At 68.4% G+C, this 45934-nt stretch carries 41 protein-coding genes and 1 pseudogene (1 of these 42 only partly in view); 24 read left to right on the forward strand and 18 right to left on the reverse strand.

Annotation, left to right across the window (positions count from 1 at the left end; translation table 11 throughout):
• Window positions 1–186: the 3' portion of a hypothetical protein gene (locus LFM09_RS40445; protein ID WP_414101935.1), read on the forward strand. 894 nt of this gene lie to the left of the window's left edge; only the last 186 of its 1080 coding nucleotides appear in the window; its start codon lies off the left edge, out of view; the stop codon is at window positions 184–186.
• On the opposite strand, the gene LFM09_RS40450 is transcribed toward LFM09_RS40445, so the two are convergent.
• Window positions 181–1029: a hypothetical protein gene (locus LFM09_RS40450; protein ID WP_414101936.1), complete on the reverse strand. Its 849-nt coding sequence runs from the start codon at window positions 1027–1029 to the stop codon at window positions 181–183. The two genes, LFM09_RS40445 and LFM09_RS40450, sit on opposite strands and share 6 nt — an antisense overlap.
• A 67-nt stretch (window positions 1030–1096) precedes the next feature.
• Between LFM09_RS40450 and LFM09_RS40455 the strand changes: the two genes are divergently transcribed.
• Window positions 1097–2695, forward strand: a complete 1599-nt coding sequence (locus LFM09_RS40455) for a serine/threonine-protein kinase (RefSeq protein WP_414101937.1) — start codon at window positions 1097–1099, stop codon at window positions 2693–2695.
• Window positions 2696–2708: 13 nt separating this feature from the next.
• On the opposite strand, the gene LFM09_RS40460 is transcribed toward LFM09_RS40455, so the two are convergent.
• From LFM09_RS40460 to LFM09_RS40475, 4 genes are all read right to left on the reverse strand, one after another.
• The gene (locus LFM09_RS40460) at window positions 2709–4712 is read right to left on the reverse strand and encodes a transglutaminase domain-containing protein (RefSeq protein WP_414101938.1); all 2004 of its coding nucleotides are present in this window, start codon (window positions 4710–4712) and stop codon (window positions 2709–2711) included.
• Window positions 4713–4890: 178 nt separating this feature from the next.
• Window positions 4891–5997, reverse strand: a complete 1107-nt coding sequence (locus LFM09_RS40465) for a DUF58 domain-containing protein (RefSeq protein ID WP_414101939.1) — start codon at window positions 5995–5997, stop codon at window positions 4891–4893.
• Window positions 5994–6959 carry an AAA family ATPase gene (locus LFM09_RS40470; protein ID WP_414101940.1) on the reverse strand — a complete coding sequence of 322 codons (966 nt, stop codon included), beginning with the start codon at window positions 6957–6959 and terminating at the stop codon, window positions 5994–5996. Before LFM09_RS40470 ends, LFM09_RS40465 begins: the two co-directional genes overlap by 4 nt.
• Window positions 6956–9094: a hypothetical protein gene (locus tag LFM09_RS40475; protein WP_414101941.1), complete on the reverse strand. Its 2139-nt coding sequence runs from the start codon at window positions 9092–9094 to the stop codon at window positions 6956–6958. The genes LFM09_RS40470 and LFM09_RS40475 overlap by 4 nt, the downstream gene beginning before the upstream one ends.
• Window positions 9095–9279: 185 nt before the next feature.
• Between LFM09_RS40475 and LFM09_RS40480 the strand changes: the two genes are divergently transcribed.
• A complete protein-coding gene (locus tag LFM09_RS40480; protein WP_414101942.1) occupies window positions 9280–9936 on the forward strand; it encodes a hypothetical protein in 657 nt (218 codons plus the stop codon).
• Between the two features lie 178 nt (window positions 9937–10114).
• On the opposite strand, the gene LFM09_RS40485 is transcribed toward LFM09_RS40480, so the two are convergent.
• Together LFM09_RS40485 and LFM09_RS40490 are read right to left on the reverse strand one after the other, a co-directional pair.
• Window positions 10115–10789: a fibronectin type III domain-containing protein gene (locus LFM09_RS40485; protein WP_414101943.1), complete on the reverse strand. Its 675-nt coding sequence runs from the start codon at window positions 10787–10789 to the stop codon at window positions 10115–10117.
• A complete protein-coding gene (locus LFM09_RS40490) occupies window positions 10786–11388 on the reverse strand; it encodes a hypothetical protein (RefSeq protein WP_414101944.1) in 603 nt (200 codons plus the stop codon). The genes LFM09_RS40485 and LFM09_RS40490 overlap by 4 nt, the downstream gene beginning before the upstream one ends.
• A gap of 80 nt (window positions 11389–11468) precedes the next feature.
• Between LFM09_RS40490 and LFM09_RS40495 the strand changes: the two genes are divergently transcribed.
• Window positions 11469–12356, forward strand: coding sequence for a LysR family transcriptional regulator (locus LFM09_RS40495; protein ID WP_414101945.1), 888 nt, complete (start codon window positions 11469–11471; stop codon window positions 12354–12356).
• On the opposite strand, the gene LFM09_RS40500 is transcribed toward LFM09_RS40495, so the two are convergent.
• Window positions 12259–13122, reverse strand: a complete 864-nt coding sequence (locus tag LFM09_RS40500; protein WP_414101946.1) for an EamA family transporter — start codon at window positions 13120–13122, stop codon at window positions 12259–12261. The genes LFM09_RS40495 and LFM09_RS40500 overlap by 98 nt on opposite strands.
• 93 nt (window positions 13123–13215) lie before the next feature.
• Between LFM09_RS40500 and LFM09_RS40505 the strand changes: the two genes are divergently transcribed.
• Window positions 13216–14130 (forward strand): RluA family pseudouridine synthase, encoded by a 915-nt coding sequence (locus tag LFM09_RS40505; RefSeq protein ID WP_414101947.1) that lies wholly within the window; start codon window positions 13216–13218, stop codon window positions 14128–14130.
• Window positions 14131–14296: 166 nt separating this feature from the next.
• On the opposite strand, the gene LFM09_RS40510 is transcribed toward LFM09_RS40505, so the two are convergent.
• Together LFM09_RS40510 and LFM09_RS40515 are read right to left on the reverse strand one after the other, a co-directional pair.
• The gene (locus LFM09_RS40510) at window positions 14297–15190 is read right to left on the reverse strand and encodes a phosphotransferase family protein (RefSeq protein WP_414101948.1); all 894 of its coding nucleotides are present in this window, start codon (window positions 15188–15190) and stop codon (window positions 14297–14299) included.
• A 10-nt stretch (window positions 15191–15200) separates the two neighbouring features.
• Window positions 15201–18392: a GH92 family glycosyl hydrolase gene (locus LFM09_RS40515; RefSeq protein ID WP_414101949.1), complete on the reverse strand. Its 3192-nt coding sequence runs from the start codon at window positions 18390–18392 to the stop codon at window positions 15201–15203.
• Window positions 18393–18444: 52 nt separating this feature from the next.
• Between LFM09_RS40515 and LFM09_RS40520 the strand changes: the two genes are divergently transcribed.
• Complete coding sequence (locus LFM09_RS40520) at window positions 18445–19704, forward strand: BNR-4 repeat-containing protein (protein WP_414101950.1); 1260 nt, start codon at window positions 18445–18447, stop codon at window positions 19702–19704.
• Here LFM09_RS40520 and LFM09_RS40525 read toward each other — a convergent pair.
• Entirely contained in the window at window positions 19701–20135 is a 435-nt protein-coding gene (locus LFM09_RS40525) for a hypothetical protein (protein WP_414101951.1), read from the reverse strand. The two genes, LFM09_RS40520 and LFM09_RS40525, sit on opposite strands and share 4 nt — an antisense overlap.
• Before the next feature lie 57 nt (window positions 20136–20192).
• On the opposite strand from LFM09_RS40525, the gene LFM09_RS40530 reads away from it, so the two are divergent.
• From LFM09_RS40530 to LFM09_RS40550, 5 genes are all read left to right on the forward strand, one after another.
• Window positions 20193–20576, forward strand: a complete 384-nt coding sequence (locus LFM09_RS40530; protein ID WP_414101952.1) for a VOC family protein — start codon at window positions 20193–20195, stop codon at window positions 20574–20576.
• A gap of 96 nt (window positions 20577–20672) precedes the next feature.
• Window positions 20673–21368: a chitinase gene (locus LFM09_RS40535; protein ID WP_414101953.1), complete on the forward strand. Its 696-nt coding sequence runs from the start codon at window positions 20673–20675 to the stop codon at window positions 21366–21368.
• A 115-nt stretch (window positions 21369–21483) separates the two neighbouring features.
• Window positions 21484–22170: a chitinase gene (locus LFM09_RS40540; RefSeq protein ID WP_414101954.1), complete on the forward strand. Its 687-nt coding sequence runs from the start codon at window positions 21484–21486 to the stop codon at window positions 22168–22170.
• A gap of 155 nt (window positions 22171–22325) precedes the next feature.
• A complete protein-coding gene (locus LFM09_RS40545) occupies window positions 22326–23351 on the forward strand; it encodes a chitinase (RefSeq protein ID WP_414101955.1) in 1026 nt (341 codons plus the stop codon).
• Window positions 23352–23388: 37 nt separating this feature from the next.
• Window positions 23389–23880, forward strand: coding sequence for a DinB family protein (locus tag LFM09_RS40550; RefSeq protein WP_414101956.1), 492 nt, complete (start codon window positions 23389–23391; stop codon window positions 23878–23880).
• 10 nt (window positions 23881–23890) lie between these two features.
• Here LFM09_RS40550 and LFM09_RS40555 read toward each other — a convergent pair whose 3' ends face one another.
• Together LFM09_RS40555 and LFM09_RS40560 are read right to left on the reverse strand one after the other, a co-directional pair.
• Entirely contained in the window at window positions 23891–24175 is a 285-nt protein-coding gene (locus LFM09_RS40555; protein ID WP_414101957.1) for a mycoredoxin, read from the reverse strand.
• A gap of 64 nt (window positions 24176–24239) precedes the next feature.
• Window positions 24240–25358, reverse strand: coding sequence for a DUF2341 domain-containing protein (locus LFM09_RS40560; RefSeq protein ID WP_414101958.1), 1119 nt, complete (start codon window positions 25356–25358; stop codon window positions 24240–24242).
• Window positions 25359–25665: 307 nt separating this feature from the next.
• Here LFM09_RS40560 and LFM09_RS40565 point away from each other — a divergent pair, with 307 nt between their 5' ends.
• The 3 genes from LFM09_RS40565 (at window position 25666) to LFM09_RS40575 (ending at window position 28010) form a co-directional block, all read left to right on the forward strand.
• A complete protein-coding gene (locus LFM09_RS40565) occupies window positions 25666–26289 on the forward strand; it encodes a DUF4360 domain-containing protein (protein ID WP_414101975.1) in 624 nt (207 codons plus the stop codon).
• A 58-nt stretch (window positions 26290–26347) separates the two neighbouring features.
• Window positions 26348–26992 (forward strand): DUF4360 domain-containing protein, encoded by a 645-nt coding sequence (locus LFM09_RS40570; protein ID WP_414101959.1) that lies wholly within the window; start codon window positions 26348–26350, stop codon window positions 26990–26992.
• 91 nt (window positions 26993–27083) lie between these two features.
• The gene (locus tag LFM09_RS40575) at window positions 27084–28010 is read left to right on the forward strand and encodes a hypothetical protein (protein ID WP_414101960.1); all 927 of its coding nucleotides are present in this window, start codon (window positions 27084–27086) and stop codon (window positions 28008–28010) included.
• Here the strand turns inward: LFM09_RS40575 and ilvA are convergent, their stop codons facing one another.
• A complete protein-coding gene (gene ilvA, locus LFM09_RS40580) occupies window positions 28011–29246 on the reverse strand; it encodes a threonine ammonia-lyase IlvA (RefSeq protein WP_414101961.1) in 1236 nt (411 codons plus the stop codon).
• A gap of 68 nt (window positions 29247–29314) precedes the next feature.
• Between ilvA and LFM09_RS40585 the strand changes: the two genes are divergently transcribed.
• Both LFM09_RS40585 and LFM09_RS40590 read left to right on the forward strand, forming a co-directional pair.
• Entirely contained in the window at window positions 29315–30148 is an 834-nt protein-coding gene (locus LFM09_RS40585; RefSeq protein WP_414101962.1) for a lytic polysaccharide monooxygenase, read from the forward strand.
• A gap of 81 nt (window positions 30149–30229) precedes the next feature.
• Window positions 30230–31450 (forward strand): ThuA domain-containing protein, encoded by a 1221-nt coding sequence (locus tag LFM09_RS40590; RefSeq protein WP_414101963.1) that lies wholly within the window; start codon window positions 30230–30232, stop codon window positions 31448–31450.
• Here the strand turns inward: LFM09_RS40590 and LFM09_RS40595 are convergent.
• Window positions 31447–31851, reverse strand: coding sequence for a hypothetical protein (locus LFM09_RS40595; protein WP_414101964.1), 405 nt, complete (start codon window positions 31849–31851; stop codon window positions 31447–31449). The genes LFM09_RS40590 and LFM09_RS40595 overlap by 4 nt on opposite strands.
• Before the next feature lie 149 nt (window positions 31852–32000).
• Here LFM09_RS40595 and LFM09_RS40600 point away from each other — a divergent pair, with 149 nt between their 5' ends.
• The 5 genes from LFM09_RS40600 to LFM09_RS40620 are packed head-to-tail and all read left to right on the forward strand — an operon-like array spanning window position 32001 to window position 35740.
• Complete coding sequence (locus LFM09_RS40600; protein WP_414101965.1) at window positions 32001–32438, forward strand: helix-turn-helix domain-containing protein; 438 nt, start codon at window positions 32001–32003, stop codon at window positions 32436–32438.
• 3 nt (window positions 32439–32441) lie between these two features.
• Entirely contained in the window at window positions 32442–32954 is a 513-nt protein-coding gene (locus LFM09_RS40605) for a hypothetical protein (RefSeq protein ID WP_414101966.1), read from the forward strand.
• Window positions 32955–34064 carry an MAB_1171c family putative transporter gene (locus tag LFM09_RS40610; protein ID WP_414101967.1) on the forward strand — a complete coding sequence of 370 codons (1110 nt, stop codon included), beginning with the start codon at window positions 32955–32957 and terminating at the stop codon, window positions 34062–34064.
• Between the two features lie 15 nt (window positions 34065–34079).
• Complete coding sequence (locus tag LFM09_RS40615; protein ID WP_414101968.1) at window positions 34080–35144, forward strand: ATP-dependent DNA ligase; 1065 nt, start codon at window positions 34080–34082, stop codon at window positions 35142–35144.
• The gene (locus tag LFM09_RS40620) at window positions 35141–35740 is read left to right on the forward strand and encodes a YigZ family protein (protein ID WP_414101969.1); all 600 of its coding nucleotides are present in this window, start codon (window positions 35141–35143) and stop codon (window positions 35738–35740) included. Before LFM09_RS40615 ends, LFM09_RS40620 begins: the two co-directional genes overlap by 4 nt.
• Here the strand turns inward: LFM09_RS40620 and LFM09_RS40625 are convergent.
• On the reverse strand, window positions 35737–36516 hold the full coding sequence (locus tag LFM09_RS40625; RefSeq protein WP_414101970.1) for an alpha/beta hydrolase: 780 nt from the start codon (window positions 36514–36516) through the stop codon (window positions 35737–35739). The genes LFM09_RS40620 and LFM09_RS40625 overlap by 4 nt on opposite strands.
• A 93-nt stretch (window positions 36517–36609) precedes the next feature.
• On the opposite strand from LFM09_RS40625, the gene LFM09_RS40630 reads away from it, so the two are divergent.
• The 3 genes from LFM09_RS40630 (at window position 36610) to LFM09_RS40640 (ending at window position 42465) form a co-directional block, all read left to right on the forward strand.
• Window positions 36610–37188, forward strand: a complete 579-nt coding sequence (locus tag LFM09_RS40630; RefSeq protein ID WP_414101971.1) for a TetR/AcrR family transcriptional regulator — start codon at window positions 36610–36612, stop codon at window positions 37186–37188.
• Between the two features lie 47 nt (window positions 37189–37235).
• Window positions 37236–38672 (forward strand): alpha/beta hydrolase, encoded by a 1437-nt coding sequence (locus LFM09_RS40635; protein ID WP_414101972.1) that lies wholly within the window; start codon window positions 37236–37238, stop codon window positions 38670–38672.
• 163 nt (window positions 38673–38835) lie between these two features.
• The gene (locus tag LFM09_RS40640; protein WP_414101973.1) at window positions 38836–42465 is read left to right on the forward strand and encodes a hypothetical protein; all 3630 of its coding nucleotides are present in this window, start codon (window positions 38836–38838) and stop codon (window positions 42463–42465) included.
• A 21-nt stretch (window positions 42466–42486) separates the two neighbouring features.
• Here LFM09_RS40640 and LFM09_RS40645 read toward each other — a convergent pair whose 3' ends face one another.
• The gene (locus LFM09_RS40645) at window positions 42487–42612 is read right to left on the reverse strand and encodes a putative glycoside hydrolase (protein WP_414101976.1); all 126 of its coding nucleotides are present in this window, start codon (window positions 42610–42612) and stop codon (window positions 42487–42489) included.
• A gap of 20 nt (window positions 42613–42632) precedes the next feature.
• A pseudogene (locus tag LFM09_RS40650) lies at window positions 42633–45215 on the reverse strand (glycoside hydrolase family 3 N-terminal domain-containing protein); the annotation flags it as partial.
• Window positions 45216–45934 lie beyond the last annotated feature (719 nt).

Below are 45934 nucleotides of genomic sequence, written 5' to 3' on the forward strand. Positions count from 1 at the left end.
GCGGAATACCTGGAACCGGAGTACCTGCCCGGCAACCGGAAGCGCGCGATCACCGACGCCGACTTCCGTGCCGCGCTGAAGGCGGGCACGGAAGCCGACGGCGTGCTGGTGTACTCGTGGCGCGACCTGCTGGCCGATCCCACCCGAGTCACCGCGTTGCTCGACTACAAGAACGGCTCGCTATAGGTCTTTGAAAGAGAAGTCGACCCAGACCACACCCCAGGTCTGCTGCCTGGTGACGGGCCGCATCGCGTCGCCGATGGTCTTGGCGGGCGGCTTGGGCAGCTTGCCCCACCACTTCTTGTCGGCCTGGTAGCCGTACTGGTAGATCACCGGGTTGGGGAAGAACCTGTCCGCCCACACCTGGAACTCCGCGACCCAGCCCTCCAGCGACTCGAAGTACTGGCTGTCGTTGGTGAACACGATGTCGCCGCGGTAGGTCGGCGGCATCCACGCCGGGTCGTAGTGCTTGAGCGCCAACGTGAACCGCGAGTTGTGCGCCTTGACCTTCTGCTCCCAGCGCTGCGCCACGTCGTCGGGCACCTTCTGGCCGCAGTCCTCGCACGTGCCGTTGTACCACTCGACGTCGACCTGGATGCCCATGACGCTGCGGTGGTGCTTGTAGCGGTTCAGCGAGAGGTCGATGAGCTGGTCGACGCTCGCGTAGCCGGGCTCCAGGCTCAGCCACACCTTGATGTTGTTGTCGTCGAAGTACTTCAGGTACTTCTCGTGCTTGTCGCTGCTCTGGAACGTGATGTTGGGGTAGCTGCCGCTGCTCGGCTTGGGGAACTCGACCTTCATGCCGCGCCCGCTCAGCCCGCCGACGTTCCACAGCCCGATGCCCGTCGTGCCGGGGAAGTAGCCTGTCATCTTGGTGATGTGGCCACCCCAGGTCTGCTGGTTCGGGAACCCGCCACTGGGCCCGTAGGGTGACGATCGAACCCCCGCCCAGGTCGGCGCCGAAGGTTCAGCATGAGCCGGTGTTGTTGCGGTGCCGAGCAGGAGCAGCACCGCGAGAAGAACGCGCATCCGAACTCCTTGGTAAAGAGTCTTTACCAACGGCGGTGACCCGACTGTACCGGGATAGGATTCGTTGGTGGAAGACGATCTGATGGCCTGGGCGCCCGCGGCCGGTGCCGCGCCGGCGCCGGAGATCGCGTTACCCGGCTACAGCGCTTTCCGCGTGATCGCGCAGGGTGGCGAGGGCACGATCTACCGGGCCCGCCAGGACGGCCTCGGTCGCGACGTCGCGGTGAAGGTCCTGCAGGTGACGGACCCCGCGACGCTGACCCGCTTCCGCCGCGAGCTGGCGATCACCGTCGAGCTCGGCCGCCAGCACCCGCACATCGTCACGGTGCTGGACACCGGCACTCTGCCGGACGGCCGCCCGTGCATCGTCATGGAGTACTACGAACGGGGCTCGCTGCACGACCGTTTGCGCGCCATGGGCCCGTTGCCCGTGCCGGACGTCGTGGCCGCGGGCATCGCGGTGGCGGACGCGCTGGCGTTCGCGCACGGCCAGAGCATCCTGCACCGCGACGTGAAGCCGCAGAACGTCCTGGTGCTCCCCACCTCGTACGTCCTGGCCGACTTCGGCATCGCCCGCGGCGCCGACGCGGGCCATTCGGCGTCGTTGCAGATGGTCAGCTACCGGCACGCCGCCCCGCAGATGCTGGAGGGCGGGGTGCCGTCGTTCGCCGACGACATCTGGTCGCTCGGCTCGACCCTCTTCACGCTGCTGGAGGGCAAACCCCCGTTCGCCTCGGACAACCCGGACGAGGACACGCTGCTGTCCTACGTCGGCCGCGTCAGCCGCGCCGAACCCCGTTCGCTGACCCGGTTCGACGTGCCGGCGTCGCTGGTCGCCGTGATCTCTCGCTGCCTGCGCAAGGACCGCGTGGAACGCTTCGCCTCCGCGCTGGAGTTGCGCGACGCCCTGATGGCCGTCAGCGCCGGGGTCTCCACGGCACCTTCGGTGTCCATTGTGGACCCCGACTCGACGATGATGCTGGGCGAGCGCACGACGATCTTCCCGGACGGTCCGACGGAAGCACCCGGTTTCGGTCCGCGGCCCAAGGTCGAGGAGGAGAAGCCGGCCGAGGAACCACTGGAGGAGCCGGACAACTCGTGGCAGGGCCAGCTCGCCGACCTGACCTACCGCCAGCAGGACATCGTTGTGCCGCCGCCTCTTCCGCAGCCGGTGGCCGTGCTGCCGACCGTCGACCTGCCGCCCGCCGAGCCGATGACCGCACCGGTGCGCAGGAAGAAGCGCGGCGGCGTGCTCGCCCTGCTGGCCGTCGCGGCGGTGACCGGCGGCATCGTCGCAGGCATGCTGATCAACCGCCCCGCGGAACCGCGGACGCAGCCGACCACGACGTTGCCGGTGCCGACCACGGAGTCCACCGACGCGGGCCCGCCCCCGAACGCCGACCCGCGGTTCATGCCGGTGCTCAAGCGCGCCGAGTACAAGGGCAAGGCCATCGAGCTGGAGTGGAGCGACCCGAGCGACGGCCAGGCCGAGTTCGTGGTGATCGACGTGACCGGTGCTCCGCAGGCCGTGACCAGGGTGACCGGCGGCGCCACCAAGTACGTGATCGAGGACGGCGGCGGCGAGCGTCGTTGCTTCCAGATCGCGGCGTTCGGCTACCAGGGCGAACGCGGCAGCTCGGCGAAGGTCTGCACGACCAAGAACTGAGCCCCGGCCGTGACTAGCGGCGGAACAGCGGCCGCGGGTCGACCGCCCACACCACCTTGCGCCACCAGGAAGCCTTGCGCCGCACCGCCTTCTTGACCTGACGGGCCAGCCGCCAGCTGTTCTCGGGCGGTCCTGGGTGCGGTGCCGGGGCGAACGCGGCCTGATCAACCACGGCCGCCAGCCGCTGCCCTGCCTCGCCCCACTCGCGCCCGATGTCCGGCACCGTGCGGCTCGGCCGGGGCCGCAACCCGGCCAGCTGCAACGAGTCCAGCACCTCGTGCCACGCGCCTACCGGCCCCGCTCCCCGCAACCGCACGCGGCGCGCGGTTCGGGCCGCGTACAGCGCGACCAGGAGCAACAACGGTGTCAGCACCCAGAACGGAAAGCCCTGGGGTGTCGGAGGAGCCGCGACAGCGTCCGGTGCGACGGCCGTCGGTTGCACCAGAGGTGGCACGGACGCCAGGGAGGTGGGCGTTGGCTTGGCGGTGGTGGAGGCGAGGCGGTTCAGCACCTCGCGCTTCGACGCGGCGGACGGGCCGCTGCCGTTGCCCGACACCGGGTCGAACGCCACCCAGCCCCAGCCGGTGAAGTACACCTCCGGCCAGGCGGTGGCGTCGGCGGCGCGCACGATTCGTTCGCCGTTCTCCTCGGGCACCGGCTGGAAGCCGACCACGACGCGCGTCGGCAGGCCGACCGCACGCGCCAGCACCGCGTAGGCCGAGGCGAACTGCTCTGCCGTGCCGGCACCGGCGCCGGATTCGCCCGCGTCGCCGAACAAGAACGTCTCCAGCCGCGCGTACGACGATCCGACCGGGGCCTCCGCGTCCGGCCTGCGGTTGAGGCGCACGACCTGTTCCAGTGCAACGGCCTTCTCATAGGGCGTGCGGGCGTTCTGCGTGGCCTGGCGGGCGTACTCGGCCAACGTGAAGGGCAACCGCGGCAGCGCGGTGTACCTGGTCGCGTCGGCGGGCACCGAAGCCGAAGCCAGATCGGCGTCCGCCGGCGTCTCCACCACACCGCGCACGGTGTAGCTCAGGCCCGCGCGCACGCCCTCGGCCACCACCAGCGAACCCGTGTCCGGGTCGACCATCGCGTCGCTCAGCGACACCGCCTGCGGCTTGCCCACGCCGGGCAGCCACTCGCCCTCCAGCCCGGTGATGCGCAGGTCGGCGCTCGCGTCCTGGAACTTGCCGCCGGTGGGCAGGTCCGGTGGGTCCACGACGCCGAGCGGCCCGTACGTGCTGGCCGCCTCCCACGACGCCCCCGAGTAACGGCTCAGCGTCACCAGGCGCACCGGCACCTCGGGCCCGCGCATCCGGAACAGCTCCGTCTCCCCCTGCGCCGCCCACGCGGCCAGCTGAGGCAACGGATTGGCGATCGCCACGTCGGTGACCGGCGGCGTGACCAGCTTGCGGGGTTCAAAACCGTTGGTGGGCAACACGATCGTCAGCAACGTCAACGCGGCCAGCGCGGTCGCCAGCACAGCGGGCGGCACGACGGGGCCGCGGCGGTCGATGATCAGCCAGCCCAGCGCCAGCAACACGACCAGCAACAGCGCGACCAAGCCGTAGCGGTCGGCCCGCCCGGTGGTGAGCAGCGCCGCCGACACGTACAGAACCGCGGCACCCAAAGCAGGAACGAACAGAGCCGTGCCGCGCTTGGTCACCGACAGCACCGTCACCGTCGAGACGCCGATGATCAGCAGCAGACCCGGCACGAGCAGCTCGGGCGTGGCAGGCGCGGGGCGGGCGGCGGTGAGCAGGCGGGGAACGGTGTCGAGCAGCACCCACGTCGGGTCACGGTCCGGCGAGGCGCCACGAGCCGCGAAGAACCCGCCCGCCATCGCGAGCACCATCACGGCGAGACCCGCGAGGCCGGCCGGCACGAGACGCTTCAGCAGCAGGGCGAGGAATCCGGCGAAGGCCGCCAGTCCGAAGTAGACGATGGCACCGTCCCACGCCTGGGATAGCTGAAGAGAGCCGACGAGGAGAACCGCGGCAACCCATGCGAACTTCATCGCGACACCACCACAGCACCACAACCGACAACCGCCCGCGCAGCCACCCGCGCCGACCTCACCGCGCCATCACCAGCCGCGCCCGCGACACCACCAGCCGACCCCGCGAACCTCACCATGCCACTATCGGCAACCCGCGCGACGCTCACCACGCCACCACTGGCAACCCGCGCGCACTTCATCGCGACACCACCGCGTTCCACGCGTCGACCAGGTCCTCCGCCCGAGCGCCGCTGATCACCAGCACCGACCCGAGCGCACTCGCCGGACGCTTCTCGTCCACGACCAGCACGGTGCCGAAAGCAGCCCGCCCGGCCTCCAGCACCAGGGCGGGCACGGTCGCGCCGCTGACCACGGCCACCACGTCGAGGTCGCGCACCGGCACGGTCGGGCGGCCGTCGACGTCCTGCAGCTCCAGGTCGGCCAGCGCGGACAGGATCGGCGCCGAGTCCTGGTTCTCCTCCAGATCGGTGCCGCCGGAAGAGGTCAGCAGCCGCACCGGATGGCCCTGCTCCAGAGCCGAGGTGATCAACGAGGCGGCGACCTCGACCGCTTCCTCGAAGCGTTGCTCTTCGGCGTAAGAACCGCGGCTGTCGTCCAGCAGCACGGCCAGGTGCGGTCGAGCGGGGTCGGCGTCCTCGCGGATCATCAACGTGCCGGTGCGCGCGGACGTCGCCCAGTGCAGGCGCCGCAGGTCGTCGCCCGGCACGTACTCGCGCAGCCCCACCAGGTCCGTGCCGCCGCGTTCGACGCGTTCGTCGGCGCCGACCTGGCCTCGACGGGCGCCGGAAGGCAGGCCGCGGACGGGCAGCACGCGCGGCACCACCCGCACCTGGACCACCTCGCCCAGCACGGTCCTGGCCTGCGCGAGACCGGCCAAACCCTTGCGGCGCAACGTCAGCGGGCCGACGTCGAACACGCCGCGCCGCGACGTCGGGATCGCGTACTCCACGGCCTCCACAGAACCCGGGCGAAGAAGCGGCACGTCCACCGGCGAAGGTGCGCCGGCCACCATGTCCACCGCGTCCAGCGCCACCGGCCAGCGTCCGGTGGCCGACAGCTCCAACCGGCCACTGCAGCGCGCCAGGCGAGGCACGGTGCGCGGCCGCACGGTCCGCGACACCGTCAGCGGTGAGGCGACCAGCACGGACACGATCGACGCGACGACCAGGGCGACCAGAGCCAGGCCGAACGCCGCCATGCCCGCGTAGCGCCACCACAGACCGACGCCGAGCATCAGCAGGCCCAGCACCGCGGTTCCGGTGCCGCGCAGGGTGAGTCTCATTGCGCGGCGGGCTTGGGGACCGGCACCCGCGAGAGCACGTCGGCCAGCACCTCGGACGCCGTCACGCCGGCCAGCACGCTCTCCCGCGTCAGCACCAGGCGGTGGGCCAGCACCGGGTCCGCGATGTCCTGGACGTCCTGCGGCACCACGAAATGCCGCCCCTTCGACGCCGCGTACACCTGCGCGCACCGGACCAGGGTCCGCAGACCACGCGTCGAGGTGCCCAGCCGCAGCCGTTCGTCGGTCCGGGTGCCCGCGCCCAGACCGGAGACGTACTCCAGGATCGGGTCCGCCACGTGCAACAACGAAAGCCGCTGACTGAAAGCGCTTACCTCGCGCGGTGACGTCACGGTCCGCACGTCGGCGATCCGGCCGGCGCCACTGCCCGGACGCAGCACGTCCAGCTCGTCGGACAACGACGGATACCCGATCGAGGTCCGCAGCATGAACCGGTCGAGCTGCGCCTCGGGCAACCGGTACGTGCCGTCGAGGTCGATCGGGTTCTGCGTCGCCACCACGAGGAACGGGTCCGGCACCGCGTGCCCGACGCCGTCGATCGTGACGGTCCGCTCCTCCATGACCTCCAGCAGCGCCGACTGGGTCTTGGCCGCCGCCCGGTTGATCTCGTCCGCCAGCACGATGTTCGCGAACACCGGACCCGGCCGGAACCGGATCTGCCCCGTCTGCGGGTCGTAGACCGACGTGCCGGTGACGTCCGACGGCAGCAGGTCAGGCGTGAACTGCACGCGCCGCGACAAGCCACCCAAAGCACCGGCCACGGCACGGGCCAGCGTCGTCTTTCCCGTGCCCGGCACGTCTTCCAGCAGCACGTGGCCGCCGGCGAACATCGCCACCAGCACCAGGTCGACGACGTCGCGCTTGCCGCGCACGGCGCTCTCGACCGCGTCACCGAGCCTGGTGTGCAGGTCGCGGAACGCCGAAACCTCACCGGTGTCGATCACTTGTCCTCTTCTCTCCGTACACCGATGCGCAGCAGGAACGCGCTCACCAGCAGACCAAGACCGCCCGCACCCATCGGTGCCGTCTCCACCCCGGCGGGCGCCATGCGCGGCACGCACGTCGGCTTGCCCGCGCACTCGTCGAGGATGTAGATCGCGTTCTTCACCGCCGAGTCGACCTGACCGCCGCCGTTCGCCGCGTAGGCGCGCACGACGATCGCGTTGCTGCCCTCCTCCAGGTCGATCGACGCCGTGGTGGCGTTGCACGGGATGCCCACCTGGTAGCCCTGCGTCCTGTTCACGACCTCGCAGCGCCCGTTGTGGTTCGCCCAGTCCGCCGGCGGCGCCATGTTCACCCGGCGCGTCGGCACACTCCGCCCACCTGTGAGCGACGTGATCACCACGGCACCCGCACTCGGTAACGACGGCGGTGGCGGAGGTGGCGGCGGAGTAGTCGTCGTCGTCACCGGTGGCGGAGGCGGCGGCGGAGGCGGCGTGGTCGTCGTGGTGGTCGGCGGTGGCGGAGGCGGCGGGTTGTTCGGCGGCGTCACCGTGAACGACGCCATCCCCGCGGCACCGGCGGCAGCAGCCGTCGAAGCGCGCACGGTCACGTCCAGCCTGCCGTTGGTGCAGAACGTGGAACCCGTGCAGGGCAACGACAAGTCAGCCGAGGTACCGGTCACCTGGGTCGACACCGAACCGCCCGAGAACGAGCCGGAGCCCGCCACGGTGTAGCCCACGACCGGGTCGACCGACGTGACCGCGTTCCACGACACCGTCACGACCAGCGCGGAAGCGTTGCGGGACTTCTCCCGCACCGTCACGCCGGCCGGCGCTGCAGGCCCGCCCGAAGACGACGGTGGCGGCTGCGCGGAAGACGACGAGGACGGCGGAGCGGGAGGATCGTCGCTCGGACCGTTGCCGGGGTTGCGCGGCGGCTTCACCGGCTCGTTCGGGTTCGGCGGCGGGGGCGGCGGCACCGACGGCGGCGGCGAGCGGTCCGGGTCCTTCACCGGCAGCTCGGGGCTGCGGATCGTCAACGACCGCGTGTCGCCGTCGGAGTCGACCAGCACCCCCGTCGAGGAGCCCGGCACGTTCACGAACAACCGGCCGTCGTCGAACACCAGCTCGGGGTCCGCCCCGCCGGACGTCCGCACGTCGTCGCCACCGCGGTTACCCGACCGGTCGAGGATGATGACCTTGCCGGATCCCTTGCAGGGCACGTAGACCTTGTCGCGGAACACCGCGGGACGACCCGGCTTCGGGCAGCCCATCGCACCGACGTCGACGCGTAAGACCTGCCCGTCGACGACCAGCACGACCACCGACGAGTCCGACACGGACGCCGGCACCAGATCCGCCGGCGACGTCAGAGCGGCGACCACCTCGGCGTCGGTGCGCTCGGTCGACCTCGACACGTCCTCACCAGTGCCGTCGCGAACCACGACACCGCCGTCGAGACCGATCAGCGTCACGCCCTGGTCGTGCGGCACCAGCACGGTTCGCGGCCCGGCACCGGAGATCTGCCGGTTCGAACGCTCGTCGAACCGCTCCTCGTCCTCGGACCAGTCCAGCGACCGCAACGTGCCGCCGTGGTCGACCACCCACAGCACGCCGCGCTCGTCCACGACCGCGTCGGCGAGCGGCTGCCCGGCCTCCCACGGCTGCCCGACATCGGCCAGCGTCAAGGGATCCGCGGTGTGCACCTTGCCCGAGGCGCGGTCGACGACGAACACCATCCCGTTCGCCACCAGCACCTTGCTCGACGCACCCGGCGGCGCCTGCCGGCGACCGGAGGCGAGCAGGGTCGCGAGGTCGATGACAGTGATCTCGCCGGTGCGCCGGTTGAGGATGATCAGGCGACCGTCCTCCTGGGCGATCTCCAGCTGCGAGTCCGGCCCGCTGACTTGCAGGCGCGTCTGCGGTTTGCCCGACACCGGGTTCACCTGCACGACTTCACCGCGCTGGTCGTCGCCCAACCAGGTGAGCCCGTCCGACACCGCCACGGAGGTGCGCGAGATGCCCTGCCCCAGCGCGGCGCCCGCGAGCACCAGCACGCCGAGCAGTGCCGCGACGAAACTCGCCGACTCCCGCCCTCCACCGGAAACAATGCGTCTGATCCGGTGCCACCAAACCATGTGCGCCTCCCTCGCCCGCCGGGGATGCTAACCCCCGACTCTGACAACTTCGGACGGCGCACAGTTCCCGGATCGCCGCCTCAACCGATCGGCAGACATCAGGAACACTGATGACGGGGTCTGACACTTTCGGATCCTGAATGACGCTCCCCCAAACCGATCAACACATAGGGCAGAGTGGACGCATGGAGATCCCCGGCATGGGACTGGCGAAGCAGGCGCTGGGCACCGCGATCAACACCGCGATCGACACCACGACGGCCGTGGCAGCGGTCCCCGGCCGCGTGCTCGGCCTGATCGGTGAGGTCGAGCAGCTGGTCCGCAAGGTCAACGGCACGGTCGACGAGATCAACGCGATCATCACGAAGGCCGATGTGCTCGTCGAACGCACCGGCCACGTCGTCGCGGACGCGGAGAAGGCCGTCGACGAGGTCCGCGCGATCACCGCGAGCGCCGGCGACGTCGCCGAGCGGGCGGCCCAGGTCGTGGCGACCGCCGGCCACACCGCGCACACGGCGAACGAGCTGATCGGGCTGTACGAGCCGATCGCCAAGCAGGCGCAGCCGCTGGCGAAGCGGTTCGTGGAGGAGCTCTCCCCGCACGAGATCGAGGCCGCGATCAAGCTGGTCGACGAGCTGCCGGTGCTGACCGAGCACCTGACGAACGACATCCTGCCGATCCTGTCGACGCTCGACCGGGTGGGCCCGGAGGTCCACCAGCTGCTCGAAGTCACCAGCGACATGCGCCAGGCCATCCTCGGCATCCCCGGCTTCGGTTTCATGCGCCGCCGCGGCGAGAAAAAAGAAGAGGAAGAAGGTGTGAGGCCGGTCGAAAACGGGTAGCCCACCCGCATGACCGCCGACGCACGCGAAGATCAACTGACCTGGTGGCTGCTCAGCAGCGTTTTCGGACTCCTGTGCTTGATCAACATCGGACTCGCCCTCACCGAGAGAACCACGTGGCCCTACGTGCTCGCGGCGTTACTCCTCGCCGCGAGCACGTGGAGCGCCAGACACGCCCTCAGGCCTTCCCCGTCTTCTGCTGGGTCAGGTTCGACGGCGCTCCGAACCGGAACGGCCGCACCCGATAGGTCGCGGTTTTCTCGTCTGGGAGTGTGATCACCCCGTACGAGGTCGTGTCCGGGTCGAGCTGCACGGCGACCCGGAAGTCCGCCGCGCCGGCCGGCCTGACCTCGATCAGGTACCCGTCCTCGCCGGAGGCCTGGTCCTCCCACGTGAACAGGATCCCGTTGGCGTGCTTCACCTCCGCCTTCAGGTTCTTCGGCGCGGCCTCGGCCGAGGACACGGGGTGCGTGCCCCCGCCGTCCTTGCGCGCGGCCGTCCAGTCCGGCCCCTCGATCTCCGGCACCTCGTCACCCGGCGGCAACGCGATGTCCACAGTGGCCGAAGCGGGCCCGCTGAACGGCCGGACCCGGTAGTAGAACTCGGTTTCCGGGATCAGGTCCGGGTGTTCGAAGGAGTTCTTCGACGGTGGCGCGAACTCCAGCACCACGTAGTCGCCGTCGGCCGCGTTCGCGTACTCGACGACCTGTCCAGCCGTTCCCGCCTCGGGACGCCAGTGCAGCGTCACGTCGGTCGGCGAGGTCAGCTCGGACGTCAGCACGGGGTCCTGCTGTTCCTGGCCGCAGGCAGCCAGGAACAGCAGGAACACCAGACTGGTGGTGCGTGCGATCACTTGCGCCAGAACCGGATGTTGCTCCACACGACCGTCGCCGGGCCCTGACCGCTGGCGGTCCGGTACGCGCCGAACTTGTCGTAGAAGCTGCTGCCCGAGCTCGCGTAGGTGTGCTTGCGCGAGCCGTTGATGTACGTGCGGTGCTCGTTGCCCACGTTGTGCACGGTGTTCACGCGCACGGTCGTGCCCACGGTCGCCCCGGTGGCGATGGTCGCGCCACCGTGCACGGCGTACAGCCGGCCGCCGCGTTCGACGGCCATCATCCAGAACGGTCCCGCGTTCGAGCCGTCCCGGAACGTCTGCTTGAGACTGATGCGGGTGCCGCCGAGACTCGTGATCCGGAAGCTCCCCTCGAACTGACGCGTGCCGCCGGTGTAAGTGGCGTACCGGCGTTCTGCACGCTGGTCACCGCTCGCGGTGGAGCAGGAGAGCCGGAACTCGAGGCCGCTGACCGTGCCGCAGCCGCGTTGCTGAACGCTGAACGACGGCGACTCACTGGTCCACGGCCCGGTTTCCACCTGCGCCTGGGCGGGAGAGCCCGCCACGAGCAGTGCGGCTGCCGCTGCGATCCCCGCGACGGTGCGGAGTCGTTTGGACATACCGATACCTCCTCAAGACGTGCTGAAGACAGCACGTTTTCTCAGGGGGCGGTATCGGGAGCGTATCGGATAATGATCTGATGTTCGACCTCCACCGTCTGCGATTGTTGCGCGAACTTTCCCAAAGGGGCACGCTCGCGGCCGTCGCGCAGGCGCTGAACTACAGCCCGTCGTCGGTGTCGCAGCAGTTGTCGCTGCTGGAGACCGAGGTCGGTGTGCCGCTGCTGGAGCCGGTCGGAAGACGGGTGAAGCTCACCCCGCAGGCCGAGATCCTGGTGCGCCACACCGAAGAGGTGCTGACGCGGCTGGAACAGGCCGAGTCGGAGGTCGCCGCGTCGCTGCACGAGATCACCGGGACGCTGAGGGTCGCGACGTTCCAGACCGCGGCGCTGGCGTTGATCCCGGCGACGTTGGCACGCATGAGAGATGAGCATCCGTCACTTCGGATCGAGTTCCAGGTCCTCGATCCGGCGGAGGCGCTCTCGGGCCTGAACGCCCGCGACTTCGACCTCGTGTTCCTGGAGGAGTGGCCGGACCAGCCGGAGCCCCGGTTCCCCGGCCTGGAGTACCGGGAGCTGTGCCGGGACCCGATCAGGCTGGCCGTCCCACGTGGACTGCCGATCGCCGAGGCCGCGGCGTTCCCGTGGATCATGGAGACCGTCGGCATGCCGCAGCGGACCTTCAACACGAACTGGTGCCGCCATCAGGGTTTCGAGCCGGACGTGCGGTTCGCCTCGATCGACGTCCTGGTGAAGCTGCGGTTCGTGGAACGGGGACTCGCGGTCGCGCTCCTGCCCGACCTGGTCTGGTACGACCGCGAGATCACCGTCGATCTGCACGAGCTCCCCGTTCCCCAGTCCCGCTTGTTGTTCACTGCGGCACGGGCAGGACGAGGTCAGCATCCCGCTGTGCGGGCGTTTCGCGAGGCGCTGGCGCTTTCCGTAGCGCCGCTCCAACTCCCGCGATGATCACCAACGCGATGGCGCACAACGAGATCACGCTCAGGTGCTGTCCCAGCAGCAACGCTCCCGCGAGCGCGGCCGCCGCGGGTTCGAGCGCGAGCACCACGCCGAACGTGCTGGCCTGCAACGTCTTGAGCGCCCTGATCTCCAGGGTGTACGGGATCGCGGACGCCAGCAACGCCACCAACGTGCCCAGCAGCAGGATCTTGGGCTCGAACAACGTCGTGCCTGCCGTCGAGAGCCCGTACGGCAACGTGAGCGCCGCCGCGATCAGGCTTGCGCCCGCAAGGCCGCCGGTCCCGAGCCCCGCCGTCGCGAGCTTGCGCCCGGCCAGCACGTAACACGCCCAGAACACCGCCGCGAGCAGCGCGAGCACGACACCGATCATGTCCAGGCTGGCCCCGGTGTACTCGCGCACGCCCAGCACGACCACGCCGGCCAGCGCCAGCCCGACCCACACGAAGTCCCTGGCCCGCCTGCTCAGGATCGCCGCGAGCCCGAGCGGCCCGAGGAACTCGATCGTCACCGCGACACCGAGCGGAATCCGGTCGAGTGCCAGGTAGAACGTGCCGTTCATGCCGGCCATCGTCATACCGAGCACGAGCGTCTCCTGGCGGAACTTCGGCCGCACCACGACGGCCAGCATCAACGCCGCGATGCCGAGCCGCAGCGCCGTCGCACCGGGCGCCCCGATCTGCCCGAAGAGCTGACTCGCGAACGCCGCGCCGAACTGCAGTGAGATGACCGAACCGAGGACCAGGAAGACCGCCATGCACTACAGCGTTGTTGACCAGGTCCCATCGGTACAGCGAATGTTTATGAGCGATATCGTTCGGTTTTACCGAACGTTTAGACTGGTCGTGCGATGAGACGCAAACCTTCCTCCCCTCTCCCCCAGCGCAACGGCCTGGACGCGGCCCGGTTGAGGCTGCCCGCCGAGGGCCCGTGGCTGTCCCTGCGCGACCACCTGGTCGAACGCCTGCCGCGGGTGGACCCGGCGCGGATCGAGGAGATGCTGCGCGACGAACGGATCTGGGACGTCTCCGGGCCGCTGGGCATCGACACGCCGTTCACGCCCGACACCTACATCTGGTTCCACCGCGACCTGCCCGTCGAGGTTCCGGTGCCGTTCGAGGTGGGCGTCGTGTACCAGGACGACGACATCGTGGTCGCCGACAAGCCGCACTTCCTCGCCACGATCCCGCGCGGTCAGCACATCATGCAGACCGCCCTGGTGAAGCTGCGCGACTCGCTCGGCCTGCCCGACCTCTCCCCCGCGCACCGCCTGGACCGGGTCACGGCCGGGCTGGTGTTGTTCGTGGTGCGGCGCGAGGTGCGCGGCAAGTACCAGACGATGTTCCGCGATCGGTTGGTGCAGAAGGAATACGAGGCGATCGCACCGTACTCGCCCTCGTTGGAGCTGCCCCGTGTGGTGCGCTCGCGGATCATCAAGGAACGCGGCATCATCACCGCGTTCGAGGAGGACGGCACCCCGAACGCCGAGACGCACGTGTCCCTTGTGGAGCATCGGAACGGCCTGGGGCGGTACAGGTTGAGCCCGCTGACCGGCCGCACCCACCAGCTGCGTCTGCACATGTCCGGGCTCGGGGTGCCGATCGTCAACGACGACTTCTACCCGGTGCTGAAGGAGCGTCCGCTCGACGACTTCTCCTCACCCCTGCAGCTGCTGGCCCGCACGCTGTCCTTTGTGGACCCGCTGTCGGGCGAGGAACGCTCCTTCACGTCAAGACTGAAACTCTCCGCCTGGGGCGAAGGCTGAGCCGAGCCGCAAAGGCCCAATGTCCGCATGGGTCGAGGTAATGGTGACGCGCCCTGCCAACGCAACCACGCAGGCAAGGCGACCGCCCGCACGCCAGGCGACCCCTCCGCTGGAACCGGCGGCCAGCCCACGCAAGCCGGCCCGCGCCAGCCGACCCCGCGCCTGGTCATGAGACGTGCGTGCGCCGGCTCTCGATCGGCTGCGGTTCCCAGATCCGGTTCATCCGCTCGAGCAACCGCCGGGCGAGCGCGCTCATCGCCGGATGGGTCTCGGTGAACCCCGCCACCACCCGCGCCCGGAACATCAACCGGCCGCGTGCGGTCGTGCTGTACCAGAACCAGTCCTCGTCGACGACCCTGGCGAGGTGGTCGGTGCCGTCCCGTTCGGCCCGCTGCACCAGCGCATCACCCTGCACCAGCCACCTCACGCAGGCGTCCTCCAGCGGCTCGGCCCGGCCGCGTTCGGAGAAGTAGGCCTGCTCGGCGGCCTCCCGCAGCTCTTTCGGTGTCTCGGACACAGTCGCGCAGGTCGGGAAACCCATCCGCAGGTACACCAGCTCGGTCAGCCCGTCGCCGAGCATCGCACCTTCGAGGTCGACGAACCGGGCCCCGCGTTCGGTGTACATGTCGTTGCCCGGACACGGGTCGCCGTGCAGGAGGTCGAACCTGCCGGTGTCGGTGAACGCCAGCTCGGTCTCCGCGTCCCCGATCTCCACCTCCAGCGCGCGCGCGAACCGCAGGAACGGCTCCGGATCAGGAACCTCCTGGCGCGGCAGGACTCCGGCGTGCTCGGGACCCGTGGCCTGGTGCAGCCGGGCGAGTCCGCGGGCGTAGTCGACCACCCAGTCCTCGTCGAACGGGTGGGACGGCAGCCGCTCCATCACGACCGTCCGGGTGTCCGGGTCGACGTCGAGGACCCGCGGCACCATGCCGGTGTGCTCGGCCAGCCGCAGCGCGGTGATCTCGCGGGTGAAGGCGGCCGCATCGCCGATGACCTGCTTGACGATGCGGTCGCCGTCCGCCCACACGTTGGACCGCTGACTGCTTTCGAGGAGTTCCACGCCTCCAGTATCAGGCCAGGGTCAGTGCGTACAGCTCCACTCGCGGATCATCGGGCAGCGTCACCGAACGGACCGTCTTCGCAGGATCCAGCCGCAAAGACTGCCCGAACAACCGGACCGGCGGTCCGTCGATCCCCTGCCCCGCCTTGATCCGGTGCGGCATCTCCAGCACGGCCGGGCCGCCACCGGCCCAGTCCGGCACCGACGCGGTCACCTCGGCCGAACTCCCGTCGGTGTACCAAACGGTGAACGCGGCGGACACCGGCCCGTTGTGCGAGGCACCCACGACGTGCAGCCACGAGAACTGCCCGCCGGGCAACAACAATCCCTGGCCCCGAGCCTCGACGAAGTTCGGCGCCACACCGGTCGGATCCGGCGCCTGGTAGGTGATCCCGCCCCACGTCACGGGCCCGGCAGGAGGCAGCAGCGCCGCGTCGTAGCTCCAGCCGCCACCGTCGAAGTTGCCGGAAGCAGGCTCCGCGACCGACGCCGTGCCGTCGTGGTTCCGTTCTGGCGCAACGTCCACCGAACACGACGCGAACGCGCACACCGCGGCCGGCTTGACCTCGACCACGGCCTTCAAGGTCACATCACCGACGGCGACACCGACTTCGTAGGACCCGACCGCCACTCCGGCCGGCACCGACACCGTCAACGGCACGGTCTTCTGCGTCGGCAGATGCCGCGACACGATCACGAACGGCGCAGCACCGCTCACCTTCCACCCGTCAGGCGCCGACACGACGGGCCGGACGGACATCCCGGAAGGCGACTGCGCGAGAACGTCGAGCTGCAACGTCAGCGACTGCGCGGAATCCGACGTGGGCATGACGATCTCGGAGTTCCGCAGAGAAGCCGACAGCTCACGCCGCGAGTCCAGGTTGCCGTCGTTCAGCGATGGCGGCTCGTCCGAACGCCCGGTACCCCACGACGAGGGCTGCGAAGACACCTCGTACGCCAGCTTCCCGCCGCGTTGCAACGAAGACCAGTCGAGCCAGGTCTTCCGCACATCACGCCCGTTCAACGAAGCCGACCTGACATACCGAACCGAGTCGGAAACCCCAGGCGCGGCAACGGTCAGAACCCCGCCCTGCGACCCGTGCTGTCCGATTCGGACGGTCGCGGACGGGAACTGCGGCGACGACAGGGCGAGGAAACCGGACCCGTTGAAGGTCGGGTACAGGCCCAGCGAGGAGAAGACGTACCAGGCCGACATCGTGCCCAGGTCGTCGTTGCCGGTCATGCCGTCCGGACCCGTCGTGAACAACGTCATCGCCGCCCGCACGACCGTCGCGGTCTTCGACGGCGTGCCCGTCCACAGGTACATGTACGGCGCCAGCAGGTCCGGCTCGTTGTTCGGGTTGTAGGTGGGTTTGCCGTAGTAGTCGTACGGTTCGGTGATCCAGTCACGCCGCGCGGTACCCGCAGGATCCACCAAGAGCTTCTCGTAGGCGAAGAAGGCGTCGAGCCGCTTCTCCGTCGCACGGCGCCCGCCCATCAGCGACACCAGGCCGGCTGGGTCCTGCGGCACCAGCCACTGGTACTGGTAGGCGCCGCCCTCGTGGAACTGGTGCGACGCGTCCACCGGGTTGTACGGCGTCAGCCACGTACCCGCGACGGTCCGCGGCCGGAAGTGCCCGGTCGAGGAGTCCCAGAGATTGCGGTACCACTGGCCACGGTCAGCGAACAGCCGCGCGTCGGACCGATGGCCGAGACGACGAGCCATCAACGCCAGCGACGCATCGGCGGCCGCGTACTCCAGCGTGGCCGAGGCCGGGTGCACGCAGTCGTTGTCGCCGCCCTTGTGCGCGCAGTCCGTACCGAGTTTCAGGCCGGACGGGATGTACCCGCGATCCGCGTAATAGGTGACCCCGGAACGCCCGTTGTACGGAGAATCCGCTGGAGGCAAGGACAAAGCGTTCTTGCGCAGCAGTTGATAGGTCTCCTCCTCGAAACCGCGCAGCAACCCCTTGTCCCACGCTTCGACGAGGAACGGCGTCACCGGGTCACCGGTCATGATGTTGGTCTCGGAGGAGGCCAACGCCCAGCGCGGCAACCATCCTCCGTCACGTCCACTGGCCACAACGGACAGTGCGACGTCACGGGCCACGCGTGGTTCCAGGATCTGCAGCAACTGGTTCTGTGGTCTGTAGGTGTCCCACAACGAGAAGTTCTGGTACGGCGTGTAGCCCGAGGCGACCCGCACCTGACCGTCGAAGCCCATGTACCTGCCGTCGACGTCACCGGCGAGGTTCGGGTGCAGCACCGAGTGGTACAGCGCGGTGTAGAACGCGACCTGCCGGTCCCGCGCCCCGCCGGAGATCCGCACCGCGTCCAGCTGCTTGCGCCAGGTCTCCTTGGCAGCAGCCGTGACAGCGTCGAAGTCGTGGGAAGGAGCCTCCGCCGCGAGGTTCTTCCGCGCACCCTCGACCCCGGTGTACGACAGGCCGATCTTCAGCACCACGTCCCGGTCCGCCGACGCGTCGAACGTGACCCACGCGCCGTTCCCACCGGTGCCGGCGGCATCGCGGGAGCCCGGCGTGGGAACGTTTCCACGCCAGGAGCCGAACGCCGCGAAGGGCCGGTCGAACGAGGCCGTGAAGTAGACGGTGTGCTCGTCCTTGCCCGCGCAGAACCGGCCGTTGCGCACCCGGCCCTCGATGGTCCGGTCGCCGACGACGTGGATCTCGGAGTCGAGCACGGTCTGGTTCGAGCGCCCGGTGTTGAACAGGACGTTGGCCGCGCCGGAAGCGGGGAACGTGTAGCGCTGCCACCCGGTCCGCTGCGTGGCGGTGACCTCGGCGTTCACGCCGTACCGCGACAGCCCGACCCGGTAGTACCCGGGCTGCGCCGCCTCGTCCGAATGGCTGAAGGCCGACTTGTAGCCGTTGATGTCAACGTTGTCGACGGGCCCGACCGTCGGCATCACCGGCAGCTCGCCCATCACCCCGCAGCCCACTCCGGAGAGGTGAGTCTGCGAGAAGCCGTAGATGGACGTGGCCTTGTAGTCGTAGCCGCCCTGACCTCCCGTATCAGGGCTGACCTGCACCATTCCGAACGGCACCGAGGCGCCGGGGAAGGTGTTGCCGAAGTTCTGGGTACCGACGAAGGGATTCACGAGCGACGACGGGTCTGCGTCTGTTTGTGCCTGTGCAGGGACTGCTAGACCCAGTAACAGCCCGGCTACAACCAGTGTCCGCATGGAGGCAGTATTGTCTGATCGTCGCCGCCCCGACACCCATCGGAGGTCGGCGATGCGCGCATTAGCGGTAGCGTTGCTGCTTCTCGTCGCATTCACTCAACCGGCACACGCCGCCACCCTTGACACCGTCACCACGACGAGCGTCTACGGCTGCCTGCGCACCAACGGGGCGGGCGTGTACGACGCGACGGTCAACAAGACGTTCGTGACGTACTCGGGCACCAGGCACGACATCTACGTCAAGGCGTTCGACCACGCGGCGAACACGTGGTCCGCGGCGGTCAAGGTCGCCACGCTGAACCTGACGCACGACAACGCCTACCACGACTACCCGGTGCTGACGCAGCTCGGCGACGGCAGGCTCGCGATCTTCCGCGCCACGCACACGAGCTCGATGCAGTTCTACACCGCGCCCACACCGCGTTCGATCACCGGCACGTGGACCGCGCGCACGATCTCCAACGACAAGAACACCTACCCCGAGCCGGTCGTCACCGGCAACACGATCCACCTGTTCTACAGCCACAACACGGACCTGTCGCACCCGTACCGCACGTACAAGATGATCAAGTCGACGGACAACGGCAGGACGTGGTCGGCGCCGCGCATGATCATCGACTCGGGCCGCACGGCAGACAGGTACGCCGAGGTGTACGCGTTCGGCGTGACGCAGCGCAGCGGCCGCATCTACCTGACCTGGTCGATGCACGGCGGCCCCAAGGGCCACAACGGCGGCGGCAAGAACATCTACGTCGCCTACTTCGACACGGCGTCCGGCACGCTGTCGACGGTCGGCGGCGCCACGCTCGGCAACACCGTCGACTCGGCGGACCTCGACAAGACCCGCGTCGTGACGACGAACCCGCTGGACCTGCCCGCGGACAAGGCACTGCCGGAGGAGAACCCGGTCACCGTGCCGCTGAACGACGGCTCGCTCGTGCTCGGCTACGGCGTCCACACCAGGACCAGCGCCAAGATCGTGCTCGCTCGCTTCGCCGGTGGGACTTGGACTTCCACGACCGTCGACACCTCGACGTCGCTGTTCAAGGACCTCGTCGCGAACGGCAGCAGCGTCGACTTCTCCTACGCCAGCGCGGACAAGAAGCGACTGCTGGTGAAGTCGTGGACGCCCGGCGGCGCGGTCACCTCCAAGCACGACCTGGCGGTGCCGTACTCGGCCGGCTCCGACACGACGTTCTACGCGAACTTCGTGGAGAACCGGCCGAGCGACCTGGTCGCGAACACGATCGACTACGAGACCCGCAAGACCAACCACACGGGCAAGTGGCCGGTGTTCTCACTGCGGGTTTAGCAGCGAACGTTGGTGTAAGCCGTGAAGTTGTCGTCCTGCTGGACGCTGACCATGCCGTAGGCAGCGGTGCACTGGGTGGTGGTGGCGGTCCGCTTGCTCCACAGCTCGACGGGAGCGAACTGGTCGCTGTTGCCACCCTTGTGGTCGTTCGGCGTCTTGTCGGTCGAGCTGCTGTAGATGCCGACCGCGGTCTGCGTGCCCCAGTAGCGTCCGGTGGCCCGGAAGCTCTCCCACACGTAGACGTAGGCCCAGTTGTACCCGCAGCCGGCGTACTGCTTCACCGACGCGATCCTGTCGCCGCGCCACTTGATGTACGCGGTCGACCCGATCTGCCCGGCGCTGGCGCAACCGGGCGCGGTCTCGGCGTTGGCGACACCCGGAGAAACGAAACCGAGCAGCACGAACGCGACGGCGATGATCCCTCTCTTCATGGAGCGATCGTCGCCGTTCGCGCTGACAACTCCCTGACACACGGGTATGCAGGTCTTATGCCCGTACAGCTCAACCACACCATCGTCCACACCACCGACCAGGAGCGCTCGGCGCGCTTCCTCACCGAGCTCCTCGACCTGCCCGAGCCGGTCCGCTTCGGACCGTTCCTCGTCGTCGAGGTCGCCAACGGCGTCTCGCTCGACTACATCACCAGCCAGGACCCGATCGCCGAGCAGCACTACGCGTTCCTGGTGAGCGAGGAGGAGTTCGACCAGATCTTCGGCCGCATCCAGGAACGCGGACTGGACTACTGGGCCGACCCGTTCCACTCGAAGCCCGGCGAGATCAACCACAACGACGGCGGGCGCGGCGTCTACTGGGACGACCCGGACGGCCACAACCTGGAGATCATCACGCGACCGTACGGCTCGGGCGCTTAATGGTATAGACCACAGGTTCCTCGCCGGACCCTCCAAGTGCTTTGGTGCCCTATGTAACGCAACGCGGGCGCGCCGAAGCTCTGAGGAGTGGTCGTCATGTCGAGAAACCGTTTCGTGGCACTGGTCGTCGCCCTGCTGGGCGTGCTCACGTTCGCCCAGCCGGCGGCGGCCGCGCAGTACGTGCTCACCCAGGCGCAGTTCAACCAGATGTTCCCGTCGCGCAACAGCTTCTACACCTACAGCGGCCTGACCTCCGCGATGAGCTCGTTCGGCTCGTTCGCCAACCAGGGCAGCGAAACGGTGAAAAGGCAGGAGCTCGCGGCGTTCCTCGCGAACGTCCACCACGAGACCGGCGGCCTGGTGCACATCGTCGAGCAGAACACGGCGAACTACCCGCACTACTGCGACTGGAGCCAGTCGTACGGGTGTCCCGCCGGGCAGTCCGCCTACTACGGCCGCGGTCCGATCCAGCTGTCGTGGAACTTCAACTACAAGGCCGCGGGCGACTACATCGGCCAGAACCTGCTGGGCAGCCCGAACCTCGTCGCCACCAACGCGACCATCTCCTGGAAGACCGCGCTCTGGTACTGGAACACCCAGAACGGGCCGGGCACCATGACCGCCCACAACGCCATGGTGAACCAGCGCGGGTTCGGCGAGACGATCCGCAGCATCAACGGCGCCATCGAGTGCAACGGCGGCGCGCCCGCCGCGGTGGCGAACCGGGTCGCCAAGTACCAGCAGTTCGCCGGCGTCTTCGGCGTCTCCCCGGGAGGCAACCTGTCCTGCTGATCGGTTCACATGCACAAAAGGTATAGACCACCTCTTGTGCTCGGAGTGTCAGGCCTGCCACCGTGAGAGCGGTAACACACAGTGGGCGCGCTGATGCTCTGAGGAGTTGGTCCCCATGTTCGGAACACGCGCCGCCGCCCTGATCGTCGCGCTGATCGGTGTTTTCACACTCGTTCAGCCGGCGACGGCGGCGCCGTTCATCGTCACTGAAGCGCAGTTCAACCGCATGTTCCCCAACCGCAACGCCTTCTACACCTACAGCGGCCTGAAGTCCGCGATGAACTCGTTCCAGTTCGCGAACCAAGGCAGTGACACGGTGAAGAAGCAGGAGTTCGCGGCCGCGATGGCGAACTTCTCCCACGAGACCGGCGGTCTCGTGTACATCAAGGAGATCAACCAGAGCGGCGACTACTGCGACGAGAGCAAGCCGTACGGCTGCCCCGCCGGGACGAGGCAGTACTACGGCCGCGGCCCGATCCAGCTGTCGTGGAACTTCAACTACAAGGCCGCGGGCGACTACATCGGCCAGAACCTGCTGGGCAACCCGAACCTGGTGTCCTCCAACGCGACCATCGCGTGGCGGACCGCCCTCTGGTACTGGATGACCCAGAACGGCCCCGGCACCATGACCGCGCACAACGCCATGCTGAACTCGCGCGGCTTCGGCCACACCATCTGGGCCATCAACGGATCGCTGGAGTGCAACGGCCGCAACCCCGGCCAGGTCGAGAGCCGCGTGTCGAAGTACCGGCAGTTCACCTCGATCATCGGCGTGACGCCGGGCGGCAACCTCTACTGCTGACCGGTTGAGAAGAACAGGTCTAGACCCTTGACTGGTCTGGACCACTGGTGCCAATCTCAGCGTTGTTCACATCCTTGATTCCTCGGGCGCGCAGACTCCAGGAGTGGGTGACCTTGCTGAGAAAACGCATCATGGCTTCCCTTGCGGCAGGCGTGATGGCAGCCGTGTTAGCCGTCATCACGCCGACCGCCGCCTCGCAGGCAGAGGTGTCGGCGCAGGCGTGCACGTACACCGACTGGGTACAGGGTCAGTGGTACACGACCGGCTCGATCGTGAGATTCGAAGGCGCGTACTACATCGCCGAGCACGACAATCCTGGTTACAGCCCAACGGTTTCCACCTGGTACTGGGAGCCGACGAACTGTGACGGCGGTGGAGGTGGCGGCGGCGGCACCTGCACGTTCACGGACTGGGTGCAGGGCAAGTGGTACGTCACCGGCAACATCGTCCGGTTCGAAGGCAACTACTACATCGCCGAGCACGACAATCCCGGTTACAGCCCAACGGTTTCCACCTGGTACTGGGAGCCGTACAACTGCAACGGCGGCGGCGGGGGCGGTGGTGGCGGCGGCAGCTTCGTCGTCAGCGAAGCCCAGTTCAACCAGATGTTCCCGTCCCGCAACAGCTTCTACACCTACAGCGGGCTCGTCGAGGCGATGAGCGCGTACCCCGGCTTCGCGAAGACGGGCAGCGACACGGTGAAGAAGCAGGAAGCGGCGGCGTTCCTCGCGAACGTCCACCACGAGACCGGCGGCCTGGTCCACATCAAGGAGATCTCGCCGGGCACGTACTGCGACTGGAGCAAGCCGTACGGCTGCCCCGCCGGCGCGGGCAACTACTACGGCCGCGGTCCGATCCAGCTGTCGTGGAACTTCAACTACTACACGGCGGGCCAGGCGCTCGGCATCGACCTGCTGAACCAGCCGTGGCTGGTGGAGCAGCAGGCGCCCATCGCGTGGAAGACGGGCCTCTGGTACTGGAACACGCAGACCGGCCCCGGCACCATGACCGGGCACAACGCGATGGTCAACGGAGCGGGCTTCGGCCAGACGATCCGCAGCATCAACGGGTCGCTGGAGTGCGACGGCCGCAACCCGGCACAGGTGCAGAGCCGCGTCACCAAGTACCAGCAGTTCGTCGGGATCCTCGGTGTGGCCGCCGGAGCAAACCTGTACTGCTAGGACTTGAGCTGTCCTAGTTCGGTCTTAGCTTCAATGCATGACCATGGAGCTCAACGACCTGCTGCACGAGCTGAACGACCAGCGCAGGACGTTCCGCATCACGATGCGAAACCTGACTGAGGCGGACGCGAAGAAGCGCACGACGGCCAGCGAGCTCACGCTGGGTGGGTTGCTCAAGCACCTCACCTGGTGTGAGCGCGGCTGGACGCACATCCTGACCGAGCAGCCGCTCCCCCCGCCCGGCATGTTGGACGGCACCCAGTACACCTGGACGGGTTCCGACTTCGACGCGCTCCTCGCCGAGTACGACGAAGCGGTGCGCGCGACCGATGAGGCCCTGCGCACCGCTTCGTTGGACAAACTCGTACCGCTGCCGGAAGCGCCGTGGGATCCGGACCCGCAACCGATGTCGATCCGGCGGATCGTGCTCCACATCATGCGCGAGACCGCCCAGCACGCCGGTCACGCGGACATCATGCGGGAGACGCTCGACGGACAGTCGACCACGGCCTCGCTCTACGAGTTCTGAGCAGCGATCTCTAAGCTGCGAGCTGTTCCTTGACCTGGCTCAGCGACGGGTTCGTGAGCGCCTGGCCGTTCGGGAAGTGGACGGTCGGCACCGTGCGGTTGCCGCCGTTCACGCTCATCACGAAGTCGGCCGCGCCGGGCGTCTCCTCGATGTTGATCTCGGTGTACTCGATGCCCTCGCGGTCGAGCGAGCTCTTCAGGATCCGGCAGTAGCCGCACCACGAGGTCGAGTAGACGGTGAGCTGGTCGGGAGCCATCAGGGCGCACTCCTCATCGAGGTCGAAAAAGTCGGTCATGAGTATCAACGCTCGATGAGGAGTGCTTCATCCCACGGTGCAGCCCAGATCACTCAGACACAGCTCACTTCTTGTGCTTGAGCAGCTTCGAGCCCGGCTTCTGCGACTCGAAGTCGAGCTTCGCCCAGTTCTTGTCCTTCGGCACGGACAGGATGCGGGCCTCGTCCAGCAGGCCGTCGAACGAGCGCTTGCGGCTGTTGCTGCCGGGCGTCTTCTCGTTGTTGCCGATGGTCACCGGCTCGGTGCCGGTGGTCTTCCAGGCGTTGGTGTCGGTCTTGCCGACCTCCAGCTTGCCGTTGATGTAGTAGTAGGCGTTCGGCTTGTCGATGACGAAGACGAAGTGGTACCAGGTGTTGTTCTTGACCTTGGTGTAGGCGCCGGACGGCAGCGGGCACCAGTCGTAGTTCGCGACGTCGATGCACGGCTCGGTCTGGTCGCCCGAGCCGAAGTAGTGGATGCGGAAGCCCGTCTCGCCCTTGGAGAACATCGCGATGTACGCGGCCGGGTGCGTCTTCGCGTTGGACCAGACGGAGAACGTGCCCTTCGAGGGCAGCGGGTTGAACAGACTGCTGGACTCGCTGCCCGGCAGCAGCACGTACTCGCTCTTCGCGCGATTCAGGTTCAACGCGTTGCCGACCACGCCGGGGCCGGTCGCGTCACCGGTGATGTTGACGCCCTTGCCGTTGAGGTTGCCCGCCGAGTCGCGGTAGCCGGCCGCCGCGCCCTTCTCCGCGAGGTGGTGGGCGGTGAGCCAGCCGTCGGCCTTCGGGAAGACCTTGGTGCCGTCGCTCTCCGACGACGCCTCGGGGTTGCCCCACTTCAGCGTCACGGCCTGGGTCGCGTTGTTGCCCTTGACGTCGGTGCGCACCCAGATCGCCGCCTGCTTGGCGGTCGCGTCCCACTTCTCGATCTCGTACGGCAGCGGTTTGCCCGCCGCGTCGTCGAACCTGACGTCGGCACCGCCGGGCTTGGCCTGGCTGAAGTCGAAGTTGGTCGCGTCGAGCCTGACCGGTACCGGGAAGCCCTTCACGTCACCGGCAACGTTTGCACCGGAGGCCGTCGTGTCGATGGTGATCTTTCGTTGATGTGCCCAGCCCGCCTGGGCCTCTGACGCCAGTGTCGGCACGAGGAGGCCCGCGAGCACCGTGGCGGTGATGGTGAGAGTGCGCCCTGTCTTCTGCATGTGGTCCCTTTGTCCGGGGCGGCGGACACCTCAGGTTCTTACGGGAAACTTTGTTGCCTGTCAGCCCCACGTCACTCGAACGGCCTAACGGACGGCGATCGTCAGGCAATCGTCAGGTCAATTCGCCACACGGTGGGTGAGCATAGTTCGCGCACGACCGAAGATTTCGGCCGTGCAATTAGTCCTGCTTTCCGACAAGCATTACCGAGCAATTCAGTCACCCATTCGGCGGCCCTTCGCAACACAGGGTTTCCGATATCGTCTGGATTCCGCCGCCGGTACCACACTTTGGAAAGAAAGGCTGGCCATGCTGAAAACGGTGCTGGCTGCTGCCCTCGCGCTGTCCGCGGTGGTCACCGCGCCCGCGGCGCAAGCTGTTTCCGATGTACCCGATTTCGTCACGATCGACGTCGTCACCGTCAACGGTTCCGGTTGCCCGGCGGGCACCGCCGCGGTCGCGGCCGCGGACGACCGAACGGCGTTCACGATCACCTACAGCCAGTACCTCGCACAGGCGGGGCAGGGCTCAGGTCCCACCGACTTCCGCAAGAACTGCCAGCTCAACATCAGAGTTTCCTACCCGCAGGGCTTCACGTTCGGCATCGCCCAGGCGGACTACCGCGGCTTCGCCCACCTACAGGAGGGCGCCACAGGTACAGAAAGAGGAAACTACTACTTCCAGGGCATGTCCCAGGGAGCGAGCCGCACCCACAACTTCTACGGCCCGAAGACCGACAACTGGCAGGCGACCGACCGCGCCCAGGTGTCGGAAATCATCTACGCGCCTTGCGGTGAAGTCCGGCACCTGAACATCAACACCGAGCTGCGGGTCAACGCGGGAACCAAGTCGAAGGCCAACAGCTTCATGACGATGGATTCGACGGACAGCAGCGTGAGCACGAAGTACCAGTTCTCCTGGAAGCGCTGCTGACCCAGGCACCAATTGCCGCCGCCCGTTCATTGCTGAACCCCAGACGGAAAGGTGCCCCATGCTCAACGCAGTGGCCGCGGCCGCGTTCGCGATGTCGACGATCATCATCCCGCCCGGCGGCGCCCCCGGTACGACGCCGCCGCCGGACATCATCACCATCGACGTCGTGACGATCAACGGGTCAGGCTGCAAGCCGGGAACGGCCGCAGTCGCCGTCAGCCCCGACAACAAGGCGTTCACCGTCACGTACAGCGAGTTCATGGCGCAGGTCGGGCCGGAGGCGAAGCCGACCGACTTCCGCAAGAACTGCCAGCTGAACCTGCGCGTCAACGTGCCGTCCGGCTTCACCTACGGCATCGCGTCCACCGACTACCGCGGCTTCGCGCACCTCGAGCGCGGCGCCACGGCCCTGGAGAAGGCCAACTACTACTTCCAGGGCATGTCGGAGACGCAGTACAAGCAGCACAACTACAAGGGCCCGTTCAGCGACGACTGGCAGGCGACCGACACCACGGACGTCGCCGCGATCGTCTACCACCCGTGTGGTGAGAAGAGAAACTTCAACATCAACACGGAGCTGCGGGTCATGGCGGGGACGTCGGACCCCAAGAAGGTCACCAGCTTCATCTCGATGGACTCCACCGACGGGTCGATCGAGACGACGTACCACTTCGCGTGGAAGACGTGTCCTCCTAGGCCGTAACCCTCACCCGGTGCCGGGCACTCCCTCCGAACCGGGGTGCCCGGCACACCCATGCCTGAGAACATCGTCCCTGGACACGTCTGGGGGGACGATGAAGATGCACGCGCTGACCGGGGTGGAACCGGGGCCGGAGGAGTTCCACGCGGTGGTGGACGCGATCGCCCGGTGGCTGCCCGCGCCGAGGTACTCGCGGTTCCCGGTGGTTCTCGACGACCTGCAGGCCCTCTCCGCACGGCTGGAGCTCGTGCGGCTGGCGGCGATCGTCGCCCTGGAGCGGACCGCCAGGAGCGTCCATGTCCTGCCTGTCTCCGCGGCTCACAGCTATCAGTCCGGCCACGACTGGGTGATCTCACAGGCCGGGCCCGCTCGCGAGCGCACGGTGACCTTGGCGGAGGACGGCGACGGACACGTGCGCGTCACGGTGGAAGGTCGGCCGATCGAGGTCGCGGTGCCGTCCGAGCAGGAGTGCCGGCGGTTCCTGGAGTCCGGGGTGAGTGGCGCGATGCTGCGGTTCCCCGTCTTCTCAAGTTCGGGCTCGTCGCTGATCGCGCGCACCGACGGGGCGGACGAGCTGGTGCTGTGGCGCCTGGGGCTGCCCGCGGCGAGGTTCCGGCTACCTGGCCCCGTGCTCGCCGCGACCTACCTGTCCGACGGGTCGTTCGACCTGCTGTTCGCGCTGGTCCAGATCGGCGGTGAGCTGGTGGTGCACCTCGAGGGCACCCCCGGCTCCGCTGTGCACCAGCTGCGCGCGCCGATCGACTTCTCCGTCGCGGAGGAGGCGGAGCGAGGCCTGTCGCCGTTGTACCTCGACCTGGACGAGCCGTGGCGCTTCGGCGTCCGCTTCCGCCGCGCCGGGCAGTGGTGGGCGTTGCGCTACGACGGCGGCAGCATAGCGCTCGTCCCATCACACGCGGACGCGCACCACGAACCGCCGTGGATCGCGGTACAGCAGTCGCCTCACCTCGTCGAGATCCTCGACAAGGCGACTGGCACGGTGCTGCACCGCCTCAGCACCTGATCAGATCAGGAACCGGTAGGCGGTCGTGCCGGGAGCCACGTGCTGGATCTTCAGCGGGGACTCCTTCATCCGGCCCCACAGCAGGTCGTAGTCCTCGCGGCGGCCGAGCTCGATGCACACCAGGGCGGCGCCGGTCTCCCGGTTGTCGCGCTTGATGTACTCGAACAGCACGATGTCGTCGTCCTTGCCGAGCACCTCGTCGAGGAACCGCCGCAGCGCGCCCGGCTCCTGCGGGAACTCCACCAGGAAGTAGTGCTTCAGGCCGCGGTGGACCATCGACCGCTCAACGACCTCGGCGTAGCGCGAGACGTCGTTGTTGCCGCCGGAGAGCAGGCACACGACGGTCGAGTCCGGCGTCACCGAGATCTCCTCCAGCAGCGCCGCCGAGGCCAGCGCTCCCGCGGGCTCCGCGATGATGCCGTCGATCTGGTACAGCTCCAGCATCTCCGTGCAGACCGCGCCCTCGGACACGGTGAGCAGCTCCGCGCCGCTGTCGCGCACCATCGGGAACGTCACGTCGCCCGCCCGGCGCACCGCGGCACCGTCGACGAACGAGTCGACCTCGGGCAGCGTCACGGGGTGGCCGGCCTGGACGGCGGCGATCATGCTGGCCGCGCCCGCGGGCTCCACGCCGATGATCCGGGTGCGCGGGAAGCGTTCCTTGAACCAGGTGCCGACACCCGACAGCAGACCGCCGCCGCCGATGGGCACCACGACCACGTCGGGGGCGCCGCCGAGCTGCTGCACGATCTCCAGGCCGACGGTGCCCTGGCCCGCGACCGTGCGGCGGTCGTCGAAGGCCGGGACCAGCGTCGCGCCCGTGGTCTGCGCGTACTCCTTCGCCAGCGCGGCCGCGTCGTCGTAGGTGTCGCCGTCGACGACCAGCTGCACCATGCCCTGCCCGAGGGCGGAGATGCGGTCGCGCTTCTGCCGCGGGGTGGTGCGGGGCACGTGCACGCGGCCCTCGATGCCCAGGCGGCGGCACGCGTAGGCCATGCCCTGGCCGTGGTTGCCCGCCGACGCGCAGACCGCGCCACCGAACGCGAACTCGGTCTGGCAGAGCAGGTTGAAGGCGCCGCGCAGCTTGTACGAACGGCCGACCTGGAGGTCCTCGCGCTTGAACCACACGCGCGCGCCGGTCCGCTCGGACAACCGCTGGTTCACCTCGAGCGGCGTGGTGCGTGCGACTCCACCGAGCCGGGCTGCGGCCGCGGACACCTCATCAGCGAAGGACATGTCAATACATCTTCCGTGAACGACTCGGGTCTGGCACGCGTACCCCTAGAAGGACAGGGGAGGTGCCTGTGTTTCGCCTTTTGGGCGTGCTGTCGCTGCTCATGATGCTCTCCGTGGTTCCCGCGCACGCCCATGGCGCGCCCACTGACCCCGCGAGCAGGGCTTTCCTGTGCTCGCCAGGTCAGCCAACAGCATCATCCTCGCCCTGCCGCAGTGCCGTTCAGGCGGGGTTGCCGTCCAAGGAGTGGGACAACATCCGGCTGCCGAACGTGGCGGGCCGGGACGTCCAGCGCGTTCCGGACGGCAAACTGTGCAGCGCGGGGCTGCCCGCGTACGCCGGACTCGACCTCGCTTCGGCGCAGTGGCCCGCCACGAAGCTCAAGAGCACGGCCTTCACCTACCGGGCGACGATCCCGCACCAGGGGTCGTTCCGCTTCTACGTGACGCGTGACGGGTACACGCCCACGCGCGCTCTGCGCTGGGCCGACCTGGAGCAGTTCCTGACGGTGCCCACTCCCCCGTTGGTCAACGGCGCCTACGAGTTCAAGGTGCAGCTGCCGAAGAGGGCCGGCCGGCACCTCATCTACACCGTTTGGCAGAACACCGACACCCCGGACACCTACTACTCGTGCACGGACGTCGAGATCGCGGCACCGGCGGCACCGGCACCCGCGGCACCTGCGCCACAGGCGAAGCCCGCACCGCAGACCAAGTCGGCATCACCGACGACGACCACATCCGCGGCGCCGAAGTCGAGCACGCCGCGACCGGTTCCTGTTGCGTCGAGCGCCGAACAACCTCCTTCCAGCGCAACGAGGTTCGGCATGTCCGCCGTGGTAGCGGCGTTGGGCGGGCTCGCGGTGCTGGGCGGGATCATGTTGTACCGCAAACGAATTCTGTGAACGTACCGGTCCCCAATAGGTCTGGACCATCTCTACGATGATCTTCGGGCGCGCAACCCTGCGATGTAGAGGTGTGCCCGTATGGCAAGAAAACTGTTGGCGCTACTGGCAATGCTCGCCGCCACGCTGGTCCCGGTCACCGGCACGGCACAGGCCGCACCGTTCAAGGTGCTCGGCTTCTACTCCGGCAACCACGACCTGGCCCACATCGCCTTCGTCAACGAGGCGAACCCGTGGCTGACCCGGGCCGGACAGGAGAACGGGTTCACCTACGAGGCCACCAACGACTGGAACCGGCTGAACACCCTCACGCCGGCCCAGGCCAAGGTCGTCGTCTTCCTCGACAACCTGCCGAGCGGCACCCAGCGCGCCGGGTTCCAGCGCTACATGGAGGCGGGCGGCGCGTGGTTCGGCTTCCACGTCTCCGCGTTCACGCAGAACGCGAACGAGTGGTCCTGGTACCACAACACGTTCCTGGGCAAGGGGAACTTCGTCAACAACACCTGGGAACCGACGACCGCGGTGCTGAAGGTCGAGACCCGCACCCACCCGTCGACCCTGCGCCTGCCGGAGAGGTTCACCTCGTCGGTCAGCGAGTGGTACAGCTGGTCGCGTGACCTGCGCACGAACCCGGACATCCAGGTCCTGGCGAGCGTCGACCCGTCGAGCTTCCCGCTCGGCACCGACCCGAACCAGCAGTGGCGCAGCGGGTACTACCCGATCATGTGGACGAACAAGAACTTCCGGATGATCTACGCCAACTTCGGCCACAACGCCATGGACTACCCGAACAACCGGCCGTTGTCGTCCACCTTCGCCTCGGCCACCCAGAACAACTTCCTCATCGACAGCCTGCTGTGGCTGGGCGGTGGCACCCTGCCTCCGCAGCCCGACTGGAAGACGGTCACCAACAGGGGCAACGGCAAGTGCGTCGACGCCAGGGCCGCCGGACTCGACAACGGCACCGTCATCCAGCAGTACGCCTGCAACTCCACCACCGCGCAGAACTTCCGCGTCGTGGCCACGAGCGACGGCTACTCACGCCTGGAATACCGCAACGACACCAGCAAGGTGCTCGACGTGAGCGGCGTGTCCACTTCGGACGGTGCGGGCATCCACCTCTGGACCTACGGCGGCGGCAACAACCAGCAGTGGCGCGTCACGACCGGTGCGGACGGCTACTCGACGCTGACCGCCCGCCACTCCGGCAAGTGCCTCGCCGCGGTCGGCAGCGCGGACAGCACTCAGCTGGTGCAGGCGACCTGCACCGGGTCGGCCGCGCAGAGCTTCAAGATCGGCTAGCCGGATCGTGAGTGGTTCTGGTCGACCGACGAGCTGTCCGAGCGGCCGAAACCACTCACGACCACCCGCTCCCCCGACGTACGCGAGGCACCACCGGGCGACGTGGCCAGGAACCCGTACATGTCGTTGAGCTGGTGCAACGCCGAGACCGCATCCCGCCAGACCGGGCACGGCCAGGCCCGATGGCGTCCGTACCAGGTATGACACGACTTGCACCGATGCCGCTCGTTCGGCTCGTGCATCCGCAGCAGCCCGCGCCACCAGGGCAACGCGGCGCGCAGCTGTTCGCGCAGCTCGAAGACCTCGTTCGGCGAGTCCGTCTGCGCCAGCTGGTTCATGGTCTTGTAGACGACTTCGATCACCGTTCGGTGAAAGGAATCCTGTCGTTCCGCGAGGGCCATGGCCGAGCTCCTCCTCACCGCAGTTGAGACAGGCTCGCCAGGAGTCTATGTTGGCCATTGGTGGGGTTTCAACTGGTGAAAATCCCGTCACCCAGATAGCCCTTTCCGTGGGTGGAAACGCTCACTGCGCGCAACGGGGGGAGCCGGCAATGGCGGGGGAACGCTCCCTGGCTGACAAGCTCAACCGCCTCTTCGCCTGTCACACCGCGCGTTCGGGCCAGGAGTACAGCAACGAGCAGGTCGCGGGGGCGATCGCGGACACCGGCGTCACGATCTCCCAGAGCTACATCTGGCAGCTGCGCAAGGGCAAGAAGGACAACCCGACGTTCAAGCACTTGCAGGCACTGGCAGGCTTCTTCGGTGTGCCCGTGAGCTACTTCTTCGACGACGAGGTCACCGACCGCGTCGACGAGCAGCTGAAGTCGTTGAAGGACGAGCAGACCAGACTCAGCGAGATCGCCGCGGGCAGCGACGCGCAGCTCATGGCGATGCGCGCGGGTGAGTTGTCGCCGGACCGCCGCCGGCTCGTCATGGAATTGCTGGACGTCGTTTACCGACAGGAACAGGCCGAGCGCGGCGAAGGGTGACCGGTGCCCGAACGAGAACTCCGCAGGCGGTGCCGACGCCTGCTGAACGAGCTGGACATCCAGCCACCGCTGGACGTCGAGGAGCTGTGCCGGCGGGTCGGTGACCAGCGGGGCAAACCCATCCGGCTGGTGCCGCACCCGATTCCGGTGCCGGGGCCGTTCGGCGTGTGGATCGCCACCGCCAGGGCCGACTACATCCTGTACCAGCAGGAGACGTCGAAGGCGCACCAGAACCACATCATCCTGCACGAGCTGGGGCACCTGCTGGCCGGTCACACCAGCGACGAGCAGGACGACGGGTTGCTCGCGGGCCTCTACCCCGATCTCGAACCGGACGCGGTGCGGCGGGCGTTGCGGCGCACCTCCTACGACACCGAGCACGAGCGTGAGGCCGAGACGGTCGCCACGATCATCCTCGAATGGGCGTCGGTGCTGGACAAGGTCGCGCCGCGGGCGTCGGAAGGGCCGGCCCGGCGCATGTCCAAGTCGCTGGCGGACCGGCTGGGGTGGTTGTAGGTGGAGTACCTGAAGGAAACCCAGGGCCTCGTCGCCCTGTCGGTCTTCGCGGTCATGCTCTACCTGCTCGCCCGCCGCCCGCACGACCCGCGGCTGCGTTCAGTCACGGGTCTGGTCGCGGGCTGGGCGATCGGGCACCCCTTCGGCCGGGCCGCGGCGGACGGCAGGTGGTTCCTCGGACTCGACCCGATGATCTGCCAGCTGATCCAGCACTCGATGCTGCAGATCGGCGTCTACGGCCTGATCTGCTTCTTCATCTTCTCCGCGCTCGACGACGCCAAGGCGCGGCGTCAGGCCCTGATCCAGCTCGCCCCGCTGCTCCTGTGCATCACGATCATGACGTGGGCCGTGCTGACGATCCCGGACGACCTGCGCGTCGCGGCCGCTCGCGTGCCGAACTCGCTGGGCGGCGGCCCCACCGGCATCCTCGCGATCACGGTGTTCTACGCGCTGGGCAACGGGTATCTGCTCTACGGGTTCGCGACGATGTTCGTGTGGGCCCGCCGCTACGCCCGCGGCGCCGAACCGCGCCTGCGCCGGGGCCTGCTGATCACCTCGACCGGCCTCGCGCTGCTGGTGCCCGCCGACGCGATCTTCGTGGCGTCCAACGTCTCCCGCTACTTCGGCGAGCCGCTCCCCCGCTGGCTGCTGACGGTCGCGGTGTGGTTCCTGCTGCCGGGTGTGCTGCTGTGCTGCATCGGCGTCGTCTACCCGATCGCGGCCATGCGGATCTCGGCGACGCGGTTGTGGCTGCGGCACCTGCGGACCTACCACCGGCTCGCTCCACTGTGGACGTTGCTGAACCAGTCGTTCCCCGAGGACGCGCTGCACCGCGTGCCGTCGAAAGGTGACGCGTTCTCACTGCGGGGTGTGCACCGGCGCTACTACCGGCGCGTGATCGAGTGCCGCGACGGCCTGGTGCGGATCAGCCCGTACGTCGCGGAGACGCCGGACGAGCTGCCCCTGTCCGAACGGCTGCGCGCCGGGCTGGAGACGCGGCGAGCGGGCGCGATCGCGATGCGGCGGCCTGTCGCGCTGGCCGTTCCCGAGGACGACGGCCTGGACGCGGACGTCCGCGAACTCGAAAAGCTCGCGGTGGCCCTGCGCTGAGCTTATGGTCCGTGGGTGGACCTGCCCGTGATGCCGCCGGTGAAGCCGATGCTCGCGAAGTCCGTGCCCGAGCTGCCGCGCGGGGACGGCCTCGCGTACGAGCCGAAGTGGGACGGCTTCCGCTGCATCGTGTTCCGCGACGGCGACGAGGTGGAGCTGGGGTCGCGCAACGACAAGCCGCTCACCCGGTACTTCCCCGAGGTCGTCGACCTGCTGCGCGAGTCGTTGCCGCCGCGGTGCGTGGTGGACGGCGAGATCGTGCTGGTCACCCCGGACGGATTGAGCTTCGACACCCTCCAGCTCCGCCTGCACCCGGCCGCTTCGCGGGTCAGGAAGCTCTCCGTCGAGACACCCGCGTCGTTCGTGGCGTTCGACCTGCTGGCGTGCGGCGACCAGGACGTGACCGGGCTGTCGCTGGGTGAGCGCCGCAAGATGCTGGAGGAGATCGTCACCGAGATCCCCGGCGTCTACCTGACACCGTCCACGACGGACCCCGAGGTGGCTCAGGACTGGTTCACCCGGTTCGAGGGCGCCGGGTTCGACGGCGTGATGGTGAAGCACGTCGACGGCGTCTACGAGCCGGACAAGCGGGTGATGTTCAAGGTCAAGCACGAGCGGACAGCCGACTGCGTGGTCGCGGGCTACCGCTGGCACAAGGACGGCGAGACGGTCGGGGCGCTGGTGCTCGGGCTCTACCAGGACGGCGAGCTGCACAACGTCGGTGTCGCGAGCAGCTTCACCGCCGCGCGGCGGCGCGAACTGGTCGAGGAGCTGGCACCGCTGCTCAACCCGGCCGAACATCCGTGGGCGGCGTGGGCGACCTACGAGGGGCCTGGCATGAACAGCCGGTGGAACCCCGAGAAGCAGCTCCAGGTCGTGCTGCTCGATCCGTCGCGCGTGGCTGAGGTGCGGTACGAGCACGTGCAGGGCGGACGGTTCCGCCACACCGCACGGCTCGTGCGCTTCCGCTCAGACAAAACGCCGCTGGAGTGCACCTACGAGCAGCTCGAAGAAGTGCCGCCGGCCGAGCTGGACGCCCTGTTCGGCGAGGCCGAGCGCAGGCGCACAATCGAGCCGTGAAGGTGATCAAGCGGGACGGCACGCACGAGATCGAGATCCAGCGGTCGCGGTTCCTGTGCCACGTCGCCCGCGTCGCCTCCGAGCAGGAGGCCTCGGAGTTCTTCGCGCGGATCCGCAAGGAGCACTGGCAGGCCACCCACAACTGCACGGCGTTCCGCACTCGCGACACGCAACGCTCGTCCGACGACGGCGAACCCGCCGGTACGGCCGGGGTGCCGATGCTGGAGGTGCTGACCCGCCGGGATCTCGTCGACACCGCCGTCGTCGTCACCCGCTACTACGGCGGGATCAAGCTCGGCGCCGGTGGCCTGGTCCGGGCTTACGGACGGGCCGTGTCGGAGGCCATCGACGCGTTGGGCACGCTCACCCGCGAACGGCACGAGACCGTGCTTCTGGCCGTGGACCACGATCAGGCGGGCAAGCTGGAGAACGCGTTGCGCGCGGCCGGGTACCACGTCGCGGACACCGAATACGGCCATGACGTCACCTTCACCGTGCACACGAAGGACCCGGACGACTTCGAGGTCTGGCTCGCCGCTCAGACCGGCGGCTCGGTGACCGCGATCAGGGGCGAGCCCGTGGACCTCGACAGCTAGAACTTCGTGGCCCAGTTCAGGGCGTAGTCGGCGACCTCTTCCCAGCCCGGTGTGGCCATGACGAAGTGCGGGCGGTTCGGGAACTCCTTGATCTCGGTGATCGCAGGTCCCTTGTAGCGACGGGCGTTCTCGCGGTTCATCGAGGCGGGCACGACGTTGTCGCCTTCGCTCGCGATGAACAGCAGCGGCGCGCGGTCCGGGTTCTTCAGGTCGACCTTCGTCGCGTTGTGCGTCGTGAAGTTGGCGGTCGCGGCCTGCCACAGCGGACGTCCGGGCGCGGTGATCGCGAACTTCTGCCGCAAGGCCTCGGCTTCGTCAGCGGGCAGCGTGTTCGTGAAGGCGTAGTGCCACTCCTCGGGCGAGAGGGCGACGTTGCGCTTGACGTTGGCCGGGTTTTTCAGCACCGGGAACGCGGCCTTGATCGACGAGAACGGCAGCCCGAGCGTGCCCTTGGCCGGTGCGGAGTGGATCGCGACACCGGCCTTGCCCAGGCCGCGGTCCAGCAGCTTCTGCGTGATCAGGCCGCCGAACGAGTGGCCCATGATGATCGCGTCCTCGAAGCCGGCCGCGCGGATCTCCTTCTCGACGTGGTCGGTGATCTCCACGACGCCGAGATCGTTCGCGATCTCGGGGTGGGCCCGCATCTCGTCGACCTCGCCGTAGCCGGGCCAGGTCGGGGTGAGCACCTCGTGGCCTGCGGCTTCGAACCGCTCGGCGACGTTCTTCCAGCTGGCGGGGGTCAGCCACAGTCCGTGAACCAGCACGATCTTCGACATTTCCGTCTCCTTCAGCTTCGTGGAGAACGCTCGTTCTCCGGTGTAGGTGCTAAGGTAGAGAACGAGCGTTCTCCACAGCAAGGGGTATCTGAGGTGACGACGGACACAGAGGTCCGGGAGCGGGTTCTAGAGGCCGCTGACCGGCTGTTTTACGCCAAGAGCGCGCACGCGGTCGGCATGGACGAGCTGCGCACCGAGGCAGGCGTCTCGTTGAAGAAGCTCTACCAGCTCTTCGACGGCAAGGAGTCGCTGGTCGAGGAGGTGCTGCGGCGCCGCGAGGAGGCCATCACGGCCGAGACCATGAAGTACGTGCAGCGCGCATCCACGCCGGAGGACCAGATCCTGGCGGTCTTCGACTGGATGGCGGACTCGTCCGGCACGTCCGACTTCCGCGGCTGCGCGTTCATCAACTCCTACGCGGAGCTGGGGCCGTCGTCGGAGCGCGTCACGGCGGTCGTGCGCCACCAGAAGTCCGGCGTGCGGGGCGCGATCGCGGCGATGGTCGCGGCGACCGGCCGGCCGGAGTGGGTGGCGGACTCGATCTTCCTGCTGTTCGAAGGGGCGATGACGAACACCGCGATCACCGAGTCGTCCGAGCCCGCCAGGCAGGCCCAGGTGGCCGCGCGGTTCCTGCTGGAGAACGCCCTACCTAAGGCTGATGAATCTCAATAGGACCCGTGAAAGCGTTCTCCCGACCGATTCCTGAGGGGGAACACACGGTGAAGTTCCTGGCATGCGCGCTGACCGGCGTGCTGTTGATCGGCGGCGCACCGGCCGCCCACGCGACGGACGTGCCGTCGCTGACCTGGACGGACTGCCGCGACGGGTTCGAGTGCGCGACGGCCGAGGTGCCGCTCGACCACCGCGACCCGGCCGGCGAGAAGATCGAGCTCGGGGTGACCCGCAAGCGGGCCGCCGACCCGGCGCGGCGGATCGGGTCGCTGTTCATCAACCCCGGCGGTCCTGGCGGTGGCACCGACGGCCTCGTGCGCTACTTCGCCGAGAACGGGCCGGCCGAGCTGCGCGACCGGTTCGACATCGTCGGGTTCGACCCGCGGGGTGTGGGGCGCAGCCGGCCGCTCGCCTGCCAGACGCAGGCCGAGTACACGCAGGCGTGGGCGGAGTCGTCCGCACGGCCGCGCCGGGACTCGTTCGACAGCGCGGTGCGGACCGGCAAGGCGTTCGCGGACGCCTGTCAGCGGGAGAGCGCGAAGCTCCTGCCGTTCGTCGGCACCGAGTACGTCGCACGGGACATGGACCTGATGCGGCAGGCCGTCGGCGACGAGAAGATCAACTACTTCGGCATATCGTACGGCACCTACATCGGCACCGTGTACGCGAACCTGTTCCCGAACAACATCCGCGTGCTCGCGCTGGACGGCGCGTACAACCCGCACACCTACGCGAACCGGCCCTACGAGTACGACCTGGGCCAGTACCAGGCGATCGAGGCGGCACTCGGCCGGTTCTTCGACTGGTGCGTGGCCACGAAGTGCGAGTTCGGCGGCGGTGACCCGCGCTCGGCGTTCGTGAAGCTGCAGAACGCGCTGGACGCGGACCCGGTCGTGAAGGACGGCGTGTTCGCCGGCAACGGCGCGACGCTGACGTACAACGTGCAGTCCGAGCTGGGCGGCGGCAGGGGCGCGTGGCCCGGCATCGCGAAGGGCCTGGTCGAGGCGCAGAACCGCACGGGCGACCTGCTGGCGGTGCCGGGTGTGCGGTTCCTGTCCGCCAACACGGCCGTCGAATGCGCGGACCGGGCGTTCCAGAAGGGGCAGCTGAGGGCGCGGCTCACGATCGCCTCGGCGCTGGCACCGATCACCGGTCCGGCGCTGGCGTACGCGGTGCCGAACTACGACCACGCGCACGCCACCGCCTGCACCCAGTGGCCGGTCAGGTCGCAGTCGCGGTACGCGGGCCCGTTCTCGGCGGCGGGGGCGCCGCCGATCCTGGTCGTCGGCAACACCGGCGACCCGGACACCCCGTACCAGGACTCGGTCGCGCTGGCGTCGACGTTGCGCAGCGGCCATCTGCTGACCCACCGGGGCGAGGGCCACACCGGGTTCTTCCAGAGCGAGAAGTGCGTCGCCGAGAAGGTGACGGCCTATCTCGCAGAGGGCGCCCTACCCCCACAGGGCGCCTTCTGCGAGGACTAGCGGGCCGCTAGGTCTTCGGGTCCGGCGGCGGGTTGTCGGGTTTGCGGGTGGTCTCGACGAGCAGGTCGCGAATGTCTCCGTTCATGGGTTCTTCATAGAGCGAACGCGTTGTTCGGTTCCGCCGACTGGACGCCGAACAAACAACGAGAGAACAATCCGGCGGGTGCCGAGACCCGAACGCCCGCTGGATTCCCCCGATGACGAGCTGCTCAGCTTCGCCGCGGACCTGAGATTGTTGCGTGAGAAAGCAGGTAAGCCGACCTACCGGGAGCTCAGCAGGGTCGCGCACTATTCGGTCACGGTGCTCTCGGAGGCGGCGAGCGGACGGAAACTGCCCAGTCTGGCCGTGACGATCGCGTACGTGCACGCGTGTGGCGGCGACGTCGAACAATGGCGCCGAAGATGGCAGGAGACGTCCGACAACGCGAAGCCCGCCGAGCCCACCGAGGTCGACCGCGAACCGCCGTACCTCGGGCTCGGCGCCTTCCAAGCCGCGGACTCGGACCGGTTTTTCGGCCGGGAGAGGCTCGTCGGACAACTGCTGGAGAAAGTGAGCGAACGTCCTTTCGTGGGCGTTTTCGGCGCTTCCGGATCGGGCAAGTCGTCGCTGCTGCGCGCGGGTCTCGCGGCGTCGCGGCCCGCCGAGGTCTTCTCCCCCGGCCCGCACCCCTTGACGCGCTGGGGTGAGTCGACCGCCGAGCTGGTGGTGATCGACCAGTTCGAAGAGGTCTTCACGCTGTGCCGCGACGAGGACGAGCGCGTCGCCTTCATCGAGGCGATCACGCACTCCGCCAACCTCGACTTCTCTGCACGCAAGGTCGTCATCGGCGTCCGCTCCGACTTCTACGGCCACTGCGGCCGCTATCCCGCGCTGGTCGACGCGCTGCACGACGCGCAGATCCTGGTCGGCGCGATGAGCCCGCAGGAGCTGCGGCGGGCGATCACCGAACCGGCGTTGCGCGCCGGCTACACGGTCGAGGGCGCGCTGGTGTCGGTGCTGGAGGCCGAGCACGCGCCGTTGCCACTCGTCTCGCACGCGCTGCTGGAGACGTGGCGTCGTCGTCGCGGCACCCGTCTGACCGTGGCGAGCTACGAGGAGACGGGCGGCGTGCGGCACGCGCTGGCCCAGAGCGCTGAGGCCGCCTACCTGGCGTTGGACTCGGAACAGCAGGCGATCGCGCGCAAGATCTTCCTGCGGCTGACCGCGCTCGGTGAAGGCACCGAGGACACCAAGCGCCGGGTCAGTCGCGACTCTCTCGACAACGATGACGACACGTTGTTCGTGCTGGACCATCTCGCGCGCGCACGGCTCATCACGCTCGACGACACCGGCGTCGACCTCACGCACGAGGCGGTGATCCGGTCGTGGCCGAGGCTCAGCGGCTGGCTGACCGCGAACCGCGACGGCCTGCGCATCCACCACGGCCTGACCGAGGCGACCGCGACCTGGGAGTCGTTGAACCACGACTCGGGCGCGCTTTATCGGGGCGTGCGCCTCGCCCTCGCGCGTGAGTGGGCAACGGGCGACGACGACGCAATGTCCGCACGTGAACGCCGGTTCCTGACGGCCAGCGTCGAGGCCGAGGAGGCCGAACAGCAGGCCTCACGCCGACGCACCCGGCGGTTGCGCCAGCTCGTGGCCTTGCTGACCGTGCTGCTGGTGCTCGCCGTGACGGCCGTCGGGTACGCGATCCGGGCGTCCAACGACGCCACGACCCAGCGGAACATCGCGATCGCCCGCAAGGCGGTGAGCGACGCGAAGGCGCTGCAGCAGCTGGACTCCCAGCTCGCGGCGCAGCTCAGCCTGTCCGCACACCAGCTCGCCGACAACGCCGAGACCAGCGACAACCTGGTGAGCATGCCGTCAGGGCCCTACTTCACGAGGATCGCCGCGCACTCGTCCGAGATCCCGAGCGTCGCGATCCACGGCACGACGCTGGTGACCGTGAGCGTGGACCGGACGCTGAAGCTGTGGGACATCGCGGACAACCACCGGCCGGTGCAGCTCGGCGGCATCGACCTCTCCTTCGACCCGGACGCGGTCACCCTGGGCAGGCAGGGCCGCCTGCTCGCCGTCATGGGCCGCTACAACGTCACGTTCTTCGACGTCAGCGACCCCAGGCAGCCCCGGCAGAACGGGGAGCTCAAGTCCCCGGACAGCGTGCTGAGGTCGGCGGCGTTCAACCCCGACGGCTCGCTCCTGCTGACCACGCACGGCGACGACAACGCCGCGCGGTTGTGGAACCTCAACGACACGAACCGCCCCGAGCTCACGCAGACGCTGCCGGGCAACGGCACCGGCGTGAAACGAGCTCTCTTCCGCCCGGACGGCCGCGCCATCGCCGTTGCCGCGGGCACGACCGTCAGGCTGTGGTCGCTGGACGGCACCCCGCAGCCCCGCGGTGAGCTGGTCGGCCACTCGCAGGCGGTCGAGTCGCTAGCGTTCAGCCCGGACGGCCGGACGATCGGCACCGGCGGCTGGGACCACGTCGCCCGGATGTGGGACGTGAGCGACCTGGACGCGCCGCGGTCACGCGCGGAGATCACCGGCAGCGCGGCGGTCGTGTGGGGAGTGTTCTTCTCCCCCGACGGCAGGAAGTTCGTGACCACGGGCGACAGCAGGACGCGGCTGTGGAGCGTCAACGAGGTCGCGCTGAGCGGCCGGCCGCGCGCGCTCGGCACGATCCCGGGAGGTGTCTTCACGGCGCAGTTCACCCCGGACGGCACGACGCTGGTGATCGACGACGCACCGAAGTTCTTGCGCCTGCAGGACCTTCGGGAGATGCCGTTGATCGGCCACGAGAACATCGTGTCGTCGGTGGCGTTCCGTCCGGACGGCGAGGTGCTCGCGAGCAGCAGCTGGGACGGCACGGCGATCCTCTGGCGGATGACGGCGCGCCGCACGCGCGAACCCATCGCGCGGATCAGCGACGCCACCGAGTTCGCGCGCTTCGTCCAGTTCAGCCCGGACGGCAGGTACCTGGCGGTCGCGAGCGACGACGGCTACACCCGCGTGTACGACGTCGCGAATCCCGCCGAGCCGGCGTTGAAGGCGAAGCTGCAGCCGCGTGACCACCAGACCGCCAACGTGTCGCTCGACTTCTCACCGGACGGCCGGACGCTGGCGGTCGGCTCGGCGCACACCCTCACCGTGTGGGACATCAGCGATCTCGCGCAGCCGCAGGAACTCTTCCGCCGTGAGGACTGGTACGCGTCCGTGTGGGCGGTGCAGTTCAGCCCCGACGGGCGCCGGATCATCGCGGGCGGGCGCGGCGAGGCGCGCCTGTTCGACGCGACGGATCTGCGTGCTCTCAAGCAGATCCCGTTCCCCGGCTCCGGGGACGCCGCGATGGCGGGCGGGTTCAGCGCGGACGGCAAACTGCTCGCGACCTCGATCGCCGACTCCGGCGTGCGCCTGATCGACATGGCGACGCTGCGGGAGGTCGCCCAGCTCAAGGGTTTCACCGACGTCGCGTACACCGCGGCGTTCCACGGCAACCGGATCGCCACCTCGCACAGCGACGCGAAGGTGCGGTTGTGGGACATCACGAACCCGGAGCGGCCACGCCTTTCGACGACCTACTCCGGGCACGAGTTCGCGGTGCCCTCGCTCGCGTTCAGCCCGGACGGCAGCTATCTCGCGTCCGGCAGCAACGACACCACGATCAGGCTCTGGGACGTGGGCACCGACCAGGCGATCGCCCGGCTGTGCGCGCGGAACCCGGCGCCGCTGACGTCCGCGCAGTGGGAGGAGCACTTCCCGGGCGTGCCCTACCGGCAGGTCTGCCGGTAGGGCACGCCTGGGTTCTTCGTTCTACGTGCAGGGAACGACGTCCGGATCAGCGCCCGCCTTGGGCACCCACCGCACGTTCGCGAACGACGCCTGGAACGCGCCGTCGGTGTAGACCAGGAACGGCGTGTTGACGTTCTCCAGGTCCAGTCCCTTGTCNAGGGAACGACGTCCGGATCAGCGCCCGCCTTGGGCACCCACCGCACGTTCGCGAACGACGCCTGGAACGCGCCGTCGGTGTAGACCAGGAACGGCGTGTTGACGTTCTCCAGGTCCAGTCCCTTGTCGGAGAAGCAGGAGACCGGGATCTTGACGGTCGCCTTCTGTCCGGCGGGGAGGTTGCGGAACAGCTGCGTGGCGTCGATCTCCGCCATGCACGGGTACACGCAGTGCGAGCTGATGACCGTGCGGTTGGCCGGGGCCTGGTGCACGATCACGTCGAACACGATGGCCGAGTTGGCGTTGCCGTACCCGCGCAGGTCCGCGCCGGTCGGGCTCTGCAGGTACACCTGGCCGGGGCCGGTGCCGGTCCACGTCGTCTTGAGCGCGTCCTGCTGGACGTTGACGTCGGACTGCACGACGTTGATCTCGGCGTGCGAGGCCTGGCCGTCGGGCCCGACCACGGTGCCGCCCCAGTTCTCCGCGGAGCCGATCATCGCCTGGTACGGCGCGATGTCCGTGCGGTTGAAGATCTCCAGGTCCTCGGTCGCCGTGCCACCGCCACCACCGGAGCACAGCGCGCCGGGGCTGGACTCGTCGAGCACGCCGACGTTGCCGGTCTGCCAGTCGCGCAGGCCGTAGCCGAGCTTGAACAGCGGCTGCTTGGCCGGCTCACCGGGCAGCGCAGGGCAGGCCGCACCGGGCCACGTGTAGGACAGCTTGCCGCTGAACCCGTTGTGGCGTCCCCGGATCAGCAGGTCCGCGATGCCCTGGCCCTCGGTGCCCGGCAGCCAGGCGGCCACGAACGCGTCGGAGCGGTTGATCTCCTTGTTCATGTAGAGCGCGCGGCCGCCGACGTAGACGGTGACGACGGGCTTGCCCTTGCCGGACACCTTGTCCAGCACGGCGAGGTCCTGCGGGTGCAGGCGAGCGGTCTCGAGCGACCGCTTGCCGAGGTCGCCGACGCCCTCCGCGTACGGCGTCTCACCGATGACGGCGATGACGGCGTCGAACGCACTCGGGTCCACGTTGTCCGCGGTCTCCGCGAACGTGACGTTGGCGGCGCCCAGGGTGTCCTGGATGCCCTTGAGGATGCTGGTGCCGTGGGGGAAGTCGGCGTTGGTGTTGCCGGTGCCCTGCCAGCTCAGCGTCCAGCCACCGGTCTGGTTCGCGATGCTGTCCGCGCTCTTGCCGACCACCAGAACCTTGCTGCGCTTGGACAACGGCAGGACGCGCTTGTTGTTCTTCAGCAGCACCGCCGATTCCCTGACCGCTTCGCGCGCGAGTTCCTTGTGCAGCAGGGCTTCCTGCTCTCCAGCGTGCTCGCGCTCGGACGGCTTCGGCGCGTCGAACGTGCCGGCGCGCAGCTTGACGCGCAGGATGCGGGTCACCGCGTCGTCGACGCGGGCCATGGGGATCTGACCGCTCTCGACCTGCGTGATCGTGTTGGCGATGAACGCCTTCCAGTCGTGCGGCACCATGATGATGTCCATGCCGGCGTTGATCGCCTGCGGGCAGCTGGCGTTCGTGCAGCCGGTGACCTGCCCGATGCCGTTCCAGTCGGAGACGAGCAGCCCGTCGAAGCCCATCTTCTCCTTGAGGATGCCGGTCTGCACGTACTTGCTGCCGTGCACCTTGCCCTCGTTGATGACGTCGTTCGTCCAGCTGTTGAACGAGATCATCACGGTCTGCGCACCCGCGGCCAGAGCCCCGTAGTAGCCCTGCCCGTGAATATTGATCATGTCCTTCTCGGTGGAGGCGTTGACGCCCTGGTCCTTACCGCCGGTCGTGCCACCGTCACCGATGAAGTGCTTCGCGGTGGCGATCACGCCGTCCTCGCTGATGCGCTTCTTCGCGTTGTCCTGCAAGCCCTTGATGGCCTCGAACCCGTAAGCCCGCGTGATCCGCGGGTCCTCGGAGAAGCCCTCGTACGTCCGCCCCCACCGGTCGTCCTGCACCACGGCGAGCGTGGGCGCGAACGCCCAGTCCTGCCCGGTGGCCCGAATCTGCTCGGCGGTGGCCTCACTGATGTCCCTCACGAGACACGGGTCGTGCGCGGCGCCGAGCCCGATGTTGTGTGGGAAGACCGTGGAGCCGAAGACGTTGTTGTTGCCGTGCACCGCGTCGATACCCCAGATGACCGGGATCTTCGTCCGCGTCTGCTTCGACGCCGTCCAGTACGCGTCGGCAAGCGCGAGCCAGTCCTGCGGCGTGGCCTTCTTGTTGCCGCCCGGGAAGCTGCCGCCACCGTTGAGCACGGAGCCGAACCCGTAGGTGGTCACGTCCTGCGGCGTGATCGCAGCGATCTCCGGCTGCGTCATCTGACCGATCTTCTCGGCCAGCGTCATGTCCTTGAGGATGGCCTTGATCCTGGCCTCGTCCCTGCGGTCACCCTTGAGCTGGCTCTCGACCTTCGGCCAGTCCTTGAGGGTGGACAGGGACTTCTCGATCCGAGCGCACCCGTGCTCCGTCCTGGGTTGCCCGATGACCGGCGGCTTCGGTCCGTGCTGCGCGGACTCCGGCGCGGCGGCCGCTGTCGCGCTGGCGGCGAGCGTCAGCCCCAGCACTGCGGCGAGAGTGCTTCTCCAATGCATGCCGCAGATCCTCAACTTTGTGTTACGTCCACGTCAATGGGAACGCTCTCACGACTTTTGTTCCGGTACTGGCGGGAGGAAGCTCCCATATCGGGCTGGGTGGGTTTGCCCTGGTCCGGACGGGTGGGTGGGTTGAGCGGTTGGGTGGCGGCCGGGTGGGCGGCTCGTGCGGGTGGGCGACGGCCGATCAGGTGGTCGCCTGGCGTGCGGGCGGTCGCCTTGCTCGAGTGGGCGCGTGCCGGACGGGCGGGTCGGCTTGCGTGGGCCGGCGCGAGTTTCAGCGGAGGGGCCACCTGCCGCGCGGGGGGTCGCCTTGCTCGGGTGGGCGCGTGCCGGACGGGCGGGTCGGCTTGCGTGGGCTGGTCACGTTCCAGCGGGGCGGTCACCTGTGCGGTCACGTCACCTTGCGAGGGTGGTTGCTCAGGCCTTGGACGAGCCGGGTCAAGTCATCACCACTTCGCGACGATTGCGATTGGGGCTTGACCTTGAGCCTCTAGCGAGGTGCTTGTCGGCCTTGAAAAGCCGGGCACATAACGCGCCCGGCCGATCCCAACACGGTAACACCTCGCACTCAAGGTCAAGCTCCAATCGCCGGGCTGGGCACGTCATCACCGGTGCTTGAGTGGGGCATCAGGCCTTCACGGCTCGCTTCGCATCGCCGCCTGCGGAAGGGCAGCTCGGCTAATGAGTGCTGAGCCGGTCGTCTGGCAGGCTCGGCC

The organism is Lentzea alba, from assembly GCF_047445655.1.
Taxonomy (GTDB): domain Bacteria; phylum Actinomycetota; class Actinomycetes; order Mycobacteriales; family Pseudonocardiaceae; genus Lentzea; species Lentzea alba_A.

What these genes read in the sequence shown, in the direction of transcription:
- LFM09_RS40565 (WP_414101975.1), top strand. Translation starts at nt 25,666, where the DNA reads ATGCTGAAAACGGTGCTGGCTGCTGCCCTCGCGCTGTCCGCGGTGGTC.
- LFM09_RS40555 (WP_414101957.1), bottom strand. Translation starts at nt 24,175, where the DNA reads ATGACCGACTTTTTCGACCTCGATGAGGAGTGCGCCCTGATGGCTCCC.
- LFM09_RS40600 (WP_414101965.1), top strand. Translation starts at nt 32,001, where the DNA reads ATGGCGGGGGAACGCTCCCTGGCTGACAAGCTCAACCGCCTCTTCGCC.
- LFM09_RS40465 (WP_414101939.1), bottom strand. Translation starts at nt 5,997, where the DNA reads ATGAGACTCACCCTGCGCGGCACCGGAACCGCGGTGCTGGGCCTGCTG.
- LFM09_RS40500 (WP_414101946.1), bottom strand. Translation starts at nt 13,122, where the DNA reads ATGGCGGTCTTCCTGGTCCTCGGTTCGGTCATCTCACTGCAGTTCGGC.
- LFM09_RS40530 (WP_414101952.1), top strand. Translation starts at nt 20,193, where the DNA reads ATGCCCGTACAGCTCAACCACACCATCGTCCACACCACCGACCAGGAG.
- LFM09_RS40525 (WP_414101951.1), bottom strand. Translation starts at nt 20,135, where the DNA reads ATGAAGAGAGGGATCATCGCCGTCGCGTTCGTGCTGCTCGGTTTCGTT.
- LFM09_RS40625 (WP_414101970.1), bottom strand. Translation starts at nt 36,516, where the DNA reads ATGTCGAAGATCGTGCTGGTTCACGGACTGTGGCTGACCCCCGCCAGC.
- LFM09_RS40450 (WP_414101936.1), bottom strand. Translation starts at nt 1,029, where the DNA reads ATGCGCGTTCTTCTCGCGGTGCTGCTCCTGCTCGGCACCGCAACAACA.
- LFM09_RS40490 (WP_414101944.1), bottom strand. Translation starts at nt 11,388, where the DNA reads ATGTCCAAACGACTCCGCACCGTCGCGGGGATCGCAGCGGCAGCCGCA.
- LFM09_RS40560 (WP_414101958.1), bottom strand. Translation starts at nt 25,358, where the DNA reads ATGCAGAAGACAGGGCGCACTCTCACCATCACCGCCACGGTGCTCGCG.
- LFM09_RS40520 (WP_414101950.1), top strand. Translation starts at nt 18,445, where the DNA reads ATGCGCGCATTAGCGGTAGCGTTGCTGCTTCTCGTCGCATTCACTCAA.
- LFM09_RS40590 (WP_414101963.1), top strand. Translation starts at nt 30,230, where the DNA reads ATGGCAAGAAAACTGTTGGCGCTACTGGCAATGCTCGCCGCCACGCTG.
- LFM09_RS40480 (WP_414101942.1), top strand. Translation starts at nt 9,280, where the DNA reads ATGGAGATCCCCGGCATGGGACTGGCGAAGCAGGCGCTGGGCACCGCG.
- LFM09_RS40550 (WP_414101956.1), top strand. Translation starts at nt 23,389, where the DNA reads ATGACCATGGAGCTCAACGACCTGCTGCACGAGCTGAACGACCAGCGC.
- LFM09_RS40595 (WP_414101964.1), bottom strand. Translation starts at nt 31,851, where the DNA reads ATGGCCCTCGCGGAACGACAGGATTCCTTTCACCGAACGGTGATCGAA.
- LFM09_RS40460 (WP_414101938.1), bottom strand. Translation starts at nt 4,712, where the DNA reads ATGAAGTTCGCATGGGTTGCCGCGGTTCTCCTCGTCGGCTCTCTTCAG.
- LFM09_RS40495 (WP_414101945.1), top strand. Translation starts at nt 11,469, where the DNA reads ATGTTCGACCTCCACCGTCTGCGATTGTTGCGCGAACTTTCCCAAAGG.
- LFM09_RS40505 (WP_414101947.1), top strand. Translation starts at nt 13,216, where the DNA reads ATGAGACGCAAACCTTCCTCCCCTCTCCCCCAGCGCAACGGCCTGGAC.
- ilvA (WP_414101961.1), bottom strand. Translation starts at nt 29,246, where the DNA reads ATGTCCTTCGCTGATGAGGTGTCCGCGGCCGCAGCCCGGCTCGGTGGA.
- LFM09_RS40515 (WP_414101949.1), bottom strand. Translation starts at nt 18,392, where the DNA reads ATGCGGACACTGGTTGTAGCCGGGCTGTTACTGGGTCTAGCAGTCCCT.
- LFM09_RS40475 (WP_414101941.1), bottom strand. Translation starts at nt 9,094, where the DNA reads ATGGTTTGGTGGCACCGGATCAGACGCATTGTTTCCGGTGGAGGGCGG.
- LFM09_RS40535 (WP_414101953.1), top strand. Translation starts at nt 20,673, where the DNA reads ATGTCGAGAAACCGTTTCGTGGCACTGGTCGTCGCCCTGCTGGGCGTG.
- LFM09_RS40570 (WP_414101959.1), top strand. Translation starts at nt 26,348, where the DNA reads ATGCTCAACGCAGTGGCCGCGGCCGCGTTCGCGATGTCGACGATCATC.
- LFM09_RS40545 (WP_414101955.1), top strand. Translation starts at nt 22,326, where the DNA reads ATGGCAGCCGTGTTAGCCGTCATCACGCCGACCGCCGCCTCGCAGGCA.
- LFM09_RS40540 (WP_414101954.1), top strand. Translation starts at nt 21,484, where the DNA reads ATGTTCGGAACACGCGCCGCCGCCCTGATCGTCGCGCTGATCGGTGTT.
- LFM09_RS40575 (WP_414101960.1), top strand. Translation starts at nt 27,084, where the DNA reads ATGAAGATGCACGCGCTGACCGGGGTGGAACCGGGGCCGGAGGAGTTC.